At 39.0% G+C, this 57,671-nt stretch carries 46 protein-coding genes and 3 tRNA genes (2 of these 49 cut by a window edge); 28 read left to right on the top strand and 21 right to left on the bottom strand.

Annotation, left to right across the window (positions count from 1 at the left end):
* Positions 1-3,336: the 5' portion of a DNA polymerase III subunit alpha gene (dnaE, locus tag FAZ15_RS00695; protein WP_136899144.1), read on the bottom strand. 1,083 nt of this gene lie to the left of the window's left edge; only the first 3,336 of its 4,419 coding nucleotides appear in the window; the start codon lies at positions 3,334-3,336; its stop codon lies beyond the left edge, outside the window.
* A gap of 128 nt (positions 3,337-3,464) precedes the next feature.
* On the opposite strand from dnaE, the gene FAZ15_RS00690 reads away from it, so the two are divergent.
* Entirely contained in the window at positions 3,465-3,698 is a 234-nt protein-coding gene (locus tag FAZ15_RS00690; protein WP_136899142.1) for a PLDc N-terminal domain-containing protein, read from the top strand.
* Positions 3,699-3,767: 69 nt separating this feature from the next.
* On the opposite strand, the gene FAZ15_RS00685 is transcribed toward FAZ15_RS00690, so the two are convergent.
* Both FAZ15_RS00685 and FAZ15_RS00680 read right to left on the bottom strand, forming a co-directional pair.
* A complete protein-coding gene (locus tag FAZ15_RS00685) occupies positions 3,768-4,280 on the bottom strand; it encodes an OmpA family protein (protein ID WP_136899140.1) in 513 nt (170 codons plus the stop codon).
* A gap of 46 nt (positions 4,281-4,326) precedes the next feature.
* Positions 4,327-6,534, bottom strand: a complete 2,208-nt coding sequence (locus FAZ15_RS00680) for a glucoamylase family protein (protein ID WP_136899139.1) — start codon at positions 6,532-6,534, stop codon at positions 4,327-4,329.
* Between the two features lie 184 nt (positions 6,535-6,718).
* Between FAZ15_RS00680 and FAZ15_RS00675 the strand changes: the two genes are divergently transcribed.
* A tRNA-Gly gene (locus FAZ15_RS00675) sits at positions 6,719-6,791 on the top strand.
* A gap of 5 nt (positions 6,792-6,796) precedes the next feature.
* A tRNA-Leu gene (locus FAZ15_RS00670) sits at positions 6,797-6,881 on the top strand.
* Positions 6,882-6,963: 82 nt separating this feature from the next.
* Here FAZ15_RS00670 and FAZ15_RS00665 read toward each other — a convergent pair.
* On the bottom strand, positions 6,964-7,899 hold the full coding sequence (locus FAZ15_RS00665; protein WP_162304840.1) for an alpha/beta hydrolase: 936 nt from the start codon (positions 7,897-7,899) through the stop codon (positions 6,964-6,966).
* A gap of 171 nt (positions 7,900-8,070) precedes the next feature.
* Here FAZ15_RS00665 and FAZ15_RS22390 point away from each other — a divergent pair, with 171 nt between their 5' ends.
* From FAZ15_RS22390 to FAZ15_RS00655, 3 genes are all read left to right on the top strand, one after another.
* Entirely contained in the window at positions 8,071-8,214 is a 144-nt protein-coding gene (locus tag FAZ15_RS22390; protein WP_162304839.1) for a hypothetical protein, read from the top strand.
* 96 nt (positions 8,215-8,310) lie between these two features.
* Positions 8,311-8,703: a hypothetical protein gene (locus FAZ15_RS00660; protein ID WP_136899135.1), complete on the top strand. Its 393-nt coding sequence runs from the start codon at positions 8,311-8,313 to the stop codon at positions 8,701-8,703.
* Between the two features lie 89 nt (positions 8,704-8,792).
* A complete protein-coding gene (locus FAZ15_RS00655) occupies positions 8,793-11,804 on the top strand; it encodes a lantibiotic dehydratase (protein ID WP_162304838.1) in 3,012 nt (1,003 codons plus the stop codon).
* A 3-nt stretch (positions 11,805-11,807) separates the two neighbouring features.
* Here FAZ15_RS00655 and FAZ15_RS00650 read toward each other — a convergent pair whose 3' ends face one another.
* Together FAZ15_RS00650 and FAZ15_RS00645 are read right to left on the bottom strand one after the other, a co-directional pair.
* Entirely contained in the window at positions 11,808-12,515 is a 708-nt protein-coding gene (locus FAZ15_RS00650) for a LytR/AlgR family response regulator transcription factor (protein WP_136899131.1), read from the bottom strand.
* An 87-nt stretch (positions 12,516-12,602) separates the two neighbouring features.
* Positions 12,603-13,658: a sensor histidine kinase gene (locus FAZ15_RS00645; RefSeq protein WP_162304837.1), complete on the bottom strand. Its 1,056-nt coding sequence runs from the start codon at positions 13,656-13,658 to the stop codon at positions 12,603-12,605.
* A gap of 630 nt (positions 13,659-14,288) precedes the next feature.
* On the opposite strand from FAZ15_RS00645, the gene FAZ15_RS00640 reads away from it, so the two are divergent.
* Together FAZ15_RS00640 and smc are read left to right on the top strand one after the other, a co-directional pair.
* Positions 14,289-14,987, top strand: coding sequence for a DUF4397 domain-containing protein (locus tag FAZ15_RS00640; RefSeq protein WP_136899127.1), 699 nt, complete (start codon positions 14,289-14,291; stop codon positions 14,985-14,987).
* Between the two features lie 196 nt (positions 14,988-15,183).
* Complete coding sequence (gene smc, locus FAZ15_RS00635; protein ID WP_136899125.1) at positions 15,184-18,726, top strand: chromosome segregation protein SMC; 3,543 nt, start codon at positions 15,184-15,186, stop codon at positions 18,724-18,726.
* A 46-nt stretch (positions 18,727-18,772) separates the two neighbouring features.
* Here smc and radC read toward each other — a convergent pair whose 3' ends face one another.
* On the bottom strand, positions 18,773-19,459 hold the full coding sequence (gene radC / locus FAZ15_RS00630) for a RadC family protein (RefSeq protein ID WP_136899123.1): 687 nt from the start codon (positions 19,457-19,459) through the stop codon (positions 18,773-18,775).
* 152 nt (positions 19,460-19,611) lie between these two features.
* Here radC and FAZ15_RS00625 point away from each other — a divergent pair, with 152 nt between their 5' ends.
* Both FAZ15_RS00625 and FAZ15_RS00620 read left to right on the top strand, forming a co-directional pair.
* Positions 19,612-20,070, top strand: a complete 459-nt coding sequence (locus FAZ15_RS00625) for a peptidylprolyl isomerase (protein ID WP_136899121.1) — start codon at positions 19,612-19,614, stop codon at positions 20,068-20,070.
* Between the two features lie 88 nt (positions 20,071-20,158).
* Positions 20,159-20,563, top strand: coding sequence for a DUF5606 family protein (locus tag FAZ15_RS00620; RefSeq protein ID WP_136899119.1), 405 nt, complete (start codon positions 20,159-20,161; stop codon positions 20,561-20,563).
* A 62-nt stretch (positions 20,564-20,625) separates the two neighbouring features.
* On the opposite strand, the gene FAZ15_RS00615 is transcribed toward FAZ15_RS00620, so the two are convergent.
* The gene (locus FAZ15_RS00615; RefSeq protein ID WP_136899117.1) at positions 20,626-21,387 is read right to left on the bottom strand and encodes a carboxylesterase family protein; all 762 of its coding nucleotides are present in this window, start codon (positions 21,385-21,387) and stop codon (positions 20,626-20,628) included.
* Between the two features lie 72 nt (positions 21,388-21,459).
* On the opposite strand from FAZ15_RS00615, the gene FAZ15_RS00610 reads away from it, so the two are divergent.
* The 3 genes from FAZ15_RS00610 (at position 21,460) to FAZ15_RS00600 (ending at position 26,093) form a co-directional block, all read left to right on the top strand.
* A complete protein-coding gene (locus FAZ15_RS00610) occupies positions 21,460-21,741 on the top strand; it encodes a SelT/SelW/SelH family protein (protein ID WP_136899115.1) in 282 nt (93 codons plus the stop codon).
* A gap of 78 nt (positions 21,742-21,819) precedes the next feature.
* Positions 21,820-23,049, top strand: coding sequence for a metallophosphoesterase family protein (locus tag FAZ15_RS00605; protein WP_136899113.1), 1,230 nt, complete (start codon positions 21,820-21,822; stop codon positions 23,047-23,049).
* Positions 23,050-23,051: 2 nt separating this feature from the next.
* On the top strand, positions 23,052-26,093 hold the full coding sequence (locus tag FAZ15_RS00600) for an SbcC/MukB-like Walker B domain-containing protein (RefSeq protein ID WP_136899111.1): 3,042 nt from the start codon (positions 23,052-23,054) through the stop codon (positions 26,091-26,093).
* Positions 26,094-26,270: 177 nt separating this feature from the next.
* Here the strand turns inward: FAZ15_RS00600 and FAZ15_RS00595 are convergent, their stop codons facing one another.
* Entirely contained in the window at positions 26,271-29,135 is a 2,865-nt protein-coding gene (locus tag FAZ15_RS00595) for a M16 family metallopeptidase (RefSeq protein WP_136899109.1), read from the bottom strand.
* 89 nt (positions 29,136-29,224) lie between these two features.
* On the opposite strand from FAZ15_RS00595, the gene xerD reads away from it, so the two are divergent.
* The 6 genes from xerD (at position 29,225) to FAZ15_RS00565 (ending at position 34,773) form a co-directional block, all read left to right on the top strand.
* Entirely contained in the window at positions 29,225-30,118 is an 894-nt protein-coding gene (gene xerD / locus FAZ15_RS00590; RefSeq protein WP_136899107.1) for a site-specific tyrosine recombinase XerD, read from the top strand.
* Positions 30,119-30,176: 58 nt separating this feature from the next.
* Complete coding sequence (locus FAZ15_RS00585; RefSeq protein ID WP_136899105.1) at positions 30,177-30,497, top strand: hypothetical protein; 321 nt, start codon at positions 30,177-30,179, stop codon at positions 30,495-30,497.
* Positions 30,498-30,543: 46 nt separating this feature from the next.
* Positions 30,544-32,865, top strand: a complete 2,322-nt coding sequence (locus FAZ15_RS00580; protein ID WP_136899103.1) for a TonB-dependent receptor — start codon at positions 30,544-30,546, stop codon at positions 32,863-32,865.
* Positions 32,866-32,875: 10 nt separating this feature from the next.
* Complete coding sequence (locus FAZ15_RS00575; protein WP_136899101.1) at positions 32,876-33,505, top strand: hypothetical protein; 630 nt, start codon at positions 32,876-32,878, stop codon at positions 33,503-33,505.
* A gap of 59 nt (positions 33,506-33,564) precedes the next feature.
* A tRNA-Arg gene (locus tag FAZ15_RS00570) sits at positions 33,565-33,636 on the top strand.
* A 546-nt stretch (positions 33,637-34,182) separates the two neighbouring features.
* Entirely contained in the window at positions 34,183-34,773 is a 591-nt protein-coding gene (locus tag FAZ15_RS00565) for a riboflavin synthase (protein WP_136899099.1), read from the top strand.
* A gap of 18 nt (positions 34,774-34,791) precedes the next feature.
* On the opposite strand, the gene FAZ15_RS00560 is transcribed toward FAZ15_RS00565, so the two are convergent.
* Together FAZ15_RS00560 and FAZ15_RS00555 are read right to left on the bottom strand one after the other, a co-directional pair.
* Positions 34,792-36,582 carry a chloride channel protein gene (locus FAZ15_RS00560; RefSeq protein WP_136899097.1) on the bottom strand — a complete coding sequence of 597 codons (1,791 nt, stop codon included), beginning with the start codon at positions 36,580-36,582 and terminating at the stop codon, positions 34,792-34,794.
* Positions 36,583-36,594: 12 nt separating this feature from the next.
* Complete coding sequence (locus tag FAZ15_RS00555; RefSeq protein ID WP_136899095.1) at positions 36,595-37,536, bottom strand: hydrogen peroxide-inducible genes activator; 942 nt, start codon at positions 37,534-37,536, stop codon at positions 36,595-36,597.
* 140 nt (positions 37,537-37,676) lie between these two features.
* Between FAZ15_RS00555 and FAZ15_RS00550 the strand changes: the two genes are divergently transcribed.
* From FAZ15_RS00550 to FAZ15_RS00540, 3 genes are read left to right on the top strand one after another with little or no spacing between them, the layout of a single operon-like run.
* Entirely contained in the window at positions 37,677-39,842 is a 2,166-nt protein-coding gene (locus FAZ15_RS00550; protein WP_136899093.1) for a S46 family peptidase, read from the top strand.
* Positions 39,839-40,222 carry a DUF423 domain-containing protein gene (locus FAZ15_RS00545; RefSeq protein WP_238387103.1) on the top strand — a complete coding sequence of 128 codons (384 nt, stop codon included), beginning with the start codon at positions 39,839-39,841 and terminating at the stop codon, positions 40,220-40,222. The genes FAZ15_RS00550 and FAZ15_RS00545 overlap by 4 nt, the downstream gene beginning before the upstream one ends.
* A gap of 12 nt (positions 40,223-40,234) precedes the next feature.
* Positions 40,235-41,440 carry a chloride channel protein gene (locus FAZ15_RS00540; RefSeq protein ID WP_136899091.1) on the top strand — a complete coding sequence of 402 codons (1,206 nt, stop codon included), beginning with the start codon at positions 40,235-40,237 and terminating at the stop codon, positions 41,438-41,440.
* A gap of 45 nt (positions 41,441-41,485) precedes the next feature.
* Here FAZ15_RS00540 and FAZ15_RS00535 read toward each other — a convergent pair whose 3' ends face one another.
* From FAZ15_RS00535 to FAZ15_RS00520, 4 genes are all read right to left on the bottom strand, one after another.
* Complete coding sequence (locus FAZ15_RS00535; RefSeq protein ID WP_136899089.1) at positions 41,486-42,205, bottom strand: menaquinone biosynthetic enzyme MqnA/MqnD family protein; 720 nt, start codon at positions 42,203-42,205, stop codon at positions 41,486-41,488.
* Positions 42,198-42,824 (bottom strand): histidine phosphatase family protein, encoded by a 627-nt coding sequence (locus FAZ15_RS00530; protein WP_136899087.1) that lies wholly within the window; start codon positions 42,822-42,824, stop codon positions 42,198-42,200. Before FAZ15_RS00530 ends, FAZ15_RS00535 begins: the two co-directional genes overlap by 8 nt.
* A gap of 6 nt (positions 42,825-42,830) precedes the next feature.
* Positions 42,831-44,027, bottom strand: a complete 1,197-nt coding sequence (gene mqnE, locus FAZ15_RS00525; RefSeq protein ID WP_136899085.1) for an aminofutalosine synthase MqnE — start codon at positions 44,025-44,027, stop codon at positions 42,831-42,833.
* Positions 44,028-44,106: 79 nt separating this feature from the next.
* A complete protein-coding gene (locus FAZ15_RS00520) occupies positions 44,107-45,942 on the bottom strand; it encodes an ABC transporter ATP-binding protein (RefSeq protein ID WP_136899083.1) in 1,836 nt (611 codons plus the stop codon).
* A 160-nt stretch (positions 45,943-46,102) separates the two neighbouring features.
* On the opposite strand from FAZ15_RS00520, the gene FAZ15_RS00515 reads away from it, so the two are divergent.
* The 3 genes from FAZ15_RS00515 to FAZ15_RS00505 all read left to right on the top strand — a co-directional run bounded on the left by FAZ15_RS00515 (position 46,103) and on the right by FAZ15_RS00505 (position 48,696).
* Positions 46,103-47,272, top strand: a complete 1,170-nt coding sequence (locus FAZ15_RS00515) for a pyridoxal phosphate-dependent aminotransferase (RefSeq protein ID WP_136899081.1) — start codon at positions 46,103-46,105, stop codon at positions 47,270-47,272.
* A 73-nt stretch (positions 47,273-47,345) separates the two neighbouring features.
* Entirely contained in the window at positions 47,346-48,185 is an 840-nt protein-coding gene (locus tag FAZ15_RS00510) for a prephenate dehydrogenase (RefSeq protein WP_136899078.1), read from the top strand.
* A 1-nt stretch (position 48,186) separates the two neighbouring features.
* Positions 48,187-48,696, top strand: a complete 510-nt coding sequence (locus FAZ15_RS00505) for a GNAT family N-acetyltransferase (protein ID WP_136899076.1) — start codon at positions 48,187-48,189, stop codon at positions 48,694-48,696.
* A gap of 9 nt (positions 48,697-48,705) precedes the next feature.
* Here FAZ15_RS00505 and FAZ15_RS00500 read toward each other — a convergent pair whose 3' ends face one another.
* The gene (locus tag FAZ15_RS00500; protein WP_136899074.1) at positions 48,706-49,302 is read right to left on the bottom strand and encodes an LURP-one-related/scramblase family protein; all 597 of its coding nucleotides are present in this window, start codon (positions 49,300-49,302) and stop codon (positions 48,706-48,708) included.
* Positions 49,303-49,308: 6 nt separating this feature from the next.
* Positions 49,309-49,839, bottom strand: coding sequence for a hypothetical protein (locus FAZ15_RS00495; protein ID WP_136899072.1), 531 nt, complete (start codon positions 49,837-49,839; stop codon positions 49,309-49,311).
* A gap of 319 nt (positions 49,840-50,158) precedes the next feature.
* Between FAZ15_RS00495 and FAZ15_RS00490 the strand changes: the two genes are divergently transcribed.
* Together FAZ15_RS00490 and FAZ15_RS00485 are read left to right on the top strand one after the other, a co-directional pair.
* On the top strand, positions 50,159-50,485 hold the full coding sequence (locus FAZ15_RS00490) for a hypothetical protein (RefSeq protein WP_136899070.1): 327 nt from the start codon (positions 50,159-50,161) through the stop codon (positions 50,483-50,485).
* 26 nt (positions 50,486-50,511) lie between these two features.
* Positions 50,512-50,706, top strand: coding sequence for a hypothetical protein (locus FAZ15_RS00485; RefSeq protein ID WP_136899068.1), 195 nt, complete (start codon positions 50,512-50,514; stop codon positions 50,704-50,706).
* Positions 50,707-51,000: 294 nt separating this feature from the next.
* Here the strand turns inward: FAZ15_RS00485 and rny are convergent, their stop codons facing one another.
* The 4 genes from rny to pheT all read right to left on the bottom strand — a co-directional run bounded on the left by rny (position 51,001) and on the right by pheT (position 56,010).
* Positions 51,001-52,560: a ribonuclease Y gene (gene rny, locus FAZ15_RS00480; protein ID WP_136899066.1), complete on the bottom strand. Its 1,560-nt coding sequence runs from the start codon at positions 52,558-52,560 to the stop codon at positions 51,001-51,003.
* A 362-nt stretch (positions 52,561-52,922) separates the two neighbouring features.
* Positions 52,923-53,213 carry a cell division protein ZapA gene (locus tag FAZ15_RS00475; protein WP_136899064.1) on the bottom strand — a complete coding sequence of 97 codons (291 nt, stop codon included), beginning with the start codon at positions 53,211-53,213 and terminating at the stop codon, positions 52,923-52,925.
* A gap of 56 nt (positions 53,214-53,269) precedes the next feature.
* Entirely contained in the window at positions 53,270-53,578 is a 309-nt protein-coding gene (locus FAZ15_RS00470; RefSeq protein WP_136899062.1) for a hypothetical protein, read from the bottom strand.
* A gap of 35 nt (positions 53,579-53,613) precedes the next feature.
* The gene (gene pheT, locus FAZ15_RS00465; RefSeq protein ID WP_136899060.1) at positions 53,614-56,010 is read right to left on the bottom strand and encodes a phenylalanine--tRNA ligase subunit beta; all 2,397 of its coding nucleotides are present in this window, start codon (positions 56,008-56,010) and stop codon (positions 53,614-53,616) included.
* A gap of 142 nt (positions 56,011-56,152) precedes the next feature.
* On the opposite strand from pheT, the gene purL reads away from it, so the two are divergent.
* Positions 56,153-57,671 carry the 5' portion of a phosphoribosylformylglycinamidine synthase gene (purL, locus tag FAZ15_RS00460; RefSeq protein WP_136899058.1) on the top strand. Its footprint extends 2,156 nt past the window's final position, so the window shows 1,519 of its 3,675 coding nt (coding positions 1-1,519); its start codon is at positions 56,153-56,155; the stop codon falls past the right edge of the window.

Genomic DNA, 57,671 nt, shown 5'->3' with positions numbered 1-57,671 from the left:
ATTTACGGTAAATTTGTAGTGAGATTCATTTACATCAGGCCCCAGTACCTGTAATCCCATCCGTTTACATTCTTCCATAAAAAATGTAACCTGTTTGATATCGTTCATATTATTTGAAAGCACCGCTGCCATATATTCCGCAGGATAATGTGCTTTTAGATACGCAGTTTGATAAGCGACCCACGCATAGCAGGTAGAGTGCGACTTATTGAAAGCATACGAAGCAAAGGCTTCCCAGTCTGTCCAGATCTTTTCAAGAATCTTTGGGCTATGCCCCCTCTCCGCCGCTTGCTCAACGAATTTAGGTTTCATCTTATCCAACACCGCTTTTTGCTTCTTACCCATCGCCTTACGCAACACATCGGCATCACCTTTTGAAAAGCCTGCTAGTTTTTGAGACAAAAGCATGACCTGTTCCTGATATACTGTAATACCGTATGATTCTTTCAAGTATTCTTCACATGCGTCCAAATCATAGATGATAGGTTCTATTCCGTGCTTTCGCTTAATGAAAGATGGGATATATTCAATAGGTCCGGGACGATATAGCGCATTCATAGCGATCAAATCCGCAAATACCGTAGGCTTTAATTCCTTCATGTACTTTTGCATGCCGGGAGATTCGTATTGGAATACGCCTATTGTCTCACCTCTTTGAAACAACTCATACGTTAAGACGTCATCTATAGGAAATTCATCTGGATTTAACTCTACACCATGTCGTAGTTTAACATTTGCAACCGTATCTTTGATTAGGGTCAATGTCTTCAGTCCTAAAAAGTCCATTTTCAACAGCCCCGCACTTTCTACGACAGAGTTATCAAATTGGGTGACATATAAGTCCGAATCTTTAGCAAGCGATACAGGCACGAAATTGGTAATATCGCTCGGCGTAATAATCACACCACAGGCATGGATCCCTGTGTTTCGCATAGAGCCTTCCAACACCCGAGCCTGTTTGATAGTTTCAGCTTCAAGCCCAGCTCCTTCAGCAAGCGACTTGAGCTTGTTCACGGCTTCCAGTTCATCCGAGCGCAACACCTCCTTTAATGCTTTTTCCTCGAGAGAGAAGATTTTACTCAATTTGAGATTGGGAATAAGCTTGGCTATTTCGTTGGAATCCTGTAAAGGCAGATCCAGCACACGCGCGGTGTCTTTAATGGAAGATTTAGCGGCCATGGTGCCGTACGTAATGATCTGTGCCACCTGAGATGCACCGTATTTATCAATCACATACTGCATTACTTTTCCTCGACCCTCATCATCAAAGTCAATATCGATATCGGGCATGGATACACGATCTGGATTTAAAAACCGCTCAAAAAGTAAATCATATTGAATAGGATCCAGATTGGTGATCCCTAAACAATAAGCTACTGCAGAGCCTGCAGCCGATCCACGCCCCGGCCCAACCGATACACCCATACTTCTAGCGGCGGCGATAAAATCCTGTACAATTAGAAAATATCCAGGATATCCAGTACGTTCTATTGTTGCCAGCTCAAAGTCTAATCTTTCCCGAATTTCCTCGGTAATTTCTGCATATCGTTTTTCAGCACCGACATACGTTAGATGCTTTAAAAAAGCATTCTCCCCTCGCTTCCCACCATCTTCATTATCCTCAGCGTGTTGAAATTCTTCGGGGATCTCAAACTTAGGGAGCAAGACATCGCGATTCAGTGCATAAATTTCAATTTTTGACAGTACATCCTGCAGATTAAGAATCGCTTCAGGTAAATCTAAAAAGGCCTTTTTCATTTCATCCGGAGATTTGAAATAGTACTCTTGATTAGGCATTCCAAAACGAAATCCACGACCCCGTCCTACTGGAGTAGTCAGTTTTTCACCATCCTTCACACATAGCAAAATATCATGAGCGTGCGCATCGGCTTTATTTAAATAATATGTATTGTTGGTCGCGACCAGTTTTACGTCATGTTTTCTGGCGAGCTGAATTAAAGATTGGTTTACCCTATCTTCATCTTCTTGCCCATGCCGCATAACTTCCATATAAAAATCTTTACCAAATAAGTTCTTCCACCAAATCAATGCCTCTTCTGCCTGATTTTCACCTATATTAAGAATTTTATTGGGAACTTCTCCCTGCAAATTTCCAGATAATACAATGATGTCTTCTTTATATCGTTCCACAGTCTCTCTGTCAATACGCGGCACGTAATAGAAGCCTTCTGTATACGCTACGGAAGCCATTTTGGCTAAGTTATGATAGCCATTCTTATTCTTCGCTAGCATAACAATTTGGTAGCCATTATCTTTACGCGACTTATCCTTTCGATTTTCGCAGACATAAAACTCGCATCCTACTATTGGCTTTATGATCTGTTCGGTTGGTTGCTTCCCCGCTTCGATCAGCTCTTGATTTCTGGCTTCAACCTCTTTATTATGACCAATCACTTTACTTACAAAATGGAAAGCCCCCATCATATTTCCGTGATCAGTCAGTGCTACAGCAGGCATATTATACTTTGCTGCAGCTGACACCAATCCGCCAATTGAGATCGTAGATTGTAACACAGAGAATTGAGAATGATTATGTAAGTGTGCAAATACCGCGTCTTTTAGAGCTTCCGCTGCTTCACGATCTACAACATGAGTAACATCTTCTTTCTTTTTACTTCTTATTGCGTCAGAAGCCGCTTTGAGATTGATATGCTGTAACCCAACAGTCGGGATTACATCTGGATTTTCTCTTCGGAATTCAATAAAATATCCTGTATCGACTTGAAGCTCTTCAGTTTTGAACACTTCCCGGCGTACAAGCTCAAAAAAACAGCGTGTAGTCGCTTCCACATCGGCAGTCGCGTTATGTGCTTCAGCAAATGGCACTCCAAATAAATACGAATGGAGTTCGGTTAGGTTAGGTAATTTATATCTTCCACCACGACCTCCCGGAAGTTGAAGCAACTCAGCAGTAACTTCTGTACAGGTATCCAATATTGGCTTCTCATTCAATGTAGTTTGCACACCATAACGATAATATTCTGATCCCATAATATTGAGATCGAAACCGATATTCTGACCCACTACAAATTTGGCTTTTGCCAAAGCTATATTGAATTTATCCAATACCTCCACCAACGGCACCCCTTGTTCTACAGCCAATTCTGTAGAAATACCGTGAATTTTTTCCGAATCATAAGGTATATTGAACCCATCGGGCTTAATCAGATAATCCTGATGTTCGATCAGATTACCCATTTCATCATGTAGTTGCCAAGCTATTTGAATACAGCGAGGCCAATTATCCGTATCTGTAATCGGCGCGTCCCAGCGTTTTGGTAGCCCTGTTGTTTCAGTATCAAATATTATATACATGCATTCCTTCTTTTAAAACACAAATTTAATGAATATAATCAAGTCGTTTTCCACATTCTTACCACAATCTGTCATGACGTTGGTAATGCCAATTATATTCATTAATTTAGAACAACTAAATAAAAATTATGAATGCATGTATAAATCTCGGAAGCCAAGAAATTGTATTATTACTCGTGTTGGGAATCGTGTGGATTATTCCCTTTGCACTGATCATCTATACGTTAATAGATCTTTTCAAAAGGGATTTCACGAATAAATCAACAGAGCGAATTTTAATTATATTTCTAATCGCTTTCGTCCCGATATTAGGATCATTAATCTACTTATTTGGACTTAGAAAAGAGTACCCGTTAAAATAACTAAGCAGCAACATATTGAAAACATGTTGCTGCTTAGTTATTAAATATTAAGAATTTTTCTTCCGACGTCTAGTCCAGAATAACTACCTCTACTCTTCTATTCTGTTGTCTCCCTTCTGGGGTTTTATTGTCACCTACTGGCTTGGTTTGTCCCAGGCCTTTAATTGAAATACGTGAAGCAGAAACACCTGAATCTTCTAAAAACTGCTTCACAGAGGTTGCTCTTTTTTCGGACAGCCATTGGTTATATCCCGCTTCACCTGTTGCGTCAGTATGTCCGTCCACCCTTATTTTTTTCTTAGTGTCTTCTTTTAAGATTTTAGCCAGTTTACTGATTTCGACTTTCGCTTTATCCGTCAAGTACGAAGAATTGGATGGAAACAATAAGTCAGAGGATAAGGTAAACTTAATTCCCTCATCTATACGTGCCGCATCGTCGAATTCCGATTTCACATTTTTCAAACCATCATCAGTACCATCTTTTGAAATAACTGCTCCTGGCAATGCCGTTATTTTTTGTTGTTTACAGCTCGTAAAACCTAAAGCCAAGGCTGCAACAGACAATAAAAATACTTTCTTCATATACATTAGATCATTAATCCGCATAAAGATAAATGAATCTTTTAAATTATTCATTAACCGATTCAAGATTTTCGGCAAATAAACTTTCCCGTACCACTTTTAATTCAGGAATCTGCGCGTATAATTTCCAGATTAAACCCGAACGATAATTTTCTAGCGCAATGGTCAACGTAGATTGATTAACAGCCAGATATTCGTCCGAAACGTCATCGTTGCGTAGATCCAACCATGATCTAAATCCATATTCTGTAAACAGCACATTCCCGTATTGGTGATAGAGAGCTAAGACCGCTTGCAATCCGATCTCTCTATCCACAAAAATAGATGAAGGTGCAATAGAAGGATTTATACGGTAATTACCTATACTATCGCGATGCTGATAAAATCCCCAGATGTCGCTATCCGTCGACCCGACCCCCATTTCATTATCACGCCGTTTTACAAAATGGACATATGAATTCAACACTTCTTTAAAGTCAAGAACCGTATCCATCACAAGTTCGGGAGATAACGTCAAAAAAGGCTTATACAGTTCCATCAAGCTTCGATTATATTCCCCCAGTTTGAGTGGACTACCATACAAAAGCGTATCCTTCAAAATTGATGTTTGAATAAATGTATCTGTTAAAGTTACCAATTTTTGGCTTTCCGGCAACAAGAGGGTATCCAAAGCTAGACTATCCGCATATATATCCACCTCACCCTCTTCTATCTGATCAGGTTCGTAAGGACTATAACTGTGATACACCGCGTTGTAATAGCTTGTCAATGGCAGTGGAAATTTAGGAGCGGCCATCGCCAAAAAATAAGTATTGATCGATTCATTAATTCCATGCAGTGTAGGGTGAAACGGTATATTTAGATCTCCAGCCGCTGGCAACGAAAGTCGCAATATATCATTAGTCCCTTCCAACGTGAGCTCTTGCCAATTAATGCTTTCATAAAGTTTAGTAATCCGTTTTCTCAAATCCAATTCTTCCACCGAATCGCCTGAAAAATATTCCCGTGCAATCAACAGTGCCTCCAGTATATTGGAAGTGGCCGACACATCATATTGAGGACTATCATTTCGATATTCGGGAACTCCCCCCCTGCCGTTAAAATAGGAAGGGAATATGCCCTTGTTGTTTTGAGCTTTCAACAGGAAATAGACAATTTTTGATATTCGTCCGTACACAGCTTGCCTCGAAATAAACTTCCGTTCAGCACCAATCAATAGTGAAATAATAGCTCCGCTGGTTTCGTTGGTAGATACGATGGCTTTGTCTTTCATCCGAAAAGGCATATACATGCCGCTATTTACATCATAGTTTTCAATAAAATAATTGACATGTGCCAATTGGATCAAATCCAACAATTGGGCCTCTTCCAATTCTTTAGTTGTAATTTCCTTTACCGCGGAGAATGGTGATTCTTGATAATTGTAATCAACCCAAGCAATTTTGTAGTAGTATTTTCTGCCCAAAATCGGCACCATATCCAAACAAGATTGCATTTGAACCGGACGTATTCCGATTGGCTTAAAATTTTCTCCATCTTCCGACCGATAAATTTTAATGTAATGGATGCTCGGCGTCAAAGGCAATTGCCATTTTAAATGCACTTGTTTGTCGTAAGGAACCGCATCAGTGAGAATTGCCGGTGAAGACAGTTTTACCTGTGGGTAATTCTTTGCCAGAAATTCGATCTGATCAATAAAAATATGCTGTAAGCGATTCGAACTGCGGTGTTGTTGAAACCCGATAGCCCCAATAGGTTCGTTAAAGTTAATATCCCTAATCGCACTTATCGGAATCTTCACCTGAATCCATTTGTTCACTTCATAATCCGTGATAAACTTTTCGAGCGAAAATGATATGGAGGTACTATTGGGTTGTTTTACATATAGTTTTGGTAAATCATCCAATTCTGTGTCTGCACTTTTCACAAAAATTCGAATGCTTAAGAAATCATCTTTATCAAACTTATAGTGATATTTTTGGCGACTGTATCTAATTTCAGCATTCCAATTCCCCTCTTCTGCCGAAATATATTTCAACGACAAGGCATTACCAGGTGTAAAAAAGAGGGTATCGGATACCAACAAATGATGGTTCACGTTTTCCACCCAACTCTTTCCGCCGTAATTTACCGTACTTTTTGCATAAACACCCTTTACCAAACTATTGTCAAAAATGACTTCAGGATAGGTATCTGCCACAAGTAACGTGGGTACAAACACAATAAACGAAAATAACAATTTAAAAATCTTCATATGATCAAAATGGTTCAATGGCAAAAATAGACAAAAACGAGACCAAATCCGCTTCCAAATGACATAATAGTGTAGAGATTAAAAATTAATTTACACAGATTGAGCATTTTATACTGCCACAACAGAAAATAAATTGCAATAATTTTAGAATTTAATTTTTCTCCCTATATTTGCAGCACGTCAAGCGAAAGTAGCTCAGTTGGTAGAGCACAACCTTGCCAAGGTTGGGGTCGCGAGTTCGAATCTCGTCTTTCGCTCAGTTGCCTAGGTGGTGGAACTGGTAGACACGCAGGACTTAAAATCCTGTTCCCGTTAAGGGAGTGCGGGTTCGATTCCCGCCCTAGGTACTTGGAAGTGAAACGGTTACATTAAAAAAATGTAACCGTTTTTTATTTACATATCCATACGCATTGAAAGACTCATAGTCCTCTAATTCTTTTTAAAAAAATCGACCGTATAGTTCACAGCCTTAGCCCAGTCATCAGGATGGTTTCCAAACCCATGATCTGTATCCATCAAAGTATAAACGCTGCTCGTGCCATAAGACCGCAACTGATTATGATAGTTTTCAGCATCTTTTACCGTGTTGAAATAAGGTTCGAACCGAAGATCTTTATCGTTGGTCTTTGCCATCACCGTAATATTTGGTTTGGCGGGCTTATTATTAGTCGAAACCCAATTGGGGGATATGGCCATTAATGCCAAGGCAGTACCTTGATTTACTTCTGCACCGCTCATTCTATACAATAATTCTTTAACAGCTGGCCAATATTCATGATCGGGAGGGTTGTTGTAGAGCTCTTCGGATAATGTGACGTTAGCAAGACCTGCAAAATTGCCCGATGCCCGTACATCTTGATTTTTTGTCCCCTGCACATATAACATCGCTAATGTTCCGCCAGCGCTATGTCCTGCCATATACATTCTGGAAGTGCCAGAGCCCCAATCTGTTGCTACCACTATATATTTATTTACAGCTAACGCGATATCGTCAACCTGATCAATTACTTTTATCACAGAGGGTTGGTGCAGGGGTGGATTTTGGTCAAGTCCAGTTGCATTGACCAAGCGGTGACTTAGATTAACGGCAATAAAGCCCTTGGCCATGAACAATTTGGCCACATTCATAAAATCTTCTTTAGTCCCCGCAATGAAGCCACCACCATGTATCAGAAAAACTACCGAAGTACTTTGATTGAATCCTTCCGGAAAATAAATATCCATTTTTTGCAGTGGGTCACTCCCATACGCAATATCTATTTCCTGTTTCGCTAATTGATACACCTTTTCGGGTTCGACATCATCTTTTGAACAGCTGACAAAGTATAGAGAAGTGATCAATAATAAACCGAATATTTTCTTCATCTCACAGTATTTAAAGTAAATACAACAAAAATAAGTCCAAAAGAATCTACTCTCTTTATTATTCTTGTTCGAGTTTTTCTCATTTCTATCGTAACAAACCCCCATTCTGTCGAAAAAATTGTGTTTTGTTAATGGTTTAAATCAACTTTGATATAACCAAAAACGAAAACGATGAAAACAACAGAAATCAATGCATTTGAAAATTTGGATTTTGAAGTGCAAACTATTTGCTCGGTAGATGCTCCGATGTATGAAGACGCTGATTATGGTAATCTAATGACTACGATAACTATTTCTTCTTCGGTACTTGTCTAGGTAAACCCTTGATTCAAAAGAGGGTCTTGTTATTTCACCAAGATCCTCTTTGAATAATTTAAACAGATGACACACGCGTCTACTTTACAACAAAATATGATTCAAACACTTAAATGCTTTCTTATCGAAGATGAACCGCTGGCTATCCGGCAACTGGAGTCTTTCATTGGAACCCGGAAGACTTTGGAGTTGGTAGATATAGTTGATGATGTTGAAAATGTTGCAGAGTTCCTTCCCAAACTTATACATTCCGATATCTTATTTCTAGATATCCAGGTAAAAGGTGGAAATATCAATACCCTAGCATCTTATATAGCTCCCCTACCTCACCTAGTCGTTATTTCTGCACTTCCACCAGAACACTATCCGGAGTTCATTAAAAACCGGCATCATTTCGTTCTTCAAAAACCGATTACACCGGTCAGATTCAATACTTGTATAACAAACATCCTAAAACACACCGTTGAAACCAATAGTACGCTAACGTGATGACCAACTTCTCAAACTTCGATTTCTATTTGCTACGATCACCAAAACTTTCGCTCGGAAAGATTTCGGAATTGTTGAGCCTCAGATCAATGGAGGAACTCGATATATATTTCAGACAGCTATATATAGAAAGAGATGTCAAAGAAGCGCTATTACTTGCCAGTCCTGAATTCTACGCAGAGGTAGAGAAATGGCTAACGGGGCAGCAAGTCGTTACAGAAAAACTCCTTAAAACGCTCTACAAATATACCGTACGCATGGGGACACGCTGTACCCCATATGGTCTTTTTGCGGGAATAAGTATGGGTAAAGTCGTTGAAGAAATAAATGAAAAAACGAGTATGTATAGGACTAATCGCCATTCGGCGAAATTCCGTTTGGATATGCAGTGCCTGACAACTTTGACACTATTGATTTCGACTGATCCTGTAATTAAAACGCATTTGATCTATTTTAAAAACAACACCGTTTACCGTCAAGGTGACTTCTATAAATTCTACCAACACAAATCTGGCGCTTATAGCGTCACGAATTACCTAAGTGCGGCCCGTTCAACAGCAGCATTAGATTATCTCTTAACGGCTATTGAAAATGGCGCAAATTACAGCGAACTGGTTCAAAAACTATGTGAGAAAGGAGCTTCCCAAAAACAGGCTTTTACTTTCATTGACCAAATAATAGAAAGTCAGTTACTGGTTTCAGAACTGCAGCCAAATGTGACTGGTGAGGATTTTTTCGACCGGTTGATTAAAAAGATAATCTTAGTGGATCACGAACAGCGTTATACACCAACATTGAAACGTATCGATTACTTATTGAAATCAAATCGTCCCCTTCTTGAACGGCAACAGGAAATCGAGTTACTTTTAAGTCGAAAATTTCCCAAGATTCATTTCAAACACTTATTGCAGGGTGATAAGCTAATCGATATGCATAAAAACACACTTGGAAAAATGAATATGGAAAAATTGATTCAACAGCTACAGCAACTACTTCCGTTGTCAATTGAAGAGATTCAGCATGATCTGGAGCAATTTAAGAAAGATTTTTCGAGAAGATATGAGGGACGCATGGTGTCTCTTCTTGAGGTTCTTGATCCCGATACTGGCATCGGCTATGGGAATAGCTCTACTACCTACCGGCAGCAGGACGATCTGCTCCATGACATCGACATCCGTCGAATGCATATCGAAAAAAGTAGAGAAGACAGCTCGTATCTAGAAATCATATTGCAGAAATACCTAGAATCTGTCGAACATAAAAACTTAGAAATTTCCTTGCAAGAGTCCGATCTACAAGCGTTTCAAAAGATAAAAAACAAAGAGCAATCCATCCCTTCTACTTTCTATGCTATAGGAAACCTGTTAGAAGATATGGAGGGAAATGGCACCCTGAGATTTCATTTAGCGGGTTGCGGAGGTTCATCGGCTGGCAACCTTATCTCTCGATTTGGTTGCCTAGATAGCACCCTTCAGAACAAACTGAAAGAAATTGGCAGAACCGAACAAGCGAATTATCCCTATGCTATTCTCGCCGAAATTATCCATCTTCCAGAAGCCAGGACAGGTAATATTTTACAACGCCCCACTATACACCAAGCCGAAATAGGACTACTGGCACAATGCAGCCCAAATATTTCTTCCATCAAAACAAGCGACCTTTATCTTTTTGTAAAAAACAACAGACTGGTATTATGGTCAAAGCAATTACAGAACGAGATTATCCCTCGTCTCACATCAGCACACAATTATCATAGGGGAATAAATCTCTACCGTTTCCTGGGTGATCTTCAATCTCAACAAAACCGATTGAACGTCAAATGGGAATGGGGAAACCTGCGAAAACAACCTTTCCTTCCACGTGTGCGCTATAAGGATATCATCCTTAGCCGAGCGCGTTGGTATATCCCCAAATTACGCGATAAATTATCCGCTACACAGGAAGAAGAAGCGATCATGGATATACTCCAAAAAGCATATCAACTTCCTAAGCAAGCTGTATTAACAGAGGGAGACAATGAACTACTTCTGGACTTTTCGCATCTCCTATCAATAAAATTATTTTTGGAAAAACTATCAAAAGGAGATATCGTCCTTCAGGAATTTCTGTTTTCAGACTATCGATCTCCGGTATATGATGGCAAACAGAATACCTATGCAAATGAGTTAATCATACCATTACACGCAGATGATCAGCATAACACACGTACTATACCACCCATAACTAGCACGCTACGACGCACCTTCCCCCTTGGTACAGAATGGGTACATGTCAATATTTACTGCGGACCTCAATATGCCGACAAGCTTTTACAAGGGCCCATTCCACATTTGATCCAGCAATTAAAAGATAATCAGGTATTGAACAAATGGTTTTTTATCCGTTACAATCACCCCGAACACCATATTCGTCTACGGATTGAAGGAAATTCAGCGAATGATTTCGCGTCTATTATACAAATAATTCAAGAGAAGTTTTCGCCAATGCTTCGGGCGGAGCAGATTTCCAATATACAATTTGACACCTACGTTCGCGAAATCGAACGATATCACGCAGATTGTATGGAAATGAGCGAAGAACTTTTCTTTAGGGACAGTGAATACGTCATAGAAATACTGCAAGAACATCCGTTATCCGCAGATCGATGGCTCACTGGTATGTTGGGTATCGAGCAGATCTTGAATGAGGCCGGTTATTCGTTGGAGGAAAAACAAAATTTTTCTGAAAGGATGCGGATAGCTTTCGCAAAAGAATTTGGAAATCATAAAGCCAATGATAAAAAATTTAACGAAAAATTCAGAGAAAGAAAAAAGAATATCGAAACTGTTTTATTCAGTAAAGAAAACACCGATATATCAACAGCTCGCGGGACGGAACGGTCATTAATCATAAAGAAAATATTTAATTCCTTACAGTCCTCTTCGCTACAAGATCAAACTCTAGTTGATAAAAGTGACTCTTTGCTCTCGAGTTTTATCCACATGTTCATCAATAGATTATTCACCTATGATCAAAGGTTGCACGAATTCGCTACCTATCATTTACTGAGCAACTATTATCGTATGCAAGTGGGCAAACAGAAATCACTTTTATTGGTATAGTTTCTATTCTTTTATACCCATACGGCTAAAAAATTGTGTTCGGTATCCCAAACCAATAGGAAGTACTTCTTTTGTATTTTTCAAAATTACTTTAATCGCGTCAACACTTTCAATATGCTCTACATTAACGATATAAGACCGTTGGATTCTGATGAAAGATTTCCAAGGTAACATCTTTTCCATATCTTTCATCGTATAAGAGGGCGTTTTAACGCCTATAATAGTAAAAATCTGCACATAATCTCCCCAAGCTTTCACATATAAAATGTCAGACGGTTTGAAGAATTCAGTTTTGTTCCTATCTTTAATCTTAATGGATTGATCATGTCCGGCGCTGTTTGCACTATAGGAAAGAGCCTTTTGTACCTTTTCGATACTTTTTAATAATCGTTCCTCAGTTAGTAACGGTTTCATGATATAATCCAATACGTCTAGATCAAATCCCTCCGTGGCATATTCGGGGTGCGCAGTGATAAAAACAATGAAAGGGGGATGCGCTAAAGATTTTAAGAATGAAATTCCATCCATTTCGGGCATCTGTATGTCAGAAAAAACAAGATCAACCTGACCAGTTCTCATCGTCTCCATTGCTTCACCTGGATTTTCGAAAGACCCCAAGAGCTCCAAAACACCGATCTTTTTGATCAACTTCTCTAAACGTCCTTTGGCCAAAGGCTCATCCTCGATCAAGATTGTCCTAATTCTGTTCATATAACACGTTATTTTTTACAGCGACTAATTTACTGAAAATCGTTTATCTAAACTTAACAAACTGCTCGATAATCAGGTATCATTTCCCTACTCCTGTACGGATAAGTTTAACACGAGATCGACTGTATAGCTATCTTCTTCTTCGCATACGTTTAATGTATAAGAATTACCGTAGTTAAGTTCCAATCTTTTTCGTACGTTTCCTATTCCAATCCCCCCGATATAACCCACTGGCTTGGCAACATATCGTACGCCGTTAGAAACGTGCATGGTAAGCTTGCTTTCCTTTGCTTCAATATCCACATTTACCCAGGCATTTTTGTTACTTGCCTTAGGCCCATGTTTGAAGGCATTTTCGATAAAGGGGAATATAATGAGCGGAACGACCGTGTAGCTATCATCATCACATTCCATATGCACATCGATCTTAACCTTTTCACTGAATCGAAGCTTTTCCAATTCAATATAATTTTTTAGAAATGTCAGTTCTACGTCTACCGATACGACGGAGCGATTACTTTCATGGAGAAGATAGTTCATAATGCCACTTAACTGCGTTATACTTTCCGCTCCTTTCGGGTTTTCCTCGGTCACCAAGATATAAATATTGTTGAGCGTATTGAAAAGAAAATGCGGATTGATCTGTGACTTGAGAAATGCTAATTCAAGTTCCAGATTGTTTAGGGCTAGTTCCGCATTGTTGAGCGCTAATTCCGTATTTTTCAGCTCCAATGCTGTTTTCTCATTCCGAATGCTAACAAAGGCCTGTACTATTTTCATACTTATTGGAAGAGAAACTAAATAAATAAAATCTAAAAGATAAAATGGCAGGAATGCAGGTTTAAAAAGTCCCGATAGTCCATTTTCCAATGCCATGCGCACATATAACCCCAGCCGTTCATTAGGCAGCAGGAACTCGTGGATAAAGCCTGCAGCCAAATAGGAAAGTATTCCCCACCACGTATAAATGACAATTACCCATACTAGACACAATAGATACTTCCCTTCCACCAACCACCTGGGGATGATGAAATAAGCCGTAGAATAAAATATGGTAGTTACCGCAAATAAATCCTTGACGAGCAAAACCCAAGAGTTGTTTCGATCAAGCCTATTATAAGCGATTGCATACATTGCTCCCATACAGAACCAGAACAACAAATGAAAAAACAGACGCCTTGTAGGAGCATAATTATTAAACAACTTTGCAGTAGATCGCATATAGATTTTGATCGATTGTGCTTTAAAGATAATTTAAACAATTGATTTTCTTGCAAAAACATGATACAAACACAATATTTTTTGTCTCCGGTTCTGCTTTCCAAATTAAGAATGCACTGGGGTTAACGACATGATCCAAATTTTAACTGGTTAAATCCCTATTCTGTCGATTTTTTTCTGTTATAAAAATTAAAACACTAAAATTTGTATTTAGCCTATTCTAAGAAGCCAATATTATTTTAACTATCTAGAGTTAAAGAAATGAAAAAAGCGACAGGTACAATAATCAATGTGTTAACACTAACAGTCATCCTATTAAATATCGGGTTAGTCATTGGCTACGATACCAATTTTCCGTCGTTAATAGAATTGTGCTTTTGGGTATCTACTTTTCTTTCGCTATTTCTAACCCCAATTTTAATATATGAGTTAAAAAGAGGAAAATAAATCACGCTTATTTCCTCTCCGATTTCATTTTTTTAAATTCCCTTGTAGCTTTCTGAATGTCTCTTTCGTTTCTGATTATAGAAGTAAAACAAAATTGACAACAAAATGAAACTACTAAATTTTAAAATCTTTTTTACAATTGTACTCGGTACAATACTCATGAGTAGCTGTCTAAAAGACAAAGATTATGAACCGGTACCGCACGCTGTATTGACCATGGTAAACGGATATACAGAAGAAACGGGCTTAGCTTATTTTGCAGATAACAACCGCATTCCAATACCATCTGGTTTTTTGCCATACAAAGGATTGGAAAGGTATAGAAATTTGTTCGTGGGTAATCGGCGCATCCGTATTGTAGATAAAACGCAAAAGGCGATTATTGACACAAATTACACCTTTAAAGACAGTACTTCCTACACCTCTTTTGTGTTTGGAAATGCCGAAGCAACCAAACACATCATTACAAAAGATCAGTCGGTTGATGATTTGGGAAACAATGCAGCAGTGCGTTTTTTACATCTTTCAAATATCACGGATGAAGTATCTGTATATATCGGATCCGATAGCGAACCGATTTTTACGGATCGAGTGACCGAAAGCGCAACATCACCGGAGGAAAATCACTTATTTATCGCTAAAACAACTGGTAAACAAAACATTGTTGTAAAAAATACAGCTGGGACAACCATAATTGAGCGAGAGTATGATTTCAAACCTGGTCGGTATGTATCCATTACCTTGATAGGTGAACGGGACAATACCGAAACTCCATTATATCTTGCCATTGCGGAACAATATTAAACCTCTGTTTTCAGTACGGGAAATATAACAGTGCTGCAATCATTGACGAAAAGATTGGAATACGCAATAAAAACGTATCTAAGCCTTATAGAATAACTATAAGGCTTTTGATTTTCTTACCTATCTAATGTCTAACATCTATACGCTAATATCCAAAAATTACGTACTTTCGTAACTTAAATTTAACAATAAGTGAATGGAGCTAACTAAACTTGAAATCAAGGGATTTAAAAGCTTTGGTGATAAGATCACGATAAATTTTAATGAAGGTGTAACGGCAATTGTAGGACCGAACGGATGTGGCAAATCAAACGTGGTAGATGCAATACGTTGGGTACTGGGTGAGCAAAGCACCAAAATGCTGCGTTCAGAGAAAATGGAGAACATCATTTTTAACGGAACTAAAAATCGTAAACCGGCTAACCTTGCCGAAGTATCGCTTACATTCAATAACAACAAAAACATTCTTCCTACAGAATTTACAACGGTAACCATTACTCGAAAACTCTACCGTAATGGAGATAGTGAATACCGTCTCAATGATGTAAAGTGTCGTTTAAAGGACATCACCGATTTATTTTTAGATACCGGTATTGGTGCAGATACCTATTCGATCATTGAATTGAAGATGATTGACGAGATCATTGCCAATAAAGACAACTCTCGGCGTAATCTTTTTGAAGAAGCTTCAGGTATTTCTAAATACAAAGTACGTAAAAAACAGACATTAAACAAGTTAAAAGACACAGAAGCTGATTTATCACGTGTAGATGACTTGCTGTATGAAATAACAAAAAACCTCAAATCACTGGAGAACCAAGCAAAAAAGGCCGATAAATATTTTAAGTTAAAAGACGAATATAAAGAAGCCAGCATCGGACTTGCCTACTACCGTTTGGATAGTTTTAGTTCTGATCTACAATCCCTATCTGAAAAAGAAAAAAACCTTCAACAGTCACTTCAGGATACGTTGGAGAAAATAGATACGAAAGAGAATACGCTAAGAAAAGATAGGGAAGATATTCTTGCAAAAGAGAAAGCCTTGTCTGCTCAACAAAAAGCGACGAACGAATACACCAACAAAATCCGTTCATATGAATCGGAAAAGAAGGTTAAAAACGAGCGACTACACCATCTGCAGGAAAAAGATGCACGTATCAGCACAGATCTTAATCTCGACAAACAACAATTAAGTCATGTGGAATATACTTTAAAAAGACTGCACGAAGAGCTTTATGAAGAACAGGCTAAATTGGATGTCTTTCAAGGCGATATCACTAAAAACAAAACAGAGGTCGAAGAATTAAGAGGGCAGCAACATTCTTCAAAAACGCAACTCGACAAATTTGTTCAGGATAATTTAGAAATCCAAAATAGGATTTATAGCTTGGAAAAAGATATTGCCGTTTTAAATATTCAAAAAGAAGCCTTAGAGCAAGAGTCTTTACGCAATATCACCGATACCTCTTCCAAAGAAGCTGAATTAAATCAGTTTAATCAAGCTGTTGAGGAGCTTCAGATAAAAGTGGAGGTACAACAAGAACAATTTGAAGCCGTAGTACAAGCTGAAAATGAGTTAAACCTTAAAATCCAACAGGCGGAACATCAGCTCGACCTTGCGAAATTAGAACTAAATAAAGAATCACGCCTAGTCGATGCAAAACAAAATGAGTACAATCTCACCAAGTCACTAGTAGACAATTTAGAAGGTTTTCCGGAATCCATTAAATTTTTACGCAAGAATGCCGGTTGGCATAAGCCTTATCCGTTATTTTCAGATATTCTATTCTGTAAAGAGGAATACCGTGTTGCCATTGAAAATTACCTGGAATCGGTGATGAATCATTATGTGGTCGACACCCAGACGGATGCTATACAAGCGATTAATTTATTAAGTGATTCTTCACGTGGAAGAGCTAATTTCTTCGTGTTGGAATCTGTGCTGTCCGATCAGGAAATCCAGCCTATTCTTTATCAAGAAAATCTTATCCCTGCCATGCAGGTCATCAAAGTGGATGAAAAATACAAATCACTTTGCTTGGCTTTGCTCAAAAATGTCTATTTACTAGAATCCGATGCGGCTACATCTATCGAATTCGAATTACCGGACAGTAATGTTATTATTTTACACCACGAAGGCAAGTTCAGTAAGAACAAATTAGGGATCAGTGGTGGTTCCGTCGGTTTATTCGAAGGTAAACGTATTGGTAGGGCTAAAAACCTAGAAAATCTAGCCAAGGAAATCAAAACCTTAAATTTACGCATCGCAGAGCTTCAAAAAATTGAAACAGAACAAACTGAACTATTGGCTTCATGGCGTTTGGAATCTCAAAAAGATCTCATCGATGAATTGCGGTTGCAATTAAATAGGCTGCAAAACGAGTGGACATCGGTAAAAACAAAACAAGAACAATACCAAGCCTTTATTTCCAATAGCCAGACTCGCAAACAGGATATCGAACATAAGACGCGGGCTATAGTAGAGGAACTTGCAAAATCAGAACCAGAACTAAAAACGCTACAAGCGGAAAGTGATGAAGGACGTAAGAAATTAAATGATCTACAAGCTACTTTCCATGAACTGAACGAATTGCTCACTGAGAAATCCAATATATACAATCAAGAAAATATACGTCTGCATCAACAGCAAAATAAAGTTTCAGGTATCCAAAAAGATCTAGAATACCGGGAAAGTCAACAAGAAGCACTGGAAACACGGGTGGCCAAAAACACTACAGAACTCGAGCAGGTGAAAATCGGGATGCAGGATGCATTGAAATTTACGGATACCAATGACGATGATCTTCGGGATTTATATGAGCAGAAAGAACTACTGGAAAAGGCACTCCATGAAATGGAAGAAGAGTTCTACTCTTCGCGTAAAGTGATTAATGATTTGGAGGAAGAAGTCGCCCAACTCCGTAAATCCAAAGATCAATACGACCTTTTGATAACAGAATTTAAAGACAAAAAAACTAATTTACAAATTGATCTCAATTCTTTAAAAGAGCGATTATCCGTAGAATTCAGTATTGACATCAAAACCCTTATGGAAGGAGAAATGCCAGAGATCGTTGCTTCGCAGGAAGAATTAACTGACGCATGTTCCCGTTTGAAAAAACAGCTTAATGAGTATGGTTCTATTAATCCAATGGCGAAGGAAGCTTATGATGAAATAACCGAGCGCTATAATTTTATTAATAAGGAGAAAAATGATCTTTTGGAAGCTAAGTCGACACTGATGGCCACCATACAGGAAATAGACGGCAATGCTAACGATAAGTTTATGCATGCATTTACAGCAGTTCGCGAAAACTTTATTCATGTATTCCGTTCCTTATTTAACGAAGAGGACAGTTGTGATTTAATTTTAAGCGACCCCAAAAATCCCCTGGAATCAGACATCGATATTATCGCCCGGCCAAAGGGAAAGCGTCCATTATCTATCAACCAGTTGTCAGGTGGTGAAAAGACACTTACTTCCACAGCCCTGTTGTTTTCGCTTTACTTATTGAAGCCCGCACCATTCTGTATATTTGATGAAGTAGACGCACCTTTAGACGACACCAATATTGACAAATTCAACAATATCATTCGTGAATTTGCCAATCAATCCCAATTTATCGTCGTATCGCACAATAAACGCACGATAGCTAGTACAGATATCATCTATGGCGTAACAATGGTAGAGCAAGGTATTTCCAGGGTAGTGCCTGTGGATCTACGCGATGTGGCTTAATACAACAACATAATAGGCTGCACGAGTGTGTGTAGCCTATTGTGTTTTACAAAAGACCTTCATCCCGAAAACTATAATACCCACTGTCCGTAAAGATAACGTGATCGTTTACCCGGATATCCATAATTTTGGATGCATCATTAATTTTTGTCGTGAGTTGTTTATCCGCTTGGCTCGGGGATAATGTTCCCGAAGGATGATTATGTATGAGAATAATAGAATGTGCTTTGTATTGTAGTGCATATCGTAAGACTATCCGTACGTCAACTGGTGTAAAATCATTTCCTCCCCGACCAATCAGTTGTCTTTCCAACACCTTACAGGCTGTATTGAGGTACAGTACCCAAAATTCTTCATGAGGCAGATCCTGCATTTGATATTTGAAATAATCATACACCCGCTTACTACTATTTAATGTAGGCTTCTCCTCTTGCGCCTCTTCCCTTCTCCTCCTACCTAACTCTAAGGCGGCAACAATGGAAATGGCTTTTGCCTCGCCAATCCCTTTATAATGGCAAAAATCGGCGACCTCCATATGCGAAAGATGATTGAGATTATTTTTAGAGTCGTTAAGAATACGTCTGCAAAGCTCGACAGCGGTTTCTTGTCGGGAGCCCGATCCAATAAGAATGGCTAAGAGTTCAGCATTAGTCAATGCCCTCCTTCCTTGTTCTATTAACTTTTCACGTGGACGATCCGATTGATCCCACTCCCGGATAACAAGTTTGTTCATAAAATACAGTTTAAAATTAAACAACTGGTTTCCTTAAATTTAGGAATATAATCTGGGATTAACAAACTTTAATAGGTAAAGAACGCACATCAAATCCTTATTTTTAAAGGAAAAGCTTATCTTTGTAAATTAAATCAAAAATTTATTTAGAAATGAGTAAAGCAATTATCAAGACCGAAAAAGGCGATATGACTGTGCAATTTTACACAGAAGACGCTCCAAATACAGTAGCAAACTTTATAAAATTAGCTAAATCAGGTTATTATGATGGTTTGACTTTTCACCGTGTCATTCCTGATTTCGTTATCCAAGGTGGCTGTCCGAATTCTCGTGAAGGTGCTGCCGGCATGCCTGGTACAGGTGGCCCTGGCTACAAAATCGACTGTGAATTGACCGGAGAAAATCAATACCATGATAGAGGAGTATTATCGATGGCGCATGCTGGTCGCAATACAGGTGGTTCTCAATTTTTTGTATGCCATAGCCGTAATAATACTGCTCATTTAGACAGAAACCACACCTGCTTTGGGAAAGTTATCGAAAATGTAAATGTAGTAGACGATATCCGTCAAGGTGATCGTATTTTGTCCATTGAAGTGATTGAAGACTAATCAATAAGACCTTCATGATTTACCTTAACACCAACAGCCATAAAGGTTGTTGATTGCCATTGGGAACAAACACTTTCAGAAAAAAACTATGAATTTAAGAGCATTAGTATCCGTAACAGGAAAACCAGGTTTATATAAATTAATGGGCCAAAATAAAGGGGGCTTTATCTTAGAATCTCTCGATAAAGCTAAAATCAAATCTGTTGTGAACTTGAACACAACAAAGATGGCTACATTAGAAGATATCACAATCTATGGAGAGGAAGAGGAAATCCGTCTTTTAGATGTGTTTGAAAAAATAAAAGCAAATGACGGGAACACCCCTGATGCGAAAGCTGATGGTAATGCTTTGCGTGAGTTTTTCCGTGAAGTTGCGCCCGGCCATGATGAATCAAGAGTATATTCTTCAGATATCAAAAAAATCATCAATTGGTACAATATCATTAAAGAGTTTCCATTATTTGAAGAAGAAGCACCTGCACCTTTACAATAAATTTGATGCAGTACGAAATAAATAAGGGTTTAGACGATGTCTAAATCCTTATTTATTTCATGTTAATTTATAAATTCATTCTTAAATACCGGAGGAGTCCAACTTGATTTCTTCTTACTAAAATCTTGCTTAATTTCCTCTTCTTTGGAATACGAGAACATCCACTCATAGATTTTTTCTTGATGAAATAACCGTTCTACGCTCCCATGTGTCCCACCGGGGATAATAGTTAAGGTCGCATCAGATTTTTGATCCACTTTCTTTATCGCATTATAGATTTTCTTAGATTCAGAAGCAGGCACCGCACGGTCAGCACTTCCATGCTGAATCCATAAAGGCACTCGCGTTAAGTTTTCAGCATAACTCAACGTACCTCCGCCACATATCGCGACCGCAGCGGCAATGCGATCCGGATATTTACCAGCAACATCCATTGTCCCATATCCGCCCATACTCATGCCACATACATATACACGGGATGGATCTGCATTATATTTTTCCAACACGTAATCAATTATTTCTATCACACGATCAGGATCCCATCCCCTATTGGTTTGCGGAGCCACTATGATTCCCGGAATTTCTTTCCCCTTATCCAACGCATACAGCACCCCATATCGTTTCACCCTATTCAGGTCTGTTCCCGACAAACTTCGCCCGTGTAGAAACACTAAAATAGGTTGCTTATAACCGTTTTCTTGATAATCTTCTGGTAGTCGCAACCAAAAATTATAGGCAGTACCCTTTGTAATAGCTTGCAATTGCGCATTTGCTTTAACAAAGCAGACAACCAACAACAAGAACATGAATTGGAATTTTATCATATTAAAAACGAAAATAGGAAATTTTTGGAAACAATTTATGAATGTTATGGATGATTTTATTTAAGTTAGTATATGAACCCAACTATTAAAATAGAATATTGTCCCAAATGTGGGTGGATGCTCAGAGCTTCTTATATGGCACAAGAGCTTTTATCCACGTTTACGGACGACGTATACGGAATACTGCTAATCCCAAGTGAAGTAAGCGGTAGATATCAGATTTCAATTGATGATACCCTAGTTTTTGATCGTAAAAGGGAAGGTCGATTTCCGGAAATAAAGGAGTTAAAACAATTGGTGAGAGACAAAGTAAACCCACAGAAAGATTTAGGACATTCCGATAAGAAAGACTAAATAAATTTTGTATTTTTCCTCTATAAATAAGCAAATTTATCTAAGTTTAACTTTCCAAAGTTCTATCGAACAATAAGCATGAAAATATTACACACAGCAGATTGGCATTTAGGAAAACGTTTAGATTTTTTTTTACGTATTGAAGAACAAAAAGATGTTATCCAGGAAATTTGTGAGATAGCTGACGCCGAAGATGTGGATATGGTTATTGTTGCAGGAGATTTATTTGATGCCTTCAACCCTCCCGTAGAAGCCATGGAATTGCTATATCTGTCTTTAAAAAGGCTGACCAATAATGGCAAACGTCCTGTAATTGCGATAGCCGGCAACCATGATTCGCCCGATCGGATTGATTCACCAGATCCATTGGCTAGAGCTTGTGGCATTATTTTCATCGGCTACCCGAATGCCGTAGTCAAACCTTTTCAACTGGAAACCGGCTTCGAGATTACCAAATCGGATTCCGGATTTATAGAGATAAAACTACCTCACCTATCCTATCCTATTCGTATTCTTAGCACAGCTTATGCCAATGAATTACGTCTTAAGCAGTATTTAGGATTAGGCGACAAGGCCGAAGACCTGAATGAGTTATTGCGCAAAAGTTGGAAAAAACTAGCCGATGAATATTGTGATTCCTCCGGAGTCAATATACTGACGGCACATTTATATATGTTGAAACGTGGGGGAGAAATCTTAGAAGAACCTGAAGGTGAAAAACCAATAAAAATAGGAAATGCAGATATCGTATATTCCGATCAGATACCGCACCAAGTGCAATATACCGCACTAGGTCATTTACACCGTCATCAGAATATTGGTGGTCATCCTGCTCCTGTCGTGTACTCCAGTTCACCGTTAGCCTATTCGTTCTCTGAGGCTGGGCAGGAAAAGAAAGTAGTTATCGTACATATCGAACCAGCTATAGCGGCAGCCCGGTATGAAACCAAATCATTGACGAAAGGCCGAAAGTTGCACCGAAAACGGTTTGAGCGCGTGGACGAGGCAGTAGAATGGCTGCATGCCAATCCCTGTACTTTGATTGAATTGACCTTAGTAAGTGACACCTTTATCTCTTCCGCGGATCTCAAGCGAATTCATGAATCCCACGATGGTATTATTCATATTATTCCTGTCGTCAAACAACAAGAGCTAACTATCAATCAAAAGATACCAGTCAATCTGGAACAGGATATGGACGACCTGTTTAAAGATTATTTTAAAAGTAAGTATGGACAGGATCCAAATACAGAAATCCTGGACTTATTTAAAGAGGTTGTGACGAATACGAAAGAAATAGAAGAATAACTATGTTACCATTATACTTAAGCATCGAAGGGTTATATTCCTATCAGCAAAAACAGGAGATTGATTTCACGCGGCTTACGGAGGCCGGGCTATTTGGTATTTTTGGCGCTGTCGGCTCTGGAAAATCTTCTATTTTAGAGGCGATCAGCTTTGCGTTGTATGGCGATACCGAACGGTTAAATAAAGCCGACAAAAGAGCGTACAACATGCTCAATCTAAAGTCTAACGGAACTACGATTGTTTTTGATTTCATCAATTTTGAACAGCGAAAATTTCGCTTTGTGGCGCAGTGGAAACGTAGAAAACGCTTTGAAGATATTACGGCGATCGAAAGAATTGCTTACGAATGGAAAGAAAACCAATGGATTCCGATGGAATCTGCAGACGGTACTTTGGTGACTAACCTATCCTATCCCAACTTCCGACGGACGATCATCATTCCACAGGGAAAGTTTAAAGAATTTTTAGAACTAGGCGGAAAAGATCGCTCAGAGATGATGAAGGAAATCTTCTATCTCAATAAATATGACCTCGGCCCGAAGGTTTCCTTTCTTCAAGCAGAAAACAATAAAAAATTGGAAAACCTGCGTGGTGCATTAACAGGTTTTGAGGATGTGACTGCAGAAGTAATTGAATCTAAAAAAATAACATTAAACGATGCTAAGTCTTCCCTTCTCAACGTAAAGAAAGAACACAAATCCATTGAAGAACGGTACCAAAAGTTGGTTGATATCCAGCAGGACAAAAAAGATCTGGCGAATAAGGAATTGGAGCTGACAGCGCTTGAACAACAATCGGATTCGATCAGAAAAATGGAAGAAGAAGTTTCGCAATTCGAGAAAACCGTTTCGAATTTCAAGGAAGCCTTAAACCACCTACATCAACTAACAACAGGAAAAGAAACGTTAGTCATCAAAATACAAAACCTCAAAGAACAAAAACTCAGCTTACAACAACAATTAACAGCTGACGAGGAAAAATTTGCTCATCTATTGCCCGATTTTAATCAAATTAACGTCTTCAAAAAACAGATTGAAGATTACAAACTCTTAATTACAAATACAGAATTAGAGCAAAAAAAGGTAGAGGTACAAAGTAGATTAGACAAGGGACAGCCTATCGTAAAAAAAACAAAGGAGCAAGAAGCGCTATTAATTAATAACCTTGAAGAGGAAGAGAACAAGCTAGAAATACTAAAAAACAGGAGAATGAATACCAGTGAACTTCTAGCCATTGAGAATTGGTACCAAGCTAAAGATACTCTTGAAAAATTAAAAAAAGAGCTACAGGGAAAGTTTGAACTGAATCAGTCTCAGATTTATGAACTGGAAAATCAATTTATAGACGCCAAATTAGACGTTGTTCATTGGGAACAGCAACTCTATTCAAATATTCAACGGTGTCAGCAAAAACTATCCGAACTGGCGAAAGAAGAATCTGATTGGCGGTTAAAACAGGAACTTAGCCAATATGTTCAGAATCTGCACGACGGCGAAAATTGCCCTTTGTGTGGGTCACTCGAGCATCCCGCGCCCATGCATGCAGAAGACGTAACAGAGCACTTAAATCAGGTGTTAAGCTTGAAAGCAGATCTCCAATTAGATGAAACGTCAAATAATAAAAAACTCCAGCAGTTTACAAAAACCGCAACCTTGCTTTCTGACAAAATAAAACTACGCGACGAACTCAAAAATGAATTAACAATCCAGGCAAACAAATTAGCATCTCATGTCGATGAATTCAAATGGAAAGACTTTGATAGCGCCGACAGAAGTACATTTAATACCGAAAAGAAAACACTTCAAGGACTGGAAAACGATATCAAACAAAAAGAAATACACGTAAAAAACCTTCGTGATGAAATCCTATCAACACACGAAAAGGTATTGAAATATGAGAAATCCTTAACCGAACTCAGCAATGACATTAAGATTCTCGAATCCAATATCCAACAAAACACAAGTCAGTTGCGTGTTTTAAATGCATATGAACTTCTATCCGTTCCAGCAGAACAATTTCCAGCTATTGCTACCGAAATTGAGCAGAAGATCCTCTACACTGAGGAAGAGTATCAATTGCTCAATAAATCGATAAATGAGCTGAACAGTAAACTTGCTTCCATATCGGGTCAATATGGCGAAAGTTATGAGCAATATACGCTTGTGAATACCCAACTCGGCGAAATACAATCGAAAATAAATTTGCTATTGACTTCATTTGGTTATAATGACATAACAGAAGTTCAATTCGTTATCAACAAAAATCTGCCCGTCGATCAATATAGGATGAAAATCCAAAACCATTATATTCAGATCTCTGCATTGCGGAACCGGATTACAGAACTGAAGAATATAACCGATAATGGGGGGTTTACAGATCAATTGTTTGAAGAGACAGAAACCTTATATCGATTAAAGAAAGAAGAATTAGAACTTCAACTTACCCTAACAGGAGCCTTGGAAAAAGAATTTCAGCATCTGCTAGAAGAATTCGAAAAGAAAACAAAACTGCTTACGGAATTCGAAAAAGTCAATGTGCGGAAAGAAAATCTAGAAACGTTATCCAGGATGTTTAAAGGAAATGGTTTTGTAAACTACGTATCCAGCATCCATTTAGAACGGCTGTGCGAAATAGCCAATCAACGTTTTCACCGGCTTACAAAAAACCAACTGAGCCTAAGTATTAACGACAGCAACGAGTTTGAAGTCATCGATTTTCTGAACAACGGTTACCGACGATCGGTTAAGACACTCTCCGGCGGACAGGGATTCCAGGCTTCATTATGTCTGGCACTGGCTTTAGCGGAGAACATTCAGTCCATGAACAAAGCAGATAAAAACTTTTTCTTTATTGACGAAGGTTTCGGAACACAGGACAATGAAAGCATCAACACTGTATTCGACACACTGCAATACCTACACCAAGAAAATCGTGTCGTAGGTATCATATCACATGTCGAAGAACTGAAAGAACGGATGCCTAGATCTATTACAGTCCTAAAAGACATCGAAAAAGGAAGCTTGGTGTCCACTTCTTATTCCTAGAATGGAATAGGTCTTAAAAAATTCATGGTTACGTATAACTTGCCCGAAGTAAGATACACACAACCATGAATTACAAAAGATTGCTAAACCGTCATTCCTCCGGCTCGCGATGACGTGGACAATCGCCCTTAACCCCAAGAACCTAACTTCTAGTCACTAATTACTAGTCACCAGTCACTAATTATCCGTTTCCGGCAAGAGAATAAATTTAAATAGCCGATCGTCCTTTAAGTATTTATTAGCTACTTCTTTAACAGAATCTATTGTCAATTTATCCAATTCTTCCAAATAACGTAAGATATAAGTCGGGTCTTCATTATTTTGGTAGGCACCGGCAATCTGTCCCATCCAAAATGTATTTTCCCGAAGTTGTACTTCTAACTGCCGTTTTTGTTCAACAATAAATTTATCTAGATCTATTTGCGTAGGGCCATCTTTCTTTACTTTATTGATTTCATCCAAAGCCGAATTAATCAACGATTGATACTTATCTACACTGGTTCCAAACCCGACTGTAAAACTGTAGCGTCCGATAGGATATTTGCTTGAAGAACCGCGTGCCCCAGTACCGTATACACCACTTTCATCTTCTCTTAACCGTTCTAATAATTTGATCGACAGCACACTTTCAAGTGCATCAAAATTCAGGTTTTCTTTTTCTGAATAATCATAATCACCATAATATTTCAATTGTACTGTGGCTTTCGCTTCCTTACCTTTATAAACAATCTTTTCAAAACCTTTATTCGGTTCTACTATTCCTAAATTTTTAGCCTCCTCTTTTCGGGAAATAGAAGGCAAGGCTGCTAGATACTGCTCTAAATAAGGCTTAATCTCCTCTTCCGCAAATGATCCAACGATAGTGAAGGTAAAATCTGAAGCATCCGCAAAACGCTCTCGGTAAATTTCTAAAGCACGTTGTTGATCAATAGTTTTAATTTTTTCCGGAGTAGGAACTATCCGGCGAATATTATCGCCATACAGACTTTTAAGCATCACATCTGAGTAGACAAAATCTGGATTATCTTCTCGGTTCTCCATAGAAGACAGCGTACGCGCTATACCACTTTGAAAGATATCATCGTCTAATCTAGGCTCGGTGAAATAACCGTAGATCATTTCAAAGGCAGTTTTCAGTCCTTCTTTATCTGTAGAACCACTTATACCTTCGCTACGTTCCGAAATATAAGGAGAAACGTTTACATTTTTACCGGTCAGGTACTTCCGAAGCTCTATCGCATTCAGCTGTCCTACTCCACTTCCATTTACAAAACTGGAAGCATTGGAGGCTGTCATATATTCCGTATCAGGATATAAGGAGGTGCCACCCGGACTAAAACTCGAAATCAAGATTTGATCGTTTTTAAATTTCGTTGGTTTTAAGATTACTTTTACGCCATTGCTCAACACAATTTCTTTCGCATCAAGGCCATCAATATGTTTAGTAGCAGCAATTGCACCTTTAACGGGCTCTTTTGCTAATAAAGGCAATTCCGAAACCTTGTCCTCATACGCCAGGATTTCCTCTTTTTTAACCTCAGAAATCCATGCATTCACCGCTTCCTCGTTAGGCACTAATGCCCTATCTTTTTCAGGAGCCATGACAATTACATCCCTATTTACATCCGCATAGAATTTCTTACCTATATTTTCTACTTCCTTTAAGGTCAAGGTAGGCAAAAGTTGTTTCGTCAATTGATAACGGTCTTCATTACTGAGCGAAGGAGCATCATCAATGAAATTTCGCAGGTAGCTCTCCACATAAGCGTCTGATTTCTTCTTATCGCGCTCTATATAAGATGTCTCATTTCCTTTAGCTATAGATGATATTGCACGTTGAAACTCCGTCTCCGTAAAACCATATTTTTCAAAACGCTCCATTTCACGGATCAAGGTTTTGAGTCCCAAATCAAATTTCCCAGGGTTAGCGACAAATAATAATGACATATTATCCAAACCACCAAAAAGTGAACCTATACCAACCTGCCCCTGTAAAAAAGGAGGATTAGCCTGTTGACTCAATTCACGAAGCCGCGAGTTAATGAGTTGATTAAACACACTTTTTAACAAAGAGCTTCTGTAATCACCTACCGTTTTTACTTTCTCTTCAGGATGCTTGATGATGATCTGCCCAACAGTATATTGCATCTCTGGATCCGTAACCGCGATAAACTGATTTTTATTCAATAGGTCTACCTTATACTCCTTACGCTCTTCGGGTGTTGCTGGTAATGTCATATCCGAAAAAAGACGGATAACTTCCTGCTCCATCTGCGTCACGTCAATATCCCCAACTATAATAAGAGATTGTAGATCTGGCCTGTACCACTTTTTATGAAAATTGCGGATTACTTCAGGTTGGAAAGTCGTAATTATTTCCTCCGTACCAATAGGTAAACGTTTCGAATATAACGATCCGTTTAGCAATACTGGAAGATACTGATCTTGCATACGTTGGTTAGCACCACGACTACCACGCATTTCTTCCATAATGATTCCGCGTTCTTTATCAATTTCTTCTGCATCTAGAAGCGCATCCTGAGCCCAATCACGCATCACTTGAAGTCCGTTTTTTAATAATTCCGGATCATCCGAAGGAATGGGAAGTTTATATACCGTTTCGTCAAAACCTGTATGTGCGTTCAAATCGCTTCCAAAACGTACACCTGCTTTTTGTAAGTAATCAACTAACTCATTTTTTGGAAAATGCTTTAATCCATTGAAATTCATGTGCTCTAAGAAGTGAGCTAATCCCTGCTCTTCATCTGTCTCCAAAATTGATCCTACCTTCATACCGAGGTACATAGTTACTCTTTTCTCTGGTTCAACATTTCTACGGATGTAGTATTTGAAGCCATTTTTCAGTGTACCCACCAATACTTCATTGTCAAATGGCAATATTTTGTCCAAAGAAGTACTATCTTGAGACAGAATTACCTTTGCAACTGGATGAATTTTGGAAATATAGCCTTCGCTAGCATCAACAGAAACAAAAGTAGCGGGTAATAAGAATGCAACCGCTAATGGTTTTAATAATTTCATGCAATGTAAAGTTAATACCGCCAATTTAGGATTAATTATTTACAAAGAATACGGTCAGATAATAAATTTACATTTTTTAACTTCGTAACATGGATTGGCAAACAACAAAAAAAGATTTCAAACGCTATTTAGAATTTGAACGCAATCTCAGCGGAAATTCTGTTCATGCCTATCTAAATGATGTGCGTAAATTGGAAGTCTATTGTGAAGACCTCAATCTGGAGATCGAAAAGTTAACAGCACAGCACATTCAACACTTTTTACTGTGGATCAATGAGTTTGCCCTATCTCCCTTTACCCAAGCTCGTCTCCTTTCCGGACTAAAAACATTTTTTAATTTCTTACAAATAGAATATGACCTCACAGCTAATCCATGCGAACTCATTGAAACACCTCGATTAACACGTAAAATGCCTTCTGTATTGAATATTGAAGAGATCGATTCATTAATCAATGCCATAGATCTATCCAAGCCTGAAGGCATGCGTAATAAGGCCATAATAGAAGTTCTATACGGTTGCGGACTGCGCGTATCAGAACTCATCAATTTAAAAATTTCAAATCTTTTCCTTGATGTAGAATTTATCAAAGTCGAAGGCAAAGGTAACAAGGAAAGACTGATTCCCGTAGGACAACAGGCCATCAAATACTTAAAAATTTATATGGATGACATACGTGTGCATCAGTCCATAAAATCGGGAAAAGAAGATTTCGTCTTTTTGAATCGCCGCGGCTCCCCACTTTCAAGGGTAATGGTATTTATTATAGTTAAAGATTTAGCCCAAAAAATCGGTTTACAAAAAGAGATAAGTCCGCACACCTTTAGACATAGTTTTGCATCGCATCTAGTAGAAGGCGGAGCGGATCTCCGGGCAGTACAAGATATGCTGGGACATGAAAGCATCACGACGACTGAAATCTACACACATATTGACAAAGATTACCTTCAATCTGTCATCACACAATTTCATCCGAGATCTTAAATGCATCAATACGTATTTTAATTTGCATCACTGTTGCATTTAACTTACCTTTGCCGTATTGAAAACACTAAAAACATATTTGGCTTTAGTATTGGTTTGGACCTTATTGTGTTCAAACCTATTTCAATACAACCATACGCATCAAGAAGAACATCAAACCTGCGATACGAAGACGCATCATGACGACAGTCCCGACAGTTGTGCCATCTGTTATCAGATTCACTTTTCGCAGACGACAGAACCTATTTGTCATGCTATTTCTTTATCGCCTGTAGCAATTAACTACGCGCGTATTTTTGCAACCGTAGATTATAATTCACTGTTCTTAGGGTATTTTCTTCCCCTTGCCAATAAGGGTCCTCCTTTTACAACTTCTTAATTATTAAATAGTCGTAAAATCGAGAAATAAGAAGAAAATTCTATAAATGAATAAAATAGCAATAGCTTGCCTCTTTCTATTTGTTTCTGTTATACTTCATGCGCAAGAAAAGGATTGTAATATCCTATTGACTGGACGAGTTGTAGATAAAACAACAAACAAAACGATAGACGGGGCCGTAGTATCCATATCTCATCAAAACAGAAGTACATCTAAGGACCAAGGAGTCTTTAGTCTAAAAAATCTATGCCCTGGATATACTAAAATACGCGTAGCCCATATCAGTTATCAGCCATTGGACCTAGAGATCTATCTACATCGCGATACCAGTATTGAAGTCGCCTTGAACATCGAACACATCCATATGGAAGACATCAGGATAGTCGGTCATAAATCGTCTACTTTGTCCAGCAGCAGTCAGAGTTTGAGCGCTCAGCAATTGGCAGAATCAAAAGGAAAAGTCTTTGCTGAAGCACTTGCTGAAATAGCAGGAGTCACAACATTAGCTACCGGAAGTAACATCGTAAAACCTGTCATCAATGGTTTACACAGTAACCGTATAGTAATTCTAAACAATGGTGTACGACAAGAAGGTCAACAGTGGGGCGTAGAACATGCACCTGAAATTGACCCCTTTATGTCGGATAAGATTGAGGTAATAAAAGGGGCTCAAGGAGTGCGCTATGGTGCTGATGCATTGGCTGGAGTGGTACTAACCAGTCCTGCTCCCATTGACTATGAAAAAGCAATCGCAGGCCGTATAAATTTAATAGGGAATAGCAACGGCAAAGGACTAGCAGGACATTTTAGATTAGAAGGGCATTTCAATAACTTCGGATGGAGAGTCTCGGCTTCTGGTAAAGAGAGTGGTAATACCAAAACTGCAGACTATTACCTCGGTAATACGGGCGCAAAAGAGCTAAATTATGACGGATATTTGGAATACATCCTACCTCAGGGAAAGCTCTCTGCCTATGCCAGTCATTTCGGAACAGATATTGGCATTTTTTATGGTGCACACATTGGCACTATTGAAGATATATATGCCCGGATAGAAAATGGAAAACCTTTCGAAAGTTACGATTTCTCCTATAAGATTACATCTCCTCGGCAGCAAGTTGCTCACGACCTAGCCAAACTAAATTGGTCTCACCATATGAATAATGGCGACGAACTGGAGGCGCAGTATAGTTTTCAACGCAATCATCGGCAAGAATTTGATTTGCGTCGAATAGAAAGTGATGATACCCCAATGGCAGACATGGTGTTGACAACCCAATCACTTGATGCTTCTTACACACACCACAAATCCACCGTGGGCATAAGTGCAAATTTGCAAGTACATAACAATACGGCAGGTACAGGCACTACGCCTATTGTACCTAATTTTGACAATTACACCTTTGGCATTTTTGGCGTACAACAGTTCCATTTAGCTAAATACCATTTTGAAGCGGGCTTGCGCTACGATTACAGGTACTTTGATGTTGCAGGATACCGCTACGATTATGATAGACCAAATGCAAACGGTTCCTTGAATCAATACCTGTTGGAGGATACGCGATATTTTCACAATGTGTCGGGAACTGTAGGCTTATTGTATCATTTCTTGCCAAACCTGAACTGGAAAAGCAATCTAGGATTAGCTTGGCGGGCTCCATCGGCCAATGAACTATATAGTGATGGCGTACATCATGGGAGTGGCACCTACGAAGTAGGAAATATAAACCTTCGAAGTGAAAAAGGATTGAAATGGGTAAATTCGTTGTTATATCAAGATAAAGTAGAAAAAATAAACATTAATTTAGATGTATTCGGACAATATATTACCGATTACATATATGCTAATCCCAATCCAGACTCGGTAAGGCAAACCATTAGGGGCACATTTCCGTTATATGCCTATACGCAAGGCAACGCCTTTTTCTACGGTGCTGATCTCAAGTTGTCGTATCACTTCGTCGAAACGTTCGACTATGGTGTGTCGGCATCAATTGTCAAAGCCATCAATACCACAACGAATGAATACCTTCCCTATATTCCTTCGGACAGATTTACACACTATCTTCAGCATAATTTTCAAGATAAGCGATTGCTGAAATCTTCTTACGTCAAATTTAGTCATCGATTCGTAGCACAACAGTCCCGATATGAATCAAATTCGGACTATGCGGCTCCGCCGAAGGCTTATCATTTACTCGATTTTACGGCAGGAACTCAATTTTATTTAAAATCGAATACGGTAGGAATGATCTTTAGTATCGATAATATAACAAACAAACTGTACAAAGATTACATGGATAGATTTCGCTATTACGCACATCAGCTCGGCAGAAACTATTCCATTCGATTATCTTATAATTTTTAAAAACATAGACATGAAAAAAATATATTTAATTTTAATAGCATTTCCATTATTATTCCAGGCGTGTTCAAAAGACGATCCAACTCCCGAAGTAGATCAAGAGGAAGTAAGCGGATTGACACTGACCTTTACCGAAGTAGAGGGTGAGGCACACGACGATCATTACGATTACAGTGAGATCACGGATCCAGAAGTAGAAAGCATTAGCTTTTCCGGAACAAATCTCCTTCCTCCAGAAGGTGCACATATGCATCTAGAGGTTGGGAAATCATATCGTTTCAACATTAAAATGTTGGATTTCGCAGGCCGCGAAACGCAACAAACTTTTATAGATCGCGACGATATTCATTTTGCCTTTATTCTGGGAGCTCCTGCGGAATCACTGCACGTACAATACGCTGATGTTAAGACAGACGGCACAAAAGCAAAAGTAGGGGTGCAAGGATATTTTACGGTGTTGAAAGCCAGTTCTAGCTTTACCGCGAACTATATTATGCGACACCTTAATCCGGGCGTTAAAACTAATATCGACACGAAAACTGATTGGTCTAATACCGACTATAAAAAATTCACCGGTGCTAATGATATAGATGTCAAATTTGAATTGCATTTCGTTGAGGGTCACGATCATGACAATCATTAATAATTATATTATTAAATTTTAGTTTAGGTTTCGCGTAAAAGTTATATTTTTGCGGAACGGTCCCCGTAGTTCAATGGATAGAATTTCAGATTCCGGTTCTGACGATATGAGTTCGAATCTCGTCGGGGACACTTAAAAAAATCAAAGGAATTAGCTCTTTATGCTAGTTCCTTTTTTCAATCCCACCCCTTATTTTCACACTTAATCCTTGATAATAAGTACAGATAGACATCTTGAAATAAAAAAAGCTTGGAATAATCGGGCGATCTTCCAAGCTTTATAAAATAACCTCTTGATGAGGTAATCAACCTAAACCTATTGCAAATATAACGATATTATTACTTAGTATCCAAATATTTGAACAAAAAATGCAACATTATTTACTTATAAGAAATTAAACTTTTGATTATCAGGAAAATAGAAAACAAAAAAAAGGTTTTCAAACGGGGAGAATGAAAACCTTTACTAACCAATTATAAACCTAAATTATGATGACACAAAGATAGTGTACATTTTACACTCTCGCAAATATTTTTTTATTTTTTTTTAAAACATCTCATTTATTTAAGTTTTATCCATGAGTTTCTCTTTTCAAAAGTGGATCAGAACCGAGCTTAACCGCAAAGATTTCCGTATGATAGAAATCTTTGCTAAGTTTGTAAAAATCGTTTAACACTATGTTTACAGGCATCATCGAAACGTTAGGAGTCGTAAAAAAAATTGAACAAGAACAGACTAATATTCACTTGTATATCGAATCTTCTATTTCCCCAGAGCTAAAGATAGATCAGAGTGTTGCACATAATGGTGTATGCCTAACTGTGGTTGCCCAAGACAACAAAATTCATAAAGTAACGGCTATCGACGAAACGTTAAGTAAGACAAATCTGAAAACCATAAAAGAGGGAGACCTGATGAATATGGAAAGGTGTACACAAGCGAACGGCCGTTTCGATGGGCATATCGTACAAGGACACGTAGATCAAACTGCTTTTTGTATTGAAAAAGAAGATCAGGACGGAAGTTGGTTATTTACGTTTCAATACGATCCTTCTAAGAGTAACATTACAGTAGAAAAAGGTTCTGTCACGGTAAACGGCATCAGTCTTACCGTCGTAAATTCCAAGGCTGATCGCTTCTCTGTCGCCATCATTCCGTACACGATAGAACATACAAATCTTAAACAAGTGGAAATAGGATCGGAAGTTAACATCGAATTCGACATTGTTGGAAAATATGTCGCAAAAATAATGGCTCTTAGAGATTAAGAGCCATTATTTTTGGTATTACTCTAGATAATGTCCCTGCCGTACCAACAGCGCTCTATACTTATTAAACACGGACGATTTAGAAACAAAGCCTAGATAGTGATTATCTCGGTCGGTCACTGGAAGAATCCACACATCATCCCTATTCATTTTAGCCATCACGACTTCCATATTCTCATCACCTCGAATGATGTCATTAGGCTTTTGGGCAATCTGCTCGAAAGTCCGATCACTTCCCCCTTCCTCTCCCAATAAGATTGAAAATAGACGTTCGCTATAAATAATCCCCAGCAACTTCCCTTTAACATCTACAATAGGAAAAATATTCCGTTTTGAATGAATAATCTCAGACTGTCGGTCCTTTGGTGTTTCATCCGGACGAAGAATAACGAAATTCGTCTCGATCAGATACCGTAGTTTCATCATACTAAGTACCGTTCGATCTTTATCTTCATAAGACAATAAATCACCAGATTCCGCTAATGCTTTTGTGTAAATAGAATGCTTCATCACGGAGCGGTTGATCAGATAGGAAATAGAAGCAACAAGCATCAAAGGCACCATTAGTGTATATCCCCCGGTTATTTCGGCTATTAAAAACATACCTGTCAATGGTGCATGCATGACTCCACTGAGCGCAGCTGCCATTCCCGCCATGACAAAGTTGGGTACATTCAGCTGCACTAGTCCTGTAAGATTCATACCATAGGCAAATGCAAATCCAATAAGACCTCCCATGACCAGACTCGGACCGAAAACGCCACCATTGCCACCACCATTTAAGGTAAATAGAACAGCAAAGGACTTCGCAAATAGCGTAAGCACTGTATAACAGATGACAACCCAGCCAATATTTTTATAATCCGCAAACAAACTGTTCTTAACGATAGCATCAAACTGCCCATCCAAAATCTGTTGAATTGTTAAGTAGCCTTCACCATATAGTGCGGGAAACAAAAAAATCATTAACCCTAATGAAATACCACTAAACCAAACTTTGTTGTACGGATTCGTAATAGAGGAAAACCACTTTTTTACGATTTGACTAATGCGCGAAAAATAGATGGAGTAAACTCCGACTATTACAGCGAGTAGAATATAAAAAAACAAAGCCTGTACTTCCCACTCCGTTACCGCGGTATGGAACAATGGTTCGCTATAGAGCAGCCTTGAAACAACCGCCGCCAAAGCAGCAGAAATTAATAAGGGGATAAAAGCAGGTATGGAAAATTCGGGCAACAATATTTCAATGGCAAAAATCATTCCCGCAACAGGACTATTGAATGCTCCAGAAATACCTGCTGCGGCACCACACGCAAGTAGCATTGTCAGTTCTTTATAACTAAGTCCAAAGAATCTACCCGTACTGGAACCAATAGCTGCTCCACTGTAAGCAATAGGAGCTTCTAATCCAGAAGATCCCCCAAACCCGACTGTGATAGCGCTTGTAATAATTTGCGAGTAGATATTATGCGATTCAACTTTACTCGATTTGCGTGAAATGGCATAAATGATCGGTGTAATACCGTGTTCGAAATTCTTTCCCTTTAGAAATTTCCGAACGTATAATACGCTCAAAAGAATACCGATCAATGGAAAGATGAGATAAAAAGAGTATTTATAATGCCAATCAATATCATCTTGTAAGGTAGAAGCGATGAAATGTGTCATTCCTTTTAATAAAGCGGCAGCAAGACCTCCGATAATACCCACAACAAAAGCCAGTAACACCAAAAAATTCCGGTTGGAAATTTTTTGCATACGCCATTTATTTATACGATCCAGCTTGAGTAGAAATTTTTCTTTCATTTACCATTTAGATTAGAGATCAAAACCCATTACCTCTTTTCGCTTTTTCGATTTAAATCGCTCGGGGACAATAGCCATTATTTCATTTTTCAAAGCAGTGACCGCTTGTTTCTTCACAAAATTCTGTGTAGTTACCAAACTGATTTCCCTGACCGGTTCTGGTGCTTTAAAATATCGCACATGATTCAGTTGGTCTTCATCGTAGTTCAGGATACTTAGCTCCGGAAGAATAGTTATTCCTGCGTTGATGTCGACCATCCGTTTCAAGGTTTCCACACTTCCCGTGTTATATTCAAAAGTTCCGCTAGATGATTGATTATGCTTATAATTGCAAATATTAAGAACCTGGCCACGCATACAATGTCCTTCATTTAATAACCACAACTTCTCTTGTGCTATGTCTTCTACGCTAACCATCTTATTGAGATACAAATGACTTTTCTCCGATACATAGGCAACAAAGGTTTCATAAAATAAAGGTGTTTCCTGAATCCCGTGTTCAGATAGAGGAGTAGACAAAATTCCGCAGTCTAAGGATCCGTTCTTTAACTCCTGAACAATCCGCTCGGTAGTATATTCCCAGATCTGCAGTTGAAGTTTCGGATATTTCTTTAGAAAAGAGGTGATGACATCTGGCAGCAGGTAAGGCGCTACCGTCGGAATTACACCTATTTTAAGTTGTCCTTCCAGCTCTCCTTTCTTTTCTTGTAAGATTTCATTAATCTTTTTACTTTCTGTAAGCACGACACGTGCTTGCAGAATCACCTTTATCCCTATCTCGGTAGGAATTACCGGCTGTCGACTCCGATCAAATATTTTGACACCTAGCGATTCTTCTAGCTTTTGAACCTGCATGCTCAACGTGGGCTGCGTTACAAAGCATTTTTCTGCAGCAGCTACAAAGCTTCTGTATGTATCTACCGCCACGACATATTCTAACTGGACAAGCGTCATGATATAAATTTTAATTATACGAAGATACAAAATATATAAGCAGATCCAAATATTGAAGATAGAAACAATGGGATTTAGCTCCCCATTTAATAAGTTCATTCCTAAAAGATTTTGTATTTTTACACCATAAATAAACTACTATGCACATCAACTGGAAATCCACCATACTCTGTACCTTTCTCATAGGAATAAGTGTTTTTAACTATTCAGCCTCGATTCCCGATGAAGGAATGTACCCACTTAGTGACTTAAATAGGGCAGGATTAAAAAAAGCCGGACTCAAAATAAATGAAAAAGACATCTATAATCCCGGACAAGTGGGACTTGTAGATGCGCTGGTACAGGTAAGCGGCTGTACGGGTTCATTCGTGTCGACAAATGGATTAATTATTACTAATCACCATTGCGCCTTTAGTGCCGTTCAGCTAGCGTCCACTCCTCAGTTTAATTATTTAGAAAACGGATTTGTAGCCAATTCGAGAGAACAGGAAATCGAGGCCAAAGGATTAACGATCCGTATTACGGATTCCTATGAAGATGTATCAAAACACGTACTTGAAGCTGTAGCTACGATCTCAGATCCGGCACAACGGATTAATATCATTAGCCAGAAAAGAGCGGAAATAGCGAAGCAAGCCGAAGCCGCAGATCCAAGTATTAAAGCGGAGGTGTCAGAAATGTTTATTGGAAAAAGTTATGTCCTATTTCGCTACAAAACAATTGAAGACGTGCGGTTAGTATATATTCCGCGGCAAGATATTGGCGAATTCGGTGGCGAAACAGATAATTGGGTATGGCCGCGACATACCGGCGATTTTTCGTTTTTAAGAGCGTATGTTGCCCCCGATGGTTCGTCTGCTAAATATTCCAAAACGAATGTACCCTACAAGCCAAAGAAACACCTCAAGATCAATCCTCAGGGCGTAAATGAAAATGACTTTGTATTTATCCTCGGATATCCTGGACATACATTTAGACACCGTCCGGCGCAATACATGGAATACCAGCAAAAATATTTATTACCTTACACCTCTGAGCTTTATGATTTTCAAAATCAACAAATGACTTTGGCGGGAAAAGATAGTAAAGTAACTGAACTCGCACTAGCAACCCGCATTAAACGGAATGCAAATGTCATGAAGAATTACCGCGGTAAATTGAAAGGATTACGAAATATTGATTTGATAAGTACAAAAAAACAAGAAGACGAAGCCCTAACACAATTTATTCATTCAAAACCTGAATTGAAAGCTAGATATTCCTCTTTAATGCAGGATATTGACCAGCATTACCAACTCGTATTTAGCGATGCCGAAAGAGAGTTATGGTTCAACAACATTTATAGTGGCATTCGTTTACTTCAGGTTTCCAGTGTGCTGAATGCATTTAGACAGGCTATCGCACAGCAAGGTACAATTCAGGCACAGCAGCAGGTTTTTGATCTGAATATTGAAAAAGTTAGAAAACAGCTTGATGGTTATTATGAAAGCTACAATACATTAGTCGATAAGAATATTGCAGGACATCTTTTTGCAAACGCATATGCCCTTAACGGGAAGAATACGATACAATTTATAGCTAATAAAAACTTTAAATCGGCAGATGAATCAAGGAATTTTATTCAAAATGCAATCGCTGACTCCAAATTAAACAGCAAAGAATCCGCTATCAATGAGATATTAAAAGATGCTAAGTCTCTGCTCGGCTACAGCGACGACCTCTTACGTCTGGAAACAGAACTAGAGAAGGAATTAAAGCCATTTTATACAGAACAAAAAAGAAGGGACGGTGTGTTGAATAAATTGATGGGAGATTATGTCGCTGTAAAAGAAATCTACCAAGATAAAAATTTTATTCCCGACGCCAATTCGACCTTGCGGCTGACTTTCGGAAACATTCGAGGATACCATCCTGTAGACGCTACTTATCTGGCCCCGTTCACAACAGTGAAAGGCCTGATCGAAAAAGGAAATTCGGGCGATGAAGAATTCGTATACCCTACAGCGATTAAAGATGCTTGGTTGGCGAAGAACTTTGGCGCCTATTTCAAAAAAGAATTAAATGACGTGCCCGTTAATATCTTATATAATATGGATACCACAGGTGGAAATTCAGGTTCTCCCATTATGAATGCATACGGCGAGCTTATAGGAGTCAATTTCGATCGTTCGTACGACGCGACTATTAACGACTTTGCGTGGAACGAGAGCTACAGCCGTTCCATCGGTGTGGACATTCGATATGTGCTGTGGATTGCAGACAAAATCGATAATGCCCAATTTATTTTAAAAGAAATGGGAATATGAATGACATGAATACAGCTGTAGTGACCGCAGCCACGCTATTTGGTATTATAGCAATACTATTAGGTGCTTTTGGAGCACATGCCTTTAAAAAGCTAATCTCTCCAGAGAAATTGGCTTCATTTGAAGTCGGCGTTCGTTATCAAATGTATAGTGCCCTGGCTTTATTGATAATCGGATTTCAGTTGGATTTTTCAGAATATTCTGAAAGATTGGCTATTTACAGTATAATAAGCGGAACGATATTATTTTCAGGAAGTATATATTTTCTTTCTTTTTCGGAATATTGGAAGACTAATCTTAAGTTCTTGGGACCTATCACGCCACTAGGCGGTTTATTAATGATTATCGGATGGACCTCCCTCTTGATTTCATTCTTATAAAAACCTATACGAATGTCTACACTTTGGTCGCGGGTTCACTCACACGGGTTGATTAAATGGTCGACGATAATTATAGCGACGGGAATTTCTGTAGGAATTATTTCTGCGGCATTTTTATTCGCATTAAATTACGTAAGCAATTTAAGGGAACAAAATAAATGGATAGTGTTATTTTTACCACTGGCGGGATTGCTTATTGTATACTTATATAAAAATTATGGCACCCGAGCTAATAAGGGAAATAATTTAATATTAGAGGAATACTATCATCCTTCGACGCCAATTCCATGGATAATGGCTCCATTAGTTATTCTTACCACTTTGCTTACTCACTTATTTGGAGGTTCTGCAGGACGAGAAGGTACTGCTGTTCAATATGGTGCGACCATCGGGGAACAGTTATCCATGCGCCTTCAACTTTCAAAAAAAGAAAGACGAATTGTTTTGTGTTGTGGTATAGCGGCAGGGTTTGCTTCTTTATTCGGAACACCTTTAGCAGCAACGATTTTTGCGGTAGAAGTATTTCGTGTTGGACGCAAAAGATACAAAACGCTCCTCCCCGTAGTGATCACTGCCTATCTGGCGCACGGCATCTGCCTGATTTTAAAGGCACCCCATAGCCATTACCCCCAAGTTATCATTACGGATTTCATAAGTTTTGATGTTTTGTGGATCGTGGGATTAGGCTTACTCTGCGGGATAATCTCACGACTATTTATTTATTCTGGAGATCTATTTAGTCAACTATTCAAGCGTCTTCCAAATGCGTATCTGCGCATAGCAATAGGTAGTGTAGTAATAATTATTTTTACAATTTGCTTGGGAACCACAAAGTATACCGGTCTTGGACTGCCAACAATAGCGGCTGCATTTCAACAACCTCAAGCACTTTATGATTTTTTCCTAAAAATACTACTGACTACCCTAACATTGAGTATTGGCTTTAAAGGCGGAGAAGTGACCCCTTTATTTTTTATTGGGGCAACATTTGCCAGTGCCTTATCCTTATATATCCCTGTTGATATAATGCTTTTAACTGCAGTTGGCTTTGTCTCAGTATTTGCAGGTTCTACTAAAACTCCCCTAGCCTGTGCGATTATGGCGATGGAATTATTCGGTATCCCGGTAGGGATATATGCTGTAATGGGTTGCTTTTCGGCAGTTATGGTTTCTGGCCGAAAAGGTATCTATAGTAGTCAGCGGAATATTAAATTTTGAAGTAAGTCTGAAAGGTAACGAAAAACCTTCCTTTAAATAACACCTTTACAGCGTCTGATACAATTCCAGGTATTTCTGAATGGCTTCCCTTTTTTTAGGTGTTAAATGAAAATCCAACTTCTCGGTGAGATAAGATGAATAATCAAAGTTATCATACACCGGCAATCCCTTAATGACATCTTGTGGATGTGAAATTCCATCCGCCAAAGCCTTATTAAATTCCGCAACAAAGTCGGCAGGTAATTCTTTGTTGGCTACCCATACGGCAAAAGCGAAAGGCAAGCCTGTAAACGCTTTCCAATAATGTCCCAGGTCGTATACATACGGTATAGTTTCCTTTCTCCCAAATGTGCGATCACCAATCAGTACAAAAGCATCCGCTTCTCCCTCCGTTACAAGGTCAACATCCACTTTCCAGTGGTATCTTAATAGAATTTGAGCTAATCCATTTGAAGTACGCGATTGATCATCTAAACGAATGGTCTTGATTTCATGAATGGGCTTCTGAGAGAATATAAAAACCGAATCTACTTCGCCATCCGATCCAATGCAGTAATCACCTATAATACGATAGTAAGGCAGACTCAATAGTGCGGCTATAGGAATAATACCCATATCCACCTCATCATCGATCACCCGCTGGGCACACCGGCTGGGATGATCCAGACTTAAATCAATCCGATCCATTACGGGTGACGCCTTTATTCCTTGTAAAAATGGTAACGTATTGGTATAACTTACCGCAGAAATCTTAATCTTACTCATTTCCTAAACGCTCTAAATGTTTAGTATTGTAATAATCGACAACGTTAAACCTTCCACTTTCAAAATCTAGAATATATAAGGCGGTATTCGTATGGGGGAATTCGTCCATCTGACAAAGCGGAAAATCAGTGAGATGGCAAAGTAAAATACGCATTGCACGACCATGCATACATACGAGAATAGTTTCTTCATCCGGTTGGGAGAGCATATAAGCGATCGCTTCTTTCTGTCGTGCTACCAGCTGATTAGGTGATTCACCATCTTCTATACTCAGATCCAGCTCATTATTTCTCCAAGATGCGATCACCTTCTCAAACCCTATCATGGTATCCTCATCTTGTTCTTTTCCTTCGTAAATACCCCAACTTATCTCATCTAATCCTTCAATCTCTTCTACTGGAATTCCGAGTTCGAGAAAAGCAGCTACTGTCTGTTTGGTTCTTAACAGCGTAGACGTGTAAATTTTATCAAATGGAACATCTTTATAGGCATCAAAAAATGCCTGTGCCTGTCGAAAGCCATTTTCATTGAGCGGAGAGTTGACTCCCCTTCCCTGCACTATTCCACGTAAATTAAGATCTGTTTGTCCGTGTCTTATGAAGTAAAATGTTTTCTTCAACGTTTATTATGAATTTATTACCGGTAATGAATAATATTTTTTCTTTGTATCTTCTTCAAATACGTAATCACTGTAATCTGTTACAACATTATACAATGTATCACGCTCAATAGGATGTCTTCCTACATTCTTAATCAATTGCACCAATTCTTTTGTGCTCATCGCCGGTGTCTGCTCTTCAGCTCCCGCCATACTATAGATTTTGGTAGTATCATCCAATGTTCCGTCAATATCATCGACACCGAATGCCAATGATAACTGGGCAGTCTCGCGCGAAATCATTGCCCAATAGGCCTTGATGTGCGAAAAATTGTCCAGATAAATTCTGGCAATTGCATAGTTACGCAAATCTTCAATAACAGAAACTTCTGGAACATGTTCCATTTGGTTGTCTTTATTACGAAACTTTAACGGAATAAAAGTCTGAAAACCACCGGTCTTGTCCTGTTGCTTACGCAAGCGCTCCATATGATCCACACGATGCCAAAATTCTTCAATATGACCATACAGCATGGTCGCATTGGTATGCATACCTAACTTATGTGCTTGCTCGTGTATGTCTAGCCATTGGTCGGCCGTACATTTATCATGGGCAATCTTTTCCCGTACCTCCGGATGAAATATCTCGGCACCACCACCGGGCATAGAATCTAACCCGCATTCATGCAGATACTTCATTCCCTCATAATGTGACAATTTTGCTTTTTTGAAAATATAATAATATTCTACGGGGGTTAGCCCTTTGATATGTAAATCGGGACGGTGTTCTTTGCATCGTTTAAAAAATTCCGCATAAAAAGCTAAATTTTGCTTAGGAACGACACCTCCGGTAATGTGAACTTCGGTAACAGGCTCATTATCATATTTTTTAACAACGGCCATCATACCGTCTACATCCATCTCCCATCCCTCTTCACGTTGTTTTATCATCCGTGAATACGAACAGAATTTACAATCGTAAACACATACGTTAGTCGGCTCGATATGAAAGTTTCTGTTAAAAAATGTATAGTTACCATGTCGTTTTTCGCGGATATAGTTCGCTAAAACACCTAAATAACCTACTTCTCCTTTTTCATATAGCATCACACCCTCTTCAAACGTAATACGTTGATCGGCGCGTACCTTTTCGGCGATATGTCTTAAATCTGAATCTAAATTTTTGTTACTGATCAAAAAATTTAGTTTTTGCGTAGCATCCATTAATCTTTCCTTACTATACAAACTTAGCTAAAATTCCAACCAAAAACCACGCTAAAATGCTATTTTAGTATACCTCCAACTAGTCAGCAAATTGTTGCATATCTATTAATCTCTTATACAGGCCATTGTGCTGGATCAGTTCTTGGTGTGATCCGGATTCTATAATTTGACCGGATTCCAGTACGACAATCTTATCGGCATTTTGAATCGTGCTCAAACGGTGCGCAATGACAACAGTTGTACGGTTTTCCATTAATTTGTACAATGCATCCTGCACTAAACGTTCCGATTCGGTATCTAGTGCAGATGTTGCTTCATCCAGCAGCATAATCGGCGGATTCTTCAATACAGCACGTGCAATACAAATACGTTGGCGCTGGCCTCCGGATAATTTCGCTCCCCTGTCTCCTATATTCGTCTGGTATCCCTTTTCGGTTTTGGTAATAAACTCATGTGCATTGGCAATACGAGCCGCGGCTTCCACTTGCTCTTGTGTAGCAGCAGTATTGGCAAAAGCAATGTTATTAAAAATCGTGTCGTTAAAGAGGATAGATTCTTGATTTACTACACCGATTAATGCACGAAGCGAGTCCTGCGTAAGATCCGTTAAATTAATCCCGTCGAATGTAACAGATCCTGTATTTACGTCCATAAAACGTGGAATTAAATCCACCAGTGTTGATTTACCACCTCCCGAAGGCCCAACTAAAGCAACTGTTTGTCCTTTACGAATCGTAAAATTAATATCTTTTAATATCGGTTTTTCGCCGTAAGAGAAATTTACATTGGTGAATGTAATCTCTTCATTAAACTTGCTGACTTCAACCGCGTCCGGTCTATCAAGCAACTCATTTTTCTCATCGATCAACTCCAATACCCGCTCACCAGCTGCAATACCACTGTGAATATTGCTGAATGAGTCTGTCAAGGCCTTAGCCGGTCGCATTACCTGCGAAAACAACGCGATATAAGCAATAAATTCTGAAGCCGTTAGTTCCCCTTCACCCGTCAACACCAAATGTCCGCCATAAAGCAATATGATGGCGACCATTACAACACCTAACAATTCGGACACCGGAGAACCGAGCTGTTGACGACGTACCATTCTTCGCATAATAGTGGCATATCTACTATTTTCCCCATTAAATCTGTCCTTCACAAACGGTGCGGCATTAAATGCTTTTATAATCCTTACTCCCGATAGAGCCTCATCAAGATAGGATATCATATTTGCGTACGACTCTTGGCCAGCGATCGCCTGAGATTTCAAAGATTTTACAATTCGTGATATTAAAAAAGCTGAAACCGGGATAACAGCAATGGCAAATAAAGTGAGGTTAGTCGAAAGAGCAAACAATACATACACATAAGCGATCAGTTGTAGTGGCTCTTTAAAAACAACCTGCAACGTACTCGTCACAGAATATTGAACCACCTGCACATCTGAAGATATTTTCGAGATGACATCACCTTTTCGCTGGTTTGTAAAGAAACCCAATGGCAAGTCCATTACATTGTTAAAAACAATTTTCCGAAGGTTCAACAATGTATGAATACGAAGGTTTTCCATGATCCGCTGCGAAAAATAACGGAACAGGTTAGTGATAAATACAGATATAATAATACCGATACAAACATACTTTAATGCATCGTAGGCACCGAACTGCCTATGTAATGTATCTGCATAATACGTAAACCATTCTGGAAGATCGAAAAAACTATCTGGCTTTACTGCCGGTTGCTTCACGGCAGATAGGCTTTCATCCGTACCGTCAAATAACACCTGCAATAACGGCGCAAGCAATGCTAAATTTAAAGTACCGAAAACAACCGTAATAATTGTACAGATGACATATGGAATCGCATACTTTTCAATTGGTTTTGCGAACGATAAAAGTCGAAAATACGTTTTCATTTAAAGATATAAGCTACAAAAATAGCAAATTTGTATATATATACAGCAAAGCCCTATGTTATTGAATAAATATGGCAAATAATTGATAAATTATTTATTCCAAAAATAGAGGACAATTCATAGCTAAATTCTTAATTTAGGCCCGTTAATATAAATAAAAATGCAAATTGAAGTTGCCAAAAGGCTAGAGCACACGGAAGAATATTATTTCTCTAAAAAATTGAGAGAAATTGACGAAATGAACAAAGCAGGTGCCAAAGTCATCAATTTAGGAATCGGAAGTCCCGATCTTCCACCCCATCCTGATGTGATCCAAATATTGCAGGAGCAAGCTGCTCTATCCACCACACACGGATATCAGAATTACAAAGGTGTACCTGCCTTGCGTGATGCGATGTCAAATTGGTATGTTCAATATTATGGAGTACAGGTTAATCCAAATACCGAAATACTTCCCCTTATTGGTTCGAAAGAGGGGATTGTACATATTTGCATGACCTACCTCCAAGAAGGAGATGAAGCGCTTATCCCCAATCCGGGCTACCCCACTTATGCATCGGCGGTACGGTTAAGTGGTGCAACTGCGAGACCATATACACTTTCTGAAGAGAACGACTGGCTACCTGATTTTGCGGAGCTTGAAAGGCTAGACCTTTCGAAAGTAAAAATAATGTGGGTAAATTACCCGCATATGCCTACGGGGGCTTCTGCCAATCATGCCTTTTTTAATGAGCTAATCGCATTCGCGCATCGAAACAATATCTTGATCTGTCATGACAACCCATATAGCTTTATCCTAAATGAAAACCCGCAAAGTCTATTGGCGATAGCGGGTGCTAAGGATGTAGCCATTGAACTGAATTCGCTCAGTAAATCATCCAATATGGCAGGATGGCGTATTGGGATGCTCGTTGGCGCAGAAGAACGCATCAATGAAATCCTTCGTTTTAAAACCAATATGGATTCGGGTATGTTTTTACCAATGCAGCTGGCCGCGGCAAAAGCCCTTTCCCTGGAAAAATCCTGGTATGATGAGCTAAATGAAACTTATCGTAAAAGACGGGAAAAAGTATACGAAATTATGGATATGTTGGATTGCGTGTACAGTACGCAGCAAATAGGACTTTTTGTTTGGGCGAAAATCCCCAACACATTTGAATCCGGTTATCAGCTCAGCGACAACATACTTCAACGTGCAAAAGTATTTATTACTCCTGGTGGAATTTTTGGTACCGCAGGAAATCAATATATTCGCATTAGTCTTTGCGCAAAAGAAGAAGTGTTGGATCAAGCTATTGCGAGAATAAAGGAAGTCAAGCATAAAGATTAAAGAACAAGGAGTTTGTATAGAGTTCCTAATACTCAATACTCAATACTCAATACTCAATACTCAATACTGAACAATGAACATAGCTATTGTCGGAATAGGACTTATCGGGGGATCGGTAGGTATCCGACTTAAACAAACGAAATTCTGTGATAAGATTATTGGTGTGGATAAGAATGAATCCAACCAAAAAAAAGCCTTGGAACTGGGTTTAGTAGATGAAATCGCAACGCTGGATGAAGCTTTAGAAAACGCTAAAGTTATCGTCCTGACTGTTCCCGTAGATGTCATTATGCAGCTTACGCCGTACATCCTGGATCGGATCAACGATCAAGTTGTCATCGATATGGGATCCACCAAGATCAATATCCTCAATAAAATAGTCGATCATCCTAAACGTGGACGTTATGTTGCTGCTCACCCAATGGCGGGTACGGAATATTCCGGACCTGAAGCAGCCATACCAAATTTATTCAGGGACAAGAACATGGTGTATGTAGAAGCTTTCAAATCAGACGAAGATGCCTTTGATCTTGCGGATGCCATTACGGATCAATTGGAGATGAAATCAACATTTATGAATGCAGAAGAGCATGATATGCATACCGCCTATGTATCGCATATTTCGCATTTAACTTCTTTTGCCTTGGCACTGACCGTTTTAGAGAAAGAAAAATCCCAAGGCCGCATCTTTGAATTAGCGGGTTCGGGTTTTGAATCTACCGTACGTTTAGCGAAGTCATCTCCCGACATGTGGACACCAATTTTTAAACAAAATAGAGAAAATGTATTGGAAGTTCTGGCTGAACATATCAAACAATTAAAGAAGCTTCATGATAAAATCGAGCAGGAAGATTATGAAGGTTTGCATAAATTGATTAAAAAATCAAATAAGATTAAACGTATTATCAAGTAACATGATACCTCGGATTCCACTATCAAATGAATTGATTGAATTAATACCTCTTGAAAAAAGGGATTTTGATTTATTGTATCTAGTAGCTTCAGATAAAGAAATTTGGGCACAGCATCCCGATTTCAGCAGATACACACCAATCGGGTTTACCCAATATTTTAAAAAGCTTTTAGATACGGATTTGCCCTTTCTTATCATTGATAAAAAAACACAGCATGTAATAGGTGCTACGTCGTTTTACCAATATAATGAACCAGAAAGATCAATCGCTATTGGATACACTTTTTTGGCCAAGGCGTATTGGGGAGGCACGTACAATCAGTCTATTAAGCAGTTGATGATACACACGGCGTTCGAAGTCGCGAATAAGATTATTTTCCATGTCCGCGAGAAAAACTTCCGTTCCCAAGCAGCATTAGCCAAAATCGGTGCAGTCAAGGAAAAAGAATACCCTGCTCCTGCCGTTACCGGCGCAATGCAATTTGAGTATGCAATCTATAAAAATAGTTAGCTAAAAAAGCTAACCATTACTCCTTTCCATTAACACCAAAAGCATTAAACTGAGTACAAAACGTTCGTCATCTACTTCCCGCTCTGTTATTTTGTGTACACTGAATTTTCTTCCAAAGAAAGACGGTTCTTTTTTTATCTCGAACATCTCCTCTCCGGCATCATTCCGCAAGATATAAGACGGATTGAACAAATAACCGGACAACATACCTACAAGAGGGATTTCTCCAAAGAGTCCATCCCAAAATTTAGTCCATGGGTTCTTTTCCTTAATACTATGATCTATGGAGTCACTGGGATCCATCAAATTAAAGGTTGATCGCCAAAGCGACTTTAAGGTTTTTCTTCTCACCTTGCCGATCACCCGCCCTGCTCCATCCGTTATTGTAAAAGTTTGCTGAAAATCAATTAATTTATTGGAGGTTAATTCGTACAACAATTCAGTTTTTGATTGATCTCGATATACTTTAATACGGTCTCTCCAAGAAAACATTTTCTCCCTGACATAATAAATTGTGTCACCAAAAGCATCCGTAGCCACAAAATCATTGGCAAGTGTAGTAACACGAAATTGAAAATGAAGGGGATAATTCAATTGCTCCATCATAACAAATTAATATTTTATTTTCAGTTTATCAAACACTTTAGACCAGAGCCAAATTGGGCCTACGGTTAATAACTTAATAAAATCATTGCCGCTAACAGGTTTGGATTCTCTTTTGGCCAATACCCAAAGAACCAATAAGCTAATAACGCTGATCATCGTACAAACCAGTACAACACTCGCCCCCCCATCGCGTTCCACATATTCCAATTGCACAATAAAAAAGCTCATGGCAGCTATAGAAAATAAAATGGCATAAGATAAAGTTGGCGATAGCTTTAAATATAGATATATGGCTATAGCAATAAAAAATGAACCCCAATTGAGAAAGGTGTGCATATTTAGTTTAACCAGGAAATCAAACTGCGGGAAGGGGATCATCCATATCAATCCCATGATGCCAAAAAATGCGCAGGCTAGACATACCGCATACAAACTTTTACTACCCGAAGCGAAGACATGATCTAATTCATAAAAATACTTTTCAACGGGGCGAGAAAACTCGGGTTGTTTTGTGCCTTTAGCATTCTTTTTATTCATCTGTATATTTTTTTCCAATAGCTGATTAGAGCTCGATTTAACTAACCGAGCTTGCGAGCTCATCGAAGATAATCATTGACTTGTCTCTGTCAATATGAGTTACATCTCGGTTTCATACAGCAAAGGTAAGGAATTAATGCTATTCTCGACACGAAAGGGTTTTATTTTATAATTATCCAAATTTTAACTATCTTGTTGCAACACTATCAAACATCCCCTTCGCGATATCGTTTATACGATCGAAGAGAGAGATTTCCCATCCAACCTTGAAGTTAACGCATTAGCGAATTACCGTCAGGCACACGATGAAGTCTGGGAAATGAAGATCCAGCTGGAAAAAGACCGGGGTGACATTCTACTCACCCAGTTAAAACTCGATCTTTTGGTCGATGAACGCAAAGAGCTAGAACGGATACACGATTTCTACACCGGTCAAGTAGACAGGTCACAAGCGGATCTGCTGGTCAATGTGGATATCAAGCTACAGGTAGAAATCCGCGACTTTGCGAATCAAGTCACTAAACTACATCATGACACCATCTTATTTTATGACGGGATACAACGAAATTCAGAACATTACAACCGGTACACAGACAGCTATTATAGAGATCGAAATGTATCGATCCGCTCAATTTTAAGATACTAGACGAGGTTTTCCAATTTCATGAGGACATGCAGGTGGATATTTCGTCGCTTGACAAAGACCTACAAGAATTTCTGATCAAGCTCAAAGAGGTCCTTATCCTATTTGATGATTACGTCGCCCAATACACTCAGCTTTACACCTCGTATAGCTACGCTATCCAGCACATGGCAGAACTAACAAAAGAAATCAAGGTTTGGGATTTTTTTTGGAAGGAACCGTAATGTCTAAGAATAAAGCGCTATCCTTTCATATCCGACAAATGTCGTCTTGGCGGGTCGACAATATCAGGAATGGTGAACCTTGGTGTCGAGCCGGCACAGCGACGCGCTTTTGTACACTTTTGGCAAGAAAAAAGTGCAGACCCGTCGCGGTCCAAGCGACAAAAGAAATTAGTATAAATTAAACCTTCATTTTTATTACCTCTTAACATCATAACCTAAACATAGTCAAATAGAAAAGGGCATCTCCTATGACAAACATAGAAGATACCCTCTTAAGTAACGTATAGAAGCGAATTACTTCGCGTACGACACCGATCTTGTTTCGCGAATTACCGTTACTTTGATTTGGCCAGGATAAGTCATTTCCGTCTGTATACGATTCGAAATATCGGCAGCTAACACTTCTGCAGCTGCATCGCTGATCCGTTCAGATTCCACTACAACGCGCAACTCGCGGCCTGCCTGAATAGCGAATGTTTTCTCTACACCCGGATACGATAACGCCAATGCTTCTAATTCTTTCAAACGCTTGATGTAACTTTCAACGACTTCGCGACGTGCGCCTGGGCGCGCTCCTGAAATAGCATCACAAGCCTGCACAACAGGAGAAATCATGGATGTCATTTCTATTTCATCGTGATGGGCTCCAATAGCATTACAAACATCTGGATGTTCCTTATATTTCTCGGCCAATTGCATACCCAATATCGCATGCGGTAGTTCAGGATTATCATCAGGCACCTTACCAATATCGTGTAATAGACCTGCTCGCTTGGCCATTTTCACATTCAAGCCGAGCTCTGCCGCCATCGTTGCCGCGAAGTTAGCCACCTCACGCGAGTGTTGTAATAGGTTCTGACCGTAAGAAGAACGGTAACGCATACGCCCTACCATGCGGATTAATTCAGGATGTAAGCCATGTATGCCTAGATCTATAACGGTACGTTCACCAATTTCGACGATTTCATCCTCGATCTGCGTGCGTGTTTTGGCAACCACTTCTTCAATACGAGCCGGGTGAATACGACCATCTGTTACCAATCGATGCAATGACAGACGGGCAATCTCACGACGTACCGGATCAAACCCCGATAAAATAATAGCCTCAGGCGTATCGTCAACAATTATCTCAACACCTGTAGCGGCTTCGAGTGCACGTATATTACGCCCTTCCCGACCGATAATGCGCCCTTTGATTTCATCATTTTCGATGTTAAAAATGGAAACTGTATTTTCAATTGCAGATTCCGTAGCTGTACGTTGAATAGTCTGTATAACTACTTTTTTAGCTTCTTTAGAAGCCGTCAACTTCGCCTCATCTACGATATCTTTAATCTGCATAATAGCTTGAGAACGTGCTTCTTCCCGTAATGAAGACACCAATTGTTCTTTGGCTTCGTCAGCAGTCAATCCCGCAATAGTTTCCAATTGTTGAATATGCTGATTTTTCAATTGATCCACTTCTTCACTTTTCTTCTCATTCACCTCAACGAGTTGATCTAACTTTTTACTTTTAGCATCCAGCTCCTGTTTTTCCCGATTTAAAGTCTCTAGTTTTTGATTGATGGATTGTTCTTTCTGACGGATACTATTTTCCTTTTGAGCTATCGTGTTATTGCGTTGATTAACCTCTTTTTCGTGCTCTGCTTTAAGTTGAAGAAACCGTTCTTTAGCTTCTAGTTGACGTTGTTTCTTGATATGTTCGGCATGTTTTTCAGCCTCTTTTATAATACTCTCCGCTTTCCCGTTGGCAGCTTGCTCTTGCTTCTTGAACAGTAGTTGTAACACATACCGTCCAATAACAACACCAATAAGAAGTGAAATTATTATTGAAATTGTCGTTGATAACTCCATTTTATTTATTGTATATATTTAGTTTTTAATAATTTTCTTTTCAAAACATTACTAACCATTTTTTATCATCCCCAAATCTAAAACGATCTATGATTATTAACTCTGCACGCTCAATCCCTTAAAAGCTTTGTATGACAAAGACTTTCAGCAAAAAAAAACCGCAATTAAATTTAAACAGGCTTCATGTATTATTAAACTTCGATTACACATGATTTGAGCGTATGATTATGACCTAGATGGCTTTCGCAAAATGGACTATATCTTTGTATTGCTCGTGATATTGAAGCGTTAAGTTTAAAATAGTGACAACCCGAATTTAATTGCGGCAAATTCGTCGTTAAACAGCTCTATAAAGAACGATCTTATTTTTTAAAGAAATCCGTCAATAAATTATCCAATTCATGAACCGTTTGCTCCAAACCTATGTCCTGATTCTGCGCATTACGCTCGGCTTTAATCATACCTGTCGCATATTGCAATACACACATAGATAGCAGATCCTGCTTATCACGAACTGCATAATTATCCTGCAATTCCTTTATTTTTTCATTTATCAATTTCGCAGCGTGACGTATCACCTCCTCCTCTTCTGTTTCTACACGTAAAGGATACACCCGATCTGCGATATTTATTTTTATGGAAATATCTCCCATTTTCTTGAGCTTAATAACGTAATAAACTTATATCCTTATCCTTCTTACCTACCCAACTACTTCAGTAAGTTTATACATTTGTCTATTTCTCGCACAAAATCGTTAATTTTTTGCTTTGTGTCAAGTGTTTTTTCATTTATAGCGACTTTATCTATATCCGACTCGTCCAAGGATTTTGCTACCGTCATCACTTTTAGCTTATCTTCAAGCTGCTGAACTTTATCCGAACTCGTCTCAAACGCAACTTGTACAGATTGTAGTTCCAATTTCAGTAGGTCATTCTCTTCTTGTAAGGCTTCACACAATTGAATTAAATTTTTCGTTTTCTCAACGATAATATTCACTTGTGATGATAATGACGCCATATATTATTTCGCAATTAATATTTTATATCCCTCAACTAACGCACTACCGCGCCGGTCTCTTTCTCAAAGTTAAGAATTAATTTTTTAATTATGCTATCAATTTGTTTGTCATTAAGCGTTTTTTCTTCATCCTGAATGGTAAAACTCAGTGCATAAGACTTTTTACCTTCCGGCAGTTTTTCACCTTTGTACACATCAAATATGTTTACCTCCTTCAAAAGCTTACGTTCTGACTTAATTGCGATATTTTTAAGCTGCTCAAAAGTAACCTCGTCGTTTATCAATAACGCTAAATCCCGACGTACGGATGGAAACTTAGAAACTTCCTTATACGTAATCGTATTCTTGCGAATGGTTTTTAACACCAGATCCCAGTCAAAATCCGCAAAAAACACAACCCCATCCACATCTACTTTTGCTAATGTTCCCGCCGAAATAGCGCCTAACGATACCAATACCTTTTGTCCTTTCAGGTAATCCAGACCATAGGCAAAATGCGGGTTGGTTGTTTCTACAAGTTGAAGATTTTCTATCTTTAACCGCTGCAACAGAATATCCACCGCAGCTTTTAGGTTATAAAAATTATTCGCTTTCGATTCATTGTTCCACTGCTCAGGCATCTTTTTACCAGCAATCCCCAGTACCATATGCTGCTTTTCCTGATATCCTTCTTCCAAAAGATGATATGTTTTCCCGTATTCAAAGAACTTTATATCCGAAGATTTACGTTTCTGATTGTACTCTATGGCCGTTAACACAGAAAAGATCATATTTTGACGCATCGTATCCAAATCCGTACTCAACGGATTAAGCAACTTCACGGCAGTGTGTTCATCGTCTGAATAAGCTCCTTTTGTCAAGGAATTGGATAGGATCTCGCGGTATCCATTGGCAATCAAAAGATCGGCAATCTGATTAAGCACCACTTCTTTATCCGGTTTCTCGGACGTATTCAAGGAAGCCTTTATCTGCGATTTCAACTCGATATTGTTATATCCGTAAATGCGCAATACTTCTTCTATTACATCCACTTCACGGGTTACATCTACTTTATATGCCGGTACATGAACGGTGATCGTATCGGCATCTTCGTTCGAAATTTCTATGCCCAAGGCCAGTATAATAGCCTTAATTTCCGAAGCTGGGATATCTTTACCGATCAGGCGTTGCACGTTTTTGTAACGTACGTCAAATGTAAACGCAGCTACCTTAACGGGGTAAATATCGGTAATGGCAGCATCAATTTGTCCACCAGCTACTTCCTGTATCAATAAGGCTGCACGTTGAAGTGCATATACTGTTATGTTGGGATCTGTTCCGCGTTCAAACCGGAATGAGGAATCCGTTTTTAAGCTATGCCGTTTGGAGGTCTTCCGAATAGACACTGAATTGAAATAAGCCGATTCCAAGAAAATATTAGTGGTCTCTTCCGTTACTCCGGAATGTACACCGCCAAAGACACCAGCTAAACACATGGGCTTTTCCGCATCTGCAATGACTAAATCTTCCGATGACAGCTTGCGTTCTACCCCATCTAAGGTCGTAAACAATTCACCTTCATTTGCTAAGCGGACGATGACTTTGTCCCCTGCAATCTTATCTTTATCAAACGCGTGTAGAGGTTGCCCCAGATCGTGCAATACATAATTAGTGACATCCACAATATTATTGATCGAACGGATACCTATCACATTTAATTTCTCTTTTAGCCATTCGGGTGATTCCCCTACTTTTACACCAGCGATATTGACCCCCGAATAACGAGGACATGCTGTGCTATTTGCTACAGTGACACCGGTGGCATCTGGATTTTCTTTTTCATTGAAAGCAGCTACATCGGGCAATGTATATGTACTTCGGAAATATGCCGCCAGATCACGTGCCACACCTAAATGTGAAGCTGCATCTGCACGATTAGGTGTGAGGCCGATTTCAAATCTATAATCGTCTTGAATCTGGTAATAATCTCTCACCAATGAGCCAATCTGTGCATTTGCATCCAATTCCACAATACCGGCATGAGAAGTTCCCAGACCTATTTCATCTTCACCGCAAAGCATACCTTCTGATACTTCGCTCCTGATTTTTGATTTTGTTATTTTAAAAGGTTCTCCAGTTGTAGGATGGCAAGTAGTACCTACCTGCGCAACGATCACCTTAAGTCCTATTCTTACGTTAGGAGCTCCACACACGATATGCAACAATTCTGATCCGCCTACATTCACGGTAGTCACTTTCAATTTATCCGCATTGGGATGTTGTTCGCATGTGATCACCTCCCCGACAACTAATCCGTCCAAACCTCCGGGGATAGACTGTACAGTTTCAACGGCTTCCACCTCGAGTCCGATATCCGTCAAAATCAACGACAGTTCCTGTGGTGTCTTATCTATATTTACGTAATTCTTAAGCCAATTGTAAGAAATATTCATTTATCTGTGATTTTAAAGGTACAAAGATAGGATTTTGTAGCGAATTTATTAAACACGCCCCTAAACGATTTGCACTACAATTATTAAAATAATACGTAACTTTGTACTTTAATTTGAAGAACGTTCAAAACATACGAAAATAATGATTCAATTCTTTGAGAACCCATCGAACATCATATACGGTGTTCAAAGTGTAAACTCTTTATCACAAGAAGACATTAACAAACTCAATTGGCTTTTTGGAAACGCTAAAAAACTAGACGACCATACGTTAAATAACCACTACGTCGGACCCCGTGCGGCAATGATCACCCCTTGGAGTACCAATGCCGTGGAAATAACACAAAACATGGGCATTAAGGGTATCGTCCGAATTGAAGAATTTCAACAGGTGGATCAAAACTTTAACGAATTCGACCCCATGATTTCCCAGAAGTACACAGCCTTAACACAAGACATGTACACTATCCATATCAATCCGGAACCCATCTTGGAAATCGATGATATTGATGGGTATAACAAACAGGAAGGCTTGGCGCTGAATCGGGAAGAGGTTCAGTATTTAGACGACTTATCAACAAAGCTCGGACGAAAGCTGACTGATTCTGAGGTTTTCGCATTTTCACAAGCTAATTCTGAACACTGCCGTCACAAAATATTCAACGGAACGTTTATTATCGACGGGGAGGAACAACCGACTTCGTTATTCAAATTGATTAAGAAAACTTCCGAAACTAACCCTAATGATATTATTTCTGCATATAAAGATAATGTTGCTTTTGTAAAAGGACCCCGAGTCGTTCAATTCGCACCTAAATCGGCAGACAAACCAGATTTTTACGAAGAAAAGGAATTCGAATCTGTGCTGTCCGTAAAAGCAGAAACACACAACTTCCCGACGACCGTTGAACCATTTTCAGGTGCAGCTACGGGTTCGGGAGGAGAAATCCGTGACCGCCTTGCAGGTGGTCAGGGTGCTTTGCCTTTGGCGGGTACGGCAATATACATGACTTCGTATTCCCGCTTGGAAGCAGATCGTCCTTGGGAAAAAGCAATGGAAGAACGCGACTGGTTGTACCAAACGCCAATGGATATCCTCATCAAAGCATCCAATGGAGCTTCGGATTTTGGTAATAAATTTGGCCAACCGTTGATCACAGGTTCCGTTTTGACGTTTGAACATGAAGAGGATGCGCGTAAATTAGGCTATGATAAGGTCATCATGCAAGCTGGTGGTGTCGGTTATGGCAAACTGGATCAAGCAAAAAAACACACCCCTCAAACAGGTGATAAAATCGTTATTCTGGGCGGAGAAAATTACCGCATCGGTATGGGTGGTGCAGCTGTATCATCAGCCGATACAGGTGCTTTTGGTTCCGGTATTGAATTAAATGCGATTCAACGGTCTAACCCGGAAATGCAAAAACGTGCGGCCAACGCCGTACGCGGAATGGTCGAATCAGATAGCAATCCTATTGTATCCATCCATGACCACGGTGCCGGCGGTCACTTAAATTGTCTTTCAGAATTAGTAGAAGACACGGGCGGCCTGATCGATCTGGATGCTTTACCTGTTGGTGACCCTACCCTTTCTGCTAAGGAGATTATCGGCAACGAATCGCAAGAACGTATGGGATTAGTTATTGCCGACAAAGATATCG

Source organism: Sphingobacterium olei (assembly GCF_005048855.1).
Lineage (GTDB): Bacteria > Bacteroidota > Bacteroidia > Sphingobacteriales > Sphingobacteriaceae > Sphingobacterium > Sphingobacterium olei.
The sequence above is the reverse complement of the archived record's forward strand: the minus strand, read 5'-3'. Positions and strand labels throughout refer to the sequence as shown.

Bases quoted from the DNA above. Each gene is read 5' to 3' on its own strand.
- FAZ15_RS00620 (WP_136899119.1), top strand. From the start codon at position 20,159: ATGAATTTAAGAGCATTAGTATCCGTAACAGGAAAACCAGGTTTATAT.
- FAZ15_RS00475 (WP_136899064.1), bottom strand. From the start codon at position 53,213: ATGGGAGATATTTCCATAAAAATAAATATCGCAGATCGGGTGTATCCT.
- FAZ15_RS00595 (WP_136899109.1), bottom strand. From the start codon at position 29,135: ATGAAATTATTAAAACCATTAGCGGTTGCATTCTTATTACCCGCTACT.
- FAZ15_RS00660 (WP_136899135.1), top strand. From the start codon at position 8,311: ATGATTCAAACACTTAAATGCTTTCTTATCGAAGATGAACCGCTGGCT.
- FAZ15_RS00495 (WP_136899072.1), bottom strand. From the start codon at position 49,839: ATGAATAAAAAGAATGCTAAAGGCACAAAACAACCCGAGTTTTCTCGC.
- mqnE (WP_136899085.1), bottom strand. From the start codon at position 44,027: ATGGATGCTACGCAAAAACTAAATTTTTTGATCAGTAACAAAAATTTA.
- FAZ15_RS00615 (WP_136899117.1), bottom strand. From the start codon at position 21,387: ATGATAAAATTCCAATTCATGTTCTTGTTGTTGGTTGTCTGCTTTGTT.
- FAZ15_RS00575 (WP_136899101.1), top strand. From the start codon at position 32,876: ATGAAAAAAATATATTTAATTTTAATAGCATTTCCATTATTATTCCAG.
- FAZ15_RS00680 (WP_136899139.1), bottom strand. From the start codon at position 6,534: ATGAAGATTTTTAAATTGTTATTTTCGTTTATTGTGTTTGTACCCACG.
- FAZ15_RS00640 (WP_136899127.1), top strand. From the start codon at position 14,289: ATGAAACTACTAAATTTTAAAATCTTTTTTACAATTGTACTCGGTACA.
- FAZ15_RS00580 (WP_136899103.1), top strand. From the start codon at position 30,544: ATGAATAAAATAGCAATAGCTTGCCTCTTTCTATTTGTTTCTGTTATA.
- FAZ15_RS00600 (WP_136899111.1), top strand. From the start codon at position 23,052: ATGTTACCATTATACTTAAGCATCGAAGGGTTATATTCCTATCAGCAA.
- FAZ15_RS00625 (WP_136899121.1), top strand. From the start codon at position 19,612: ATGAGTAAAGCAATTATCAAGACCGAAAAAGGCGATATGACTGTGCAA.
- FAZ15_RS00485 (WP_136899068.1), top strand. From the start codon at position 50,512: ATGCAGGTGGATATTTCGTCGCTTGACAAAGACCTACAAGAATTTCTG.
- FAZ15_RS00565 (WP_136899099.1), top strand. From the start codon at position 34,183: ATGTTTACAGGCATCATCGAAACGTTAGGAGTCGTAAAAAAAATTGAA.
- FAZ15_RS00605 (WP_136899113.1), top strand. From the start codon at position 21,820: ATGAAAATATTACACACAGCAGATTGGCATTTAGGAAAACGTTTAGAT.
- xerD (WP_136899107.1), top strand. From the start codon at position 29,225: ATGGATTGGCAAACAACAAAAAAAGATTTCAAACGCTATTTAGAATTT.
- FAZ15_RS00515 (WP_136899081.1), top strand. From the start codon at position 46,103: ATGCAAATTGAAGTTGCCAAAAGGCTAGAGCACACGGAAGAATATTAT.
- FAZ15_RS00490 (WP_136899070.1), top strand. From the start codon at position 50,159: ATGAAGATCCAGCTGGAAAAAGACCGGGGTGACATTCTACTCACCCAG.
- rny (WP_136899066.1), bottom strand. From the start codon at position 52,560: ATGGAGTTATCAACGACAATTTCAATAATAATTTCACTTCTTATTGGT.
- FAZ15_RS00650 (WP_136899131.1), bottom strand. From the start codon at position 12,515: ATGAACAGAATTAGGACAATCTTGATCGAGGATGAGCCTTTGGCCAAA.
- FAZ15_RS00655 (WP_162304838.1), top strand. From the start codon at position 8,793: ATGGAGGAACTCGATATATATTTCAGACAGCTATATATAGAAAGAGAT.
- FAZ15_RS00610 (WP_136899115.1), top strand. From the start codon at position 21,460: ATGAACCCAACTATTAAAATAGAATATTGTCCCAAATGTGGGTGGATG.
- FAZ15_RS00550 (WP_136899093.1), top strand. From the start codon at position 37,677: ATGCACATCAACTGGAAATCCACCATACTCTGTACCTTTCTCATAGGA.
- FAZ15_RS00690 (WP_136899142.1), top strand. From the start codon at position 3,465: ATGAATGCATGTATAAATCTCGGAAGCCAAGAAATTGTATTATTACTC.
- FAZ15_RS22390 (WP_162304839.1), top strand. From the start codon at position 8,071: ATGAAAACAACAGAAATCAATGCATTTGAAAATTTGGATTTTGAAGTG.
- FAZ15_RS00535 (WP_136899089.1), bottom strand. From the start codon at position 42,205: ATGAGTAAGATTAAGATTTCTGCGGTAAGTTATACCAATACGTTACCA.
- pheT (WP_136899060.1), bottom strand. From the start codon at position 56,010: ATGAATATTTCTTACAATTGGCTTAAGAATTACGTAAATATAGATAAG.
- FAZ15_RS00555 (WP_136899095.1), bottom strand. From the start codon at position 37,536: ATGACGCTTGTCCAGTTAGAATATGTCGTGGCGGTAGATACATACAGA.
- FAZ15_RS00505 (WP_136899076.1), top strand. From the start codon at position 48,187: ATGATACCTCGGATTCCACTATCAAATGAATTGATTGAATTAATACCT.
- FAZ15_RS00510 (WP_136899078.1), top strand. From the start codon at position 47,346: ATGAACATAGCTATTGTCGGAATAGGACTTATCGGGGGATCGGTAGGT.
- FAZ15_RS00545 (WP_238387103.1), top strand. From the start codon at position 39,839: ATGAATGACATGAATACAGCTGTAGTGACCGCAGCCACGCTATTTGGT.
- FAZ15_RS00520 (WP_136899083.1), bottom strand. From the start codon at position 45,942: ATGAAAACGTATTTTCGACTTTTATCGTTCGCAAAACCAATTGAAAAG.
- FAZ15_RS00470 (WP_136899062.1), bottom strand. From the start codon at position 53,578: ATGGCGTCATTATCATCACAAGTGAATATTATCGTTGAGAAAACGAAA.
- FAZ15_RS00685 (WP_136899140.1), bottom strand. From the start codon at position 4,280: ATGAAGAAAGTATTTTTATTGTCTGTTGCAGCCTTGGCTTTAGGTTTT.
- FAZ15_RS00500 (WP_136899074.1), bottom strand. From the start codon at position 49,302: ATGATGGAGCAATTGAATTATCCCCTTCATTTTCAATTTCGTGTTACT.
- radC (WP_136899123.1), bottom strand. From the start codon at position 19,459: ATGAACAAACTTGTTATCCGGGAGTGGGATCAATCGGATCGTCCACGT.
- FAZ15_RS00560 (WP_136899097.1), bottom strand. From the start codon at position 36,582: ATGAAAGAAAAATTTCTACTCAAGCTGGATCGTATAAATAAATGGCGT.
- smc (WP_136899125.1), top strand. From the start codon at position 15,184: ATGGAGCTAACTAAACTTGAAATCAAGGGATTTAAAAGCTTTGGTGAT.
- FAZ15_RS00645 (WP_162304837.1), bottom strand. From the start codon at position 13,658: ATGGGAGCAATGTATGCAATCGCTTATAATAGGCTTGATCGAAACAAC.
- FAZ15_RS00540 (WP_136899091.1), top strand. From the start codon at position 40,235: ATGTCTACACTTTGGTCGCGGGTTCACTCACACGGGTTGATTAAATGG.
- FAZ15_RS00665 (WP_162304840.1), bottom strand. From the start codon at position 7,899: ATGAAGAAAATATTCGGTTTATTATTGATCACTTCTCTATACTTTGTC.